This window comes from Kribbella deserti, assembly GCF_042434725.1.
Lineage (GTDB): Bacteria > Actinomycetota > Actinomycetes > Propionibacteriales > Kribbellaceae > Kribbella > Kribbella deserti.
In genome coordinates this window covers 1-55811 of the sequence record NZ_JBHLTC010000010.1, presented here as the reverse complement: position 1 = coordinate 55811, position 55811 = coordinate 1, and the positions used below count along the sequence as shown (strand labels likewise).

Here is a 55811-nt window from a genome sequence, read left to right as displayed (position 1 = left end):
GTCAAGGTGACGATTAAGGTGGTCGCATGGGCTTCGAGCCGATGGGTGTGGCGACCGACCTGGTGATCCTGACGGTGCGGGCCGGCTCCTTCGAGGTGCTGCTGATCCGCCGCGGCATCGCGCCGCACCGGGGCCGCTGGGCGCTGCCGGGGGGATTCGTGCGGCCCGCGGAGGGGTTGAAGGCCGCCGCCTTACGGGAGTTGGCCGAGGAGACGGGCCTCGACTCGGACCAGATCCACCTCGAGCAGATCGCGACGTACGGCGAACCCGGGCGAGATCCGCGCGGCCGGGTGGTGAGCGTGGCGTATCTGGCGCTGGTACCGGATCTGCCCGCGCCGGTCGCCGGAACAGACGCCGCCTCGGCCGAGTGGGTCCCGGTCGCGGAGGTGCTCGCGGACGCGAAGCGGCTCGCGTTCGATCACCACCAGGTGCTGGCCGACGGGGTTGAACGGGCTCGCGCCAAGCTGGAGTACTCGCCGCTCGCGACGGCGTTCTGCCCGGCGGAGTTCACGATCTCGGAACTACGCGGCGTCTACGAGGCGGTGTGGGGCGTGGCGCTGGATCCGCGAAACTTCCACCGCAAAGCCACGAAAACCGAAGGCTTCGTCGTACCGACGGGCGAAACCACCACCCGCGACGGCGGCCGCCCAGCCCAACTCTTCCGCCGCGGCCCCGCCACCGCCCTCCACCCACCTGTGACGCGCTAACTCTTTGCATTCATCGGTCCGAATCTGCCGACTCCCAGTCGGCCGGCTACCGGGTTGTAGGGCGGCTACCGGGTTGTGGTGTGCCCACTACCGAGTTCGTGTGCGGCTACCCGGTTGCAGCCAGGTAGCCGCACAAAAACTCGGCAGCCGACCTCGGAGCCACCCCGATCGCCACGTCCACCTTGACCATCGTCGACCTCGCCCGCCCCGGGTTCCACCTTGTCCAGTGGCCGCGACAAACCCGCGTCACGCCGCGCGAACCCGGCACCGTGTCGCGCGGACCCGGCGTGCTGACGCGTGAGCCCGGCGCGGAGCGTACGGAACCACCCGGTCCCGCCTTCCTGACCCTGAAAGCCGACGGGGGAGGGCGGCCCATCCTGTCGCCAGTGGTCGCGTCTGAACATCCAAGTTGACGCGGTTCAGACGCGACCACTCGCGGTAGAAGGTAGGGCGGTCGGCAGCACGAAGGACGTGACTATCGGCAGTAGCGGGTCCTGCCGGATGGCAGCGGTGCGCGTTGCCGGGACTGGCCGAGGGTGGACGCATGCTGACTCGACGGGTTCTCTTCGGTATCACCGGTGCCGCCCTGCTGGCGCCGAGCGCCACTCTGACCGCCGCCCGCGCCACCCCCACCATCGCAGGCGCCTCGGCCGCTTCAAGCACGCGGACGCCTCGACGGCCGGTGCCGTTGCGCTTCCCGCGGCCGAGCGGCCCGTTCCCAGTGGGTACGACGGAGCTGCACCTGGTTCAGACGGGACGGCCGGACCCGTACCGGCCGGAACGCACGCGCGAGTTGATGATCAGCCTCTGGTACCCCGCGAGTCGGCCCGCCCTGGCAGCGCCGTACCTGCCGCCGCTGACCGCGGCCTTCTACGCCGAAGGTGCCGCGATCGCGCTGCAGCAGCCCGTCGGCACGGTCGACTGGGTGGGCGCACGCAATCACGCGGGCCTCTCGGCGCCGGTGAGCCGGTCGTGGGGCAAGCGCCCGGTGGTGGTCTTCTCGCCCGGCTTCGGCGTACCGCGCGGCCTGGCCTCGGTCATGGTCGCCGAACTCGCCAGCCGAGGGTACGTCGTTGCCACCGTCGACCACACCTACGAGGCCGCGGGCGTGGAGTTCCCGGGCGGGCGGCTCGAAGTGCAGACCCTGCCGACGGGGAATTACGCCAAGCTGGCAAGGGATTCCCGCGTGGCCGACGTCCGGTTCGTGCTCGACTCGCTCGAAAAACTTGCTAAGGGCAACAACCCGGACGCGGCGAAGCGACGTCTCCCGGACGGCCTGGGGGAGATCCTCGACCTGACCCGGATCGGGGCCTACGGGCACTCCGCGGGCGGGATCACCGCGGCCGACGTGATGGACGTCGATCGCCGGGTCAAGGCCGGGATCGATCTCGACGGCACGCTGGGTTACGGCTACACCGTGGACGACCCGGCGCCGGTCGTACGCAACGGACTCGATCGGCCGTTCCTGCTGGTGGGTGCGGGCAACACCGGCAGCACTGGCGGGCCGCAGACCCACCTGACCGAGCAGTCGTGGGGCCGGTTCTGGCAGCACTCGACCGGCTGGAAGCGCGATCTGAACGTCGGCCTCGGCGGGCACTACACGTTCATCGACCACCAGGTGCTGATCCCGTGGTTCGGCCGGTTCTTCACCGTGCCGCCCGAGCTGGTCGCGAACACAGTCGGCTCGGTCGATCCCGATCGCATCCAGCGCTCGCTGAACGCCTATCTACCTGGGTTCTTCGATCTGCACCTGCGCGGACGCGAGGTGCCGCGACGACTTTGGCAGGGCGAGTCGCCGCGGCATCCCGACGTACGGTTCATTGCTTGATGGTGGCTCCGGTCTTGCTCTGCAGCTCGTCGAAGGTGACCCCTTCGGCGAGCTCGACCAGGCGCAGGCCGTCTGGCGTCACGTCGAGAACGGCCAGATCGGTGATGATCCGGTTGACCACGCCGCGGCCGGTGTAGGGCAGGTCGCACTCGGTGAGAATCTTGTGCGAGCCGTCCTTGGCGACATGTTCCATCAGCACGATCACGCGCTTGGCGCCGTGCACCAGGTCCATCGCGCCGCCCATGCCCTTGACCATCTTGCCGGGAATCATCCAGTTCGACAGGTCGCCGGTCTCCGAGACCTGCATCGCGCCGAGCACGGCCGCGTCGATCGCGCCGCCGCGGATCATGCCGAACGACAGCGACGAGTCGAAGAACGATGCCCCGGGCAACGTCGTGACGGTCTCCTTGCCGGCGTTGATCAGGTCCGGGTCCTCGTCGCCGTCGGCCGGGTAGGGCCCGACGCCGAGAATGCCGTTCTCGCTCTGCAGTACGACGGTGACACCGGCGGGAATGTAGTTCGGGATCAGCGTCGGCAGGCCGATACCGAGATTGACGTACTGCCCGTCCTCGAGCTCCGCCGCCGCCCGGGCCGCCATCTGTTCACGGGTCAGACCCATCATGCACTCGCCTTCTGCTGAACGGTCCGCTTCTCGATCCGCTTTTCGATGTCCTTGCCAACGGCAACTACCCGCTGAACGAAAACGCCGGGCAGGTGGATGTCGTCGGGATCGAGTTCGCCCGGCTGGACGAGTTCCTCCACCTGGGCGATGGTGATCCGCCCGGCCATCGCGGCCAGCGGGTTGAAGTTGCGCGCGCTGCGATCGAAGATCAGGTTGCCGTGGGTGTCGCCCTTGAGCGCGTGCACCAGGCCGAAGTCGGTGGTGATCGACTCTTCCAGCACGTACGTCGTGCCGTTCAGCTCGCGGGTCTCCTTCGGCTCCGAGGCCTTCGCGACCGAACCGTCGGTGTTGTACTTCTGCGGCAGCCCGCCCTCGGCCACCTGGGTGCCGACGCCGGCCAGCGTGAAGAAGGCCGCGATACCGCAACCACCTGCGCGCAGCTTCTCCGCCAGCGTTCCCTGCGGGGTCAGTTCGACCTCCAGCTCACCGGACAGGAACTGCCGGGCGAACTCCTTGTTCTCCCCGACGTACGACGAGGTCATCTTGGCGATCCGCCGGTCCGCCAGCAGGATGCCGAGCCCCCAGTCGTCCACGCCGCAGTTGTTCGAGACGACGCTGAGACCGGTCGAGCCGAGGTCGTGCAGGGCCCGGATCAGCTCCATCGGATTGCCGCATAGACCGAAGCCACCCACGGCGAGGCTCGCGCCGTCACCGATGTCGGCCACCGCGGCGCGCGGTGAGTCGTACGTCTTGTCCATGCGGCTGCTCCATTGCAGGTCGACGAGGTTGTCCCGCCGACACTAACCCCCGGAGCCGCCGTCATCGAGATGACGTCGGCCACAACCTGGATCCGGGTTATGTGCCGCCGGAACCTAGCGCCCGAACTCGACCACGCCCCACGTCCCAGGCGCGTGCATGGTCGGCTGGTACTGCGGGGACCAGACCCAGAAGTCCTCACCCTCGCCCTTGCGGTACTGCCCGTCCACCACCTCGTGCGGCCACTCGATCCGCATCAGGTTCATCCGCCACTCGTCCCCGGCCCGCGGCGGCGTCGTACCGCCCGAGTGGTACGACGTGAGGGCTTTCCACGGCAGGGCCAGTTCGACCGACCAGCCGCGATCCTCGTCGCCCGGATCGTTCGCCGTACCGTCGACGAACACGGCCGCGCGCAGACCCGGCAGGTTCGTCGGGTCGATCGCCTCGCCGCCGAGGGCGTACGGCTTGGTCAGGGTGAGTTCCCAGGTGGTGCCGAGGCAGTTGATCTCGAACTCGTAGTAGTTCTCGCCGTCGCCGTCGGGGTCGATGAACAGCTCGAAGTTGTTCTCCACGAACAGCATCGAGTTGTGCTCGGTCAGGGTGGCCCAGACGTGCGGCTCCTCCAGCTCCGCGCCGACGTACAGGAACTCGTCGTCCCAGAGCAGCTTCGCCCGGGTGCGGAACCGCGGCGTGGCCGCGCTCGGCCCGAGGATGTCGACGAAGTCGCTGGTCCAGGGCGCATCGGCCCAGGCAGGATGGCTCAGGGTGCCGTCGATGGGCAGTGGGCCGTCGATCCGCTGGCAGACGTACCGCGGCGGCTCGGGGGTCTGCTGGGGCACGGTGGCGGTCCTCGGGTTAGGCATCGGCACGGTTCAGGGCGCGAGCGAGTAGGTGGGCGAGCACGAACGTAACGGCGGCCAGGCCGGGCACCACCAGCAGGGTCCAGGTCGAGTAGAGCCGGTCCGCGAGCAGGCCGACCACGACGACGCACAGGAACAGCACGCCGAGGAACGCGATCAGCGCGGGATTCTCGATCGCCAGCCGCTTGAGCGCGATGGCGCCGAGCACGATCGCGACGGCGACGGTGAGCACCAGCAACGGCAGGCCAATCGCGCCGCAGTTGGTGGTGTCGCGAACGCGTTCGCAGCCCTTGCCGCTCAGCCAGACCAGCGCCACCATCACAAAGCCGCACAGCACGCCCACAACGGCCAGCAGGACCACCGGCGGCATCGGCGGTACGCCGTACCGCGCCCGCTTCTCGGCCTCGGCTGGTTCGTCGTCAGCGCTCATGGCCGCAGGCTACCGACAAGTTCAGTCGGCGCCCAGAGCCCTCGCGATCGCGTCGCGCACCGCCGCCTCGGCCGGTACGGCGAGACCGCGCTCCCGCGCCAGCTCGGCCAGCGAGGTGGTGGTCACGTCGTGCAGGCCGCACGCCGTGAACTGGTGGAACACCGCCAGGTCCGGATCGACGTTCACCGCGAACCCATGACTGGTCACGCCGTGCCGGATCCGCATCCCGATGGCAGCCACCTTGCGATGATCGGCGGTCCAGACTCCGACCAGGCTGCTCGCACCCTTCGGAGTGTCCCGGCGGATCAGGTCGAACCCCAGGTCGCGAAGGCCCTCGATCAGGCCGTTCTCCAGCCAGCGCACGATGTCGACGGGACCACGCTCGCGGACGTTGATGACGAGATAGCCGACCAGCTGCCCGGGGCCGTGGTACGTCGCGAAGCCGCCGCGGTCGACCTGGACCGTGGGGATGGCGGCGGTATCGGCTGGCAGATCGCTGAGGTCCGTCCGTGGGCCGTAGGTGATCACCGGGGGATGGCTCAGCAGGAAGAGCCGGTCCGGCTCTTGGCCGGCGATTCGCTCGTCGACCCAGCCACGCATCGCCTCGGCCGCCTTGCCGTACTCGATCTCGCCCAGATCCACGCGCCGCATGCCATCCAGCGTAGGCCGGACTCTTCGGCGCTGGTTTTGGCGGTGGGAATGACTCAGGGCCGGTCACTCTGGTGAGTGACCGGCCCTGAGGTTGGTCGGGCTGACAGGATTTGAACCTGCGACCTCGTCGTCCCGAACGACGCGCGCTACCAAGCTGCGCCACAGCCCGAAGTCGGCGTTAGCTTACATGCGCGCCCGCCTGGTGCGAAATCGAGTTCTGCCACCGCTCCGGCCAGACCACCGGCAGGCGGTCAGGACGACGCCGGGACCAGCGTCAGCAGGGTGGCCTCGGGGCGGCAGCAGAAGCGGATCGGCGCGTACGGAGACGTGCCGAGGCCGGCCGAGACGTGCAGAGCCGCCTGGGCCTTCTCGTTGCCGTAGGTGGTCAAACCCTTCACCCGGGACGCGTCGAGGTCGCAGTTCGTCACCAGGGCCCCGTAGAACGGCACCGCCACCTGCCCGCCATGCGTATGCCCGGCCAGGATCAACGGATAGCCGTCCGCGACAAAGCGATCCAGCACCCGCAGGTACGGCGCGTGGGTGACGCCGATCGACAGGTCCGCCGTCGGATCGACCGGGCCAGCGATCGCGTCGTACCGGTCGCGGCGGATGTGCGGGTCGTCGGTACCACCGAAGTCGAGGCGCAGGCCGTTCACCTTGAGGCCGGCCTTGGCGTTGTTGAGGTCCAGCCAGCCGCGTTCGGTGAAGCCCGCGCGCATCTCGTCGTACGGCAGATCGGGGCCGTGCGGCTTGTGCCGCTGCTTGGTGGCGGGCAGCAGGTACTTGAACGGGTTCTTGAAGTGGGGCTCCCAGTAGTCGTTCGACCCGAAGACGAACACGCCTGGCACGTCCAGCAACGGCTCATACGCCCGGAGCAGCGGTGGCACCGACAACTTGCTGGCGATGTTGTCGCCGGTCGTCACCACCAGATCCGGCTTGAGCTCGGCCAGACCGCGGACCCAGTCGATCTTGCGGTGCTGCTTGGGCATCAGGTGCAGGTCGGACAGATGCAGCACCTTGAGCGGGTCCGCGCCGGCCGGCAGCACCGGCACGGTGAAGCGCCGCAGGGTGAACCAACGTGCCTCGGCCACCGCATAAGCCAGACAGGCCGCGCCCACGGCCGTGGTCACGGCTGCCGTGCTGGCCACCGTTCGGGCGATCCGCCGGGAGTTCATCTTCCCAGCCTGCCACAATCGTGGGCATGTCCAACTCCGTGAACTCCGAGATGAAGCAACGCCTGCACGACGACATGACCGCGGCACTGAAGGCCCGTGACGAGCTGCGCAAGTCGACCCTGCGGATGGCCCTGACCGCCATCACCAAGGCAGAGGTGGCCGGCAAGGAGGCGCGCGCGCTGTCCGACGCGGAGATTCTCGACGTGCTCGGAGCGGAAGCGAAGAAGCGGCGCGAGTCGGTCATCGCCTACCGCGACGCCGGTCGCGACGAACTGGCGGAGAAGGAACAGGCCGAAGCCGACATTCTCGCCGAGTACCTGCCCGAGCAGCTCACCGCCGACGAGATCGCCGCCCTCGTCACCGAGACCATCGCCGAAACCGGCGCCGCCGAACTAGGCCCGCGCGGTATCGGCAAGGTGATGGGCGCCCTCCAGCCCAAGGTCAAAGGTAAAGCCGACGGCGGCGCCGTCTCCACCGAAGTAAAACGCCAGCTAGGCGTCTAACTCACCCCGCGCCCGTCGCCAAGCCGCCCTGGTTGCAGGAACCTGCAACCAGGGCGGCTTTGCTTGTCGCCGAGCAGGTGGGATGGATAGCCTCCCAGCGTCACTCAAACACTACGCAGAGTTTCGAAGTTGAGGCGCGGGGGGAACTGAGGGCGTCGGGCGGCCGCCATGCTGCCGGTGCGAACTACCCCCCCCCGCACGCGAATCAGATCTGGGGGATCTATGCGTGCGCACAAGGTTCGATTCAGGAAACTGACCGCGATGCTGGTTTCCGGGGCTTTGGCAGTGACGGCTGTCGGTTCGAGCACCGCGGCGGCAGAAGGCCCAGCTGATGTTGTGAGGCCTTCGGCGCCGAAATCGCCCGGTGAACCAAAGCCGGTGGATCGGGTGCCTGGTCAGTTGGCTGACAAGGTACTGGGCGCAGGATGGAAGTCATCGAAAGACAGGGCGTGGTCCCTTGTGGGATCGCAGTCAGGTCTCCATGTCTTGCAGGCGCAAGAGTCGCGCGGATACGCCTGGAAGGTCTTGGCGACGCTTGCGGAAAGCGGATTCGAAACAGACAGCTGGATCGGAAACGGGTGTATCACCAGCTCCGGCCGATACTTGGCGGTTGCCTACGCCCCTAGGACGTTCACCAACGACGCGACCGCATTCGATAAGGCTGCGTTCGCTGCGGTAGTGAACCTGCGCACCGGGCTGGTGCGCAAACTGGCGGTCACTACGACGTTGGCCTACTTCAATCCTGGTTGTGGTTCGGATGATCAGGTGGTGTTCGCTCAGTACAACCATCAAGGACCGAAGAGGACGCGGATCCATACGGTATCCGCGCCGACCGGCCGGGTTCTACGGTCGGGCGTATTCGTCGGTGAGCTCACTTCTGCGGTACCGATCAATGACCAGGTGATGGCCGCCGATGGCAGTCGGCTGGTGAGGCTTCTGCCCAACAGTGCAATGCGAACCGAGCTGGCCCTGACTGGAACTGTCTCCCGGGTCAGGTTCGCCGGGAGGCGGAACGTCGTCTTGTCGCAGACACACGGGGAGCGGACGACGGTTCAGATCTACGACTTGAGCAAACGCCGCATGACGGCGATCGCAACGGGGCCGCGGACCGAAACCAGGTCACACCAAGGGCCATCCGGTCGGGTCTTCATCACAGGCGCCAAAGCACTCGTGCAGACCATGCCCCAAACGGTACGAATCCTCCGCGGAAAGGCCGGCCTGCAGGTAGCCGACGCAGGAGGGCTGACTATCGAGAGCGTCCAGCGCCAAGGGCGTGACGACAAGGTAGCGATCGCGGCCGTCGCTGACACCGGGCAGCCGGTGAGATTCTTGCTGCCCTCGCTGCGTCAGGCCCCTGCGCCCTTTCGCTCATCCTCGCCAGCGCTGAAGCTCAGACCTGCTGCGGTAGCGGGTGAGGCCGACACGCCTATCGATCCAGGCGCCACATGCGCGGTTCCTCGCAACGACGTTCGTACCCAGGTCTATCAGCCGAATCCTCGTCAGGTCGAGTGGGCTGTGGATCAAGCTGTCAACAACAATTTGATGACGGCGCGACCGGCGAACTGGAAGCAATCCGGGCTGCCATCCTATACGCCACAGCTAATGGCGAAGTTCCAGTTGCCCGCACTGCGTGGAGGCGGCTTCATTCCGCCGCAGGTACTCCTCGGCATCCTGGCGCAGGAGTCGAACCTCTGGCAGGCGTCTGGGCGAGTCATTGAGACCTGGAGTGGGAATCCACTGATCGGCAACTACTACGGGCGCGTCGGCAATGGCTGGTCGATCGATTTCTCGAAGGCCGATTGCGGATACGGCGTGGGTCAGATCACGGACGGTATGCGCAAGGGAAATACGATCTGGGGCGGTCTGAACGAGCAGCGAGCGATCGCCGTGGACTACACAGTCAACATCGCTGCCGCAGCGAAGATCCTGAGCGAGAAGTGGAATCAACTGTACGATGCGGGTCTCCTCGTCAACGGCGGGAAGTCGAGTCGCCTGGAGTCTTGGTTCGGCGCAGTATGGGCGTACAACTCAGGTTTCCACCCGAAGAGCGGCACTTCTGAACCTTGGGGACTAGGATGGACCAACAATCCTCTGAGCGGTTTGTGGGATCCGGCGCGTCGGCCTTTCCTCGAGTACAGCCGCGCGGATGCGGCTCACCCGCAGGATTGGCCCTATCCAGAGAAAATCATGGGTTGGGCTGCCTACCCGTTGGAGAACCCGCGGCTCGGGGCGACGTACCGCGCTGCTTGGTGGACTGACGCTGTCACCAGCGGGACTGAGAAGCGGCGACAGGTGAAGCCGCCGCTCCCGACCTTCTGCGTGACAGCCGTCAACGATTGCGTGCCAACCGCTCCCCGGACCCAAAACTGTCCAAGGGCGGACAGCAAGTGTTGGTGGTACCCGCCTGTGAAGTGGAAGGACTGTCACGACACCACCGCCGACACGTGTGGTCGCGGGCTGGTGCGATTCAATACGACCTATCCCGAGCCGCAGCCCGACCAGGCGCATACGCCGCCGGACCCGGAGCAGAATCCGCCTGTCTGCAATAGAGACGGAATCCCATCGAATTCTCGCGTAATCGACGACGTTCCACCTGGTGTTCTCAGCGTTCGCCCACAATGCGGCACCCCGTCGGCGACGGCAGGTTCGTTCTCTCTGAAGTTCGGCGCTGCTGAAGTCAACGGCACGCCGGTCCAGTACACGTCGAAAATCGACTTTCATCAGGCAGGACTGGGCTTTCACGGCCACACATGGCTGACCCACACGACCTGGGACGGGACCCTCGACCAGAGCCGCACCGTGACAGGAAAGTGGACTCTGGATCAGCCGATGGCTGGGTGGGGACGAGTGCTGGTTCATCTCCCCGAAATCGCGACCATCACGCGGCAAGCCAAGTACGTGGTGGATAGAGGTGATGGCCGGCCGCCAGTTGCGCGCTATGTCAACACCAGCGTGAAGGCGAACAAGTGGGTTTCCCTGGGCGTCTTTCAGTTCGGCGCCGGGCGGCCATCAGTCACATTGTCGAACCGCACATTTGATGCGAAGTACTTCGACTCCAACATCAATCCGTATGCTATCGACCGCCAGGAAAATATCGCGTGGGACGCCGTAGCCTTTCAACCTCTGCCGGCAAAGCCGACGATTGTTGCCGCCGCTGTCGGTGACTCGTATGGTTCGGGCGAGGGTGCCGGTGACTATCTGGCCGGGACTGACCATAGCGGCGAATTTCCACTTGCTCGCAGTGCATGCCACCGATCGAAGAATGCGTGGTCGCGTCTTGTCAGCCCGGCCGGATTGGGTGGCCAAGCCTTAGGTGCCGTCTCCGATACATTCAGTCCGGCGGCTGAGCTTAGTTTCGTGTCGTGCTCCGGTGCGGTGTCGGAGAATTTGTCAGAAGCGCATGATTCGACGGACCCCCTGTATCTCGGTGGGGGGCAACACCATGAGGTGGCTCAGATCGAAGCAGGCTATCTCGATGAATCAACCAACCTTGTTTTCGTTAGCTTGGGTGGGAACGATGCATTCTTTAGCAAGGTCCTGACCTTCTGTGTAAAGAGTGCTCTAAACTGTCCGGATAACGTCATGCCTGGTGATTCAACAGTTCTCGACATTGCCCAGAGGGAACGGATTACGGGTCCCGTTCAGGAGCGTGTGGTAGCGGCTATTCAGAGGATCAGTGTCGCTGCTCCAAATGCTCAGATCGTTTATGCGGGGTATCCCCGCCTGCTCGATGGTACCGCCGTCGCCTGTCCAGACGGGTTGGGCCTCGGGGAGGTTTCGTGGATAAATAAGATGAGCGACCTCCTCGCCGATACAACCGCAGCGACGCTTGCCCAGCTATCGCGTGATACAGGCATTCGGGTTACCTATGTCGACACCAGGCCAAAATTTATCAATCGCGGAGCCTGTGCGGGGACCGATAGTGCGATCAACTTCTTCAAGACGGCGCATACGCCGGGGGACAATCCGGAGGAGCCTGTCTCCGCCGAGTCTTTCCACCCGAACGGATCTGGCACCCGGCTCTATGTCGACGCCATAAAACAGAAAATGGGGTGGTGATATCCGATTCGCGGCATTCTGTGGAATGTTGGCTGTACTTTTGACGGCTAACTGTCGTCATGAGGTGCACGATCGGCCGACGTTGATCGACCCGGAAAGCAAGTTCTTCCGGGATCGCCTGGCTGCAGCGCGAGTCGAGTCGATCGCCTTTGAACGCAAGGTGGCGGCACTGCCGGCATCGCCGCGGCAATCGGGCGTTCGAGAGGCGGTGACTTGCTACGAGCGGGATGGTGGACCGAAAGCCGATGGTGATCCGTCCTGGGACTCGGCGTGCGGCTTGGTTCGAACCACCGGGTTCGCAGTCGACCGCCCGGGGCGTGCGCTCCTGGACATCGACGACCGACTGCGAAAGGAAGGCTGGCGTGGGGAGTGGAGGTTGCGTCAAGGTGGTGGTCGGGTAGAGCCCAAGAAAATTCGTGAAGGAAAAATTCCTGAAAATGCAGTCCGTGCGGCTACATATAGCAGGGCAGGATCCGTCCTCAGGATCCAAGCTGGGTATTCCGGTGATCGCCAAGAGTTCGTAAGGCATCCGTTGAAGGTTGGGTACTTCGAGAAGGTCGATGGCTCGGATTGGGAAGCATGGGTGACGCGAGGGGCCGTGCTGCACATGTCAATCCTAGCCGTTGAGTTCAACAATGAGGCCTTCTATAGAGTGAACTAAACCGGCCGGTTTGCGGTTAGTTGAGTGTGAATACCATCTGGAGTCGCCCGTCACAAGCGATTTCCAGTGCTCCTCAAGAGTCGAAGCGTGGCTGCGCCAAATTCAAGACCGACTTGTTGGCGCTGGCAGCCGTCGATTTGATGCGGCATGCGGATGATGGGTCGAGTGCGGAGAATTTTCGTGCTTGAAGGAAGTGGTCGGCGGAGCATCTAGAAACTGGAGAGAAAATGAGTGTTTGGTCGAAATTTCGCAAGGCTTCTGTTGCGGCTTTGGTATTCGGGGTCGTCAGCGTTGCTGGAACAAATCAGCAAGCTTTGGCGGCCGGATGTTATGGGTCGACCTGTGATAACAAAGGGCCGGTCTCGATGGGCTGCACGAGCGATACCGTGAAGGTGCTGGGCACCCCTGCGGGAGGGGTGGCGCTGGCCTACTCGAAGGCTTGCAATGCCTACTGGGCATACAGTACGTCTGCGCCAAACTGGTATGATGCGACGGTCTACATTGAACGCAGCTACTATGACGCAGGCACGAAGTTGTATAAGAACGTGAAGCGTTTGCAGATTACTTTCAGTCCAGGCGAAGAATCCGAATGGACTAACATGCTTGGCTCCTATGGTCCAGCGAACGAGGCATTTCGTGGGCTCGTTGATTGGAACGACCCGAGTTACCCGGGGATCGAAGCCACGCGTTGGCACTGCCACAAGAAGGGCTGTCCGCCCTGGCTGTGACCTCGTGCCAGTAGCTCTGTAGCGATTGTTAGCACTTGGCCAGTCGCCGAGGTTCAGCGTAGGCAGAAAGGAGCCGGCGAGCGGACTTGGTCCACTCGCCGGCTCTGATTGTTAGCGTTCGTTGCAGTTGGGGCGCAAGGGCGGGCAGGTGTTGCCGTTGCCGGGCTTGGTCGGTTTGGTGGTGGGCTTGCCCGTGGGCGGCGGCGACGTCGTGGTGGGCGGCGGGCTCGGCGGGCGGTTCGGGTCCTTGCCGTTCGACAGGTAGATGATCACCGTGCCGCCGGCGATGGCACCCTCGCTGCGCCGCGGCGAGGTGTAGGCGACTGTGCCTTCGGGCTGGTCGGAGTCACGCCGGTCACCGGCCACCTGCGGGTTGAATCCGGCCGCCTTCAGGGTGCTGATGGCCTCGTCCGGCGACATCCCGGTCACCCGGGGGATCGGAATCACGTCGCCCTTGACGACGTCCGGGTCGACCTTGTGGAAGCCCTGCTCGGGCAGGCCCTCGTGGATCGCGCGCATGGCCGCCTCCCAGATCGGACCAGCCGTGCCACCACCGGACACGCTGCCACCGAGGCGGCGGCCGTTGAAGGTCAGCTTGGTGAGGCTCTCCTGGGTCCCGTCCGGGTCGGTGACGCCAACCGCCGCCGCGTAGGTCGGGGTATAGCCCACGAACCAGACGGCCTTACTTTCCTGGGTGGTTCCGGTCTTGCCTGCGGCGGGCCGGCCAAAATTCAGCTTGCTGCCGGTGCCGCCGCTGGTCATAACACTGCCCAGCACTCGGTTCACGCCATCGGCGAACTCCGGCTGCATAACCTGCTCGCACTTGGCGCCGGGCGTGGGGATGTTCTTGCCGCTGCTGTCGGTGATCGAGGTGATCAGCAGTGGAGTGCAGTGCTTACCTCGCGCAGCGAAGGTCGCATAGGCGTTGGCCATCATCAGCGGCGTCACGTTGCCCACGCCAAGGGTGTAGGACGGGTAAACATCGAGAGGCTTGCCAATGAGGTCGTCGTCCTCGGTTTTCGCGTTCACCACACCGAGTTTGGTGGCGAGCGTCGAAGGTCCGCAGAGGCCGATCTGCTGAGAGAGCAGCAAGAAGTAGGTATTGACCGACTGGGCGGTGGCGCGAACCAGGTTCATCGGCCCGCTGATCGTTGAGTTCTTGGGTGAGTATCCGGGAGTAACCGGTATGTTGCCGTCGCAAGTGCGGAACCGCTGACCGCCGAGGTGGATCTGCTTCTTGGCGTCGATCATGTGGTTCAGCGGCACGCCCTGCTGGATGGCCGCGGCCAGTACGAAGGCCTTCATCGTCGAACCGGGCTGGAAACCGCCGAAGCCGCTGCCGTAGGACGCCTCGACGTTGTAGTTCCAGGTGGTTTCGCCCTTGGCCTTGTTGTTGCCGTACGGGCGGCTCTGGACCATCGCCTTCACCAGGCCGGTACCCGGCTCCACGACGGTCATCGCGGCCATGGCCTGGTCGCCCGGCTTGGTCTTCGCGTTGATCGCGGCCTGGGCGTCGCGCTGAATTTCAGGGTCGATCGAGGTGCGGATCGTCAGACCTGCGGACTTGATGTACTCGGCGCGCTCTTCGGGGTTCTTGCCGAGCGCCGGGTTGTTCAACAGGTGCGCGTAGACGTATTCGCAGTAGAACGGGTAGGCCGAGGAGGCGCAGCCCTTCGGTACCTGCTGAACCTTGTTCATATCGATGACCGGGGTCTTGATCGCGTCGGCGGCCTGCTTCGGCGTGATGACCTTCAGTTCCTGCATGCGCCGCAGGACCACGTCACGCCGGTCCTTGGCACGCTTCTTGCCGGATTTCGTCGTCGGGTTGTACGCGCTCGGGCTCTTCACGATGCCGGCCAGCAGCGCGGCCTGCGGCAGCGTGAGGGTCTTCGCGGTGGCCTTGAAGTAGTGCCGGGCGGCGGCCTCGACGCCGTACGCGCCGTCGCCGAAGTTCGCCAGGTTCAGGTACTTCAGCAGGATCTCGTCTTTGGAGTACTGCTTCTCGACGGCGACCGCATACCGCAGCTCGCGGATCTTGCGCTCGTAGGTTTCGGCCGTCGCGGCCTTCTGCTCTTCCTCCGTGTCGGCCTGCTGCAGCAAGACGAGCTTCACGTACTGCTGGGTGATGCTTGAACCACCCTGCTGGACGGATCCCTCGGTCTGGTTGCGCAGCAGCGCGCGCAGGGTGCCCTTGGCGTCCAGCGCGCCGTGCTCGTAGAAGCGGTAGTCCTCGATCGAGATGATCGCCTGCTTCATGATCGGCGCGATCTGGTTCAGGCTCTCCAGGCGCACCCGGTTCTGCTCGAAGAGGTTCGCGATCGGCGTGCCGTTCGTGGCGCGCACGGACGAACGGACCGGCGGCGGATCGACCTTCAGCTCCTGTGGCAGCTGTTCGAAGGTCTCCGAGGCCCGCTGAGTGCCGAACCCGGCCAGACCGGCGAAGGGGATGGCGAGACCGGCCGCCAGAGCGCCCGACAACACGCTCACCCCAAGGAACAGAACCACCGACTGGACGACTCCCCGGTCGTCTTTATCCCTAGCGCGCATGACTCCGAGCCTACGTGATATCGCGCTCAAGCCGAATCGACAGCTGTGATCTTCCTCACGCCAACCTATTGGCCTGTCACAGCGTCTGTAGGCCGGGAACTCCCCGGCCTATAGACACCATTTTCCGCGCTGATCAGGCCGCGACGGTGGCCGCGATCGAGGCCGGCTCCAGCGCCAGTTCGAGCACCTCGCGGACGTCGCTGACCGGGTGAACGGTCAGTTCCGCCAGCACCGACGCCGGTACATCCTCGAGATCCGGCTCGTTCCGCTTCGGGATCAGGATCGTGGTCAGCCCCGCCCGGTGCGCCGCCAGCAACTTCTGTTTGACGCCGCCGATGGGCAGCACCCGTCCGGTCAGTGAGACCTCACCGGTCATCGCCACCTCGGAACGAACCGGCCGTCCCGACAGCAGCGCCGTCGTCATCGTCACGCCCGCACTCGGCCCGTCCTTCGGTACGGCGCCCGCGGGCACGTGCACGTGGGTGTTGCGCTCGGCCAGATCGCCGACCGGCAGACCCAGCTCCGCACCGTGCGACCGCAGGTACGACAGAGCGATCTGGGCCGACTCCTTCATCACGTCACCCAACTGCCCGGTGAGCGTGATTCCGGTCGGACCGGTCTCCTTGTCGGCCAGGGACGCCTCAATGAACAAGACGTCGCCACCAGCACCTGTGACAGCTAGACCAGTCGCCACGCCCGGTAGCGCCGTACGCTCGGCTGACTCCGGCGTGAACTTCGGCGAGCCCAGGTAGCCCTTGAGGTCGCTAGCGCCGACTCGGACGACCGGAGAGGCTGACGGGTCCAGTGCCAGCTTGGCGGTCAACTTGCGCAGCACGCGGGCGATAGACCGCTCAAGCTGCCGTACGCCGGCCTCGCGGGTGTACTCGCCTGCAAGTAGTCGCAGGGCCTCTTCGTCGATCGAGGTCTCTTCGGCCGCTAGACCCGCTCGTTCCAGCTGCCGCGGCAGTAGGTGGTCGCGGGCGATGATGACCTTCTCGTCCTCGGTGTAGCCGTCGAGCTGGACCAGTTCCATCCGGTCGAGCAGCGGCGCCGGGATCGAGTCGAGCACGTTCGCCGTGGCCAGGAAGACCACGTCCGACAGGTCGAGTTCGACCTCCAGGTAGTGGTCGCGGAAGGTGTGGTTCTGCGCCGGGTCGAGGACCTCCAGCAGCGCGGCGGTCGGGTCGCCCCGGTAGTCCGCGCCCACCTTGTCGATCTCGTCCAGCAGGACCACCGGGTTCATCGAACCGGCCTCCTTGATGGCCCGGACGATCCGCCCGGGCAGGGCGCCGACGTACGTGCGCCGGTGGCCGCGGATCTCGGCCTCGTCCCGGACGCCACCCAGCGCCACCCGGACGAACTTGCGGCCCATCGCCCGCGCGACCGACTCGCCGAGCGAGGTCTTACCCACGCCGGGCGGACCGACCAGAGCCAGCACGGCGCCACTGCGGCGGCCGCCGACGACACCCAGGCCACGATCGGCCCGGCGGCGCCGTACGGCCAGGTATTCGGTGATGCGCTCCTTCACGTCGTCCAGGCCCGCGTGATCGGCGTCCAGGATGGCGCGGGCCTCGGCGATGTCGTAGGCGTCCTCGGTCCGCTCGTTCCAGGGCAGATCCAGCACGGTGTCCAGCCAGGTCCGGATCCAGCCGACCTCGGGAGACTGCTCGGACGTGCGTTCGAGCTTGTCGACCTCGGCCAGCGCGGCCTTGCGGACGTGCTCGGGCAGATCGGCTGACTCCACCCGGGCGCGGTAGTCCTCCTCCTCGGAGGCGGAGGTTCCGTCGAGCTCGGCCAGTTCCTTGCGAACGGCCGCGAGCTGCTGGCGCAGCAGGAACTCCCGCTGCTGCTTCTCCATGCCCTCCTGGACGTCCTTGTTGATCGTGTCGGCCACCTCGAGCTCGGCCAGGTGGTCCTTCGCCCAGCCGATCAGCTTGGTCAGGCGCTCGGCGACATCGGGTGTCTCCAGCAGCCAGAGCTTCTGCTCATCACTCAGGTAGGACGCGTAGCCGGCCAGGTCCGACAAGGCCGAGGCGCCTTCCACCTGCTTGACCGAGTCGATCACCTGCCAGGCGCCGCGACGCTGCAGCACGGTCGTGACCAGCTGCTTGTACTCGCGGGCCAGTTCGCCGACCCGGCCGTCGCTGATCTCGTCGAGCACGGTCGCCTCGACCCACAGCGCAGCGCCCGGGCCGGTCGTACCGACACCGATGCTGACGCGCTGCGTACCGCGGATCACCGCCGCCTGGGCACCGCCCGGCAGCCGGCCGATCTGCTCGATCTCGCCGAGCGTCCCGGCCTTCGCGTATTTCCCGTCCAGGCGCGGTACCAGCAGCACCTGGTCCTGGCCGGCCGCCTGAGCGGCCTCGATCGCGGCCCGGGCCTCCACCTCGGCGAGGCGGACGGGCACGACCATGCCGGGCAGCACCACAACATCGTCGAGCGGCAGAACAGGAAGGTTCAAAGTCTCACTCAAGGCAGTCACACCCTCTTACGGAAGATTGAGTCTGCTTGGCTCAACCATGCTCAGCCCTGCCGGATTCCCCGTTCGCTCACGGCGGACACCGCCCTGCTTCCCCTCGCTGAAGGAGGGGAGGGTCAGCTCGCGAGCAGGGTGCCGATCAGGCGGAGGCCGTCGAGGTCGTGCACGTCGTCGGCCAGCGCCGGCACCGAAACCGTCGGGATGGACCGGTGCCCGCGCTTGAACCGGTCGGCCCGCTTCTGGTCGCCGACCACCTGCTGCATCCGGTCGGCGTGCAGGCGCAGTACGCCGCCCGCGAGGCCGTCCTCGCCGAGCTGTTCCGCGGCGGCCAGGCTGCGTTCGGCCGAGAGCGCCGGGGCCTGGGTGGTGGTGACCCGGTTGAGTACGACGCCCGCCAGCGGCATCCGCTCCTGGCGCAACCGCTCGGTGAAGTACGACGCCTCGCGCAGCGCGTCGTTCTGGGGCGCGGCGACGACAACAAAACTCGTCAGGGGTTCCCGCAACAGCGCCACGGTCTTCTCGGCTCGATCGCGGAAGCCGCCGAACAGGGTGTCGAAGGCGTTCGCGAAGGTCTGCACGTCCCGCAGCACCTGCGCGCCGAGGACCTTGTTCATCACCGACATCGCGACGTTGACCCCGGCCGACATCAACCGCAACGGGCCGCGCGCCGGAGCCAGCAGCAGCCGCAGGAACCGGCCTTCCAGTAGCGAGGCCAGCCGCTCGGGCGCGTCCAGGAAGTCCAGTGCCGACCGCGACGGTGGTGTGTCCACCACGATCAGGTCCCAGCTTCCGTCATCGAGGGCCCGTTTGTGCAACTGCCCGAGCTTCTCCATCGCCATGTACTCCTGGGTGCCGGCGAACGACGACGACAGCGCGACGTAGAACGGGTTCTCCAGGATCTGCTTCGCCTTCTCCGCGGAAGCGTGCGCGAGCACCACGTCGTCGAACGTGCGCTTCATGTCCAGCATCATCGCGTCCAGCCGGCCGCCGTTCGCCGCGTCGATATCGGCGACGGCGCGCGGTGTGTTGTCCAGTTCGGTCAGCCCGAGCGACTGAGCGAGCCGGCGGGCCGGGTCGATCGTGAGTACGACGACCTTGCGGCCCTGTTCGGCGGCGCGGAGGCCGATCGCGGCCGCGGTGGTGGTCTTGCCGACGCCGCCCGCGCCGCAGGTGACGATGATCCTGGTGCCTGGATCGGCGATCAGCGCGTCCAGATCCAGTCCGGCCGTGGTGTCCGTGGCGGGCTGGGGAGCCACGGTCTTCTTGGCGGGGCTCATGCGGTCAGCTCCTCGGCCAGATCGAACAGCGCGCCGGTATCGATGCCGTCGGCAATCAAGCCGAGCTCGACCACGTCCTTGCCCAAGGCATCGATCCGGCCGCGGTTCTCGCGTTCCAGGCCGACCCGAACGGCGTGATCGTGCGTCTCGGCGGCGAGCGCGGCGACGGTGGCCTTGTCCGCGGGCAGCCCGGCCGCCTTCAGGCCCTTGGCCAACTCCGCCAACGGCAGTTTCTCCTTGGCTGCAAGGGTCAGCGCTTCGTCGTCGAGCGGGCTGTGCCGGACCATGTTGACGATGATCGAGCCGATCCGCAGGTCCAGCGCCTCAAGGTGTTCGACGGCGTCCAGCGTCTCCTGGACCGGCATCTCTTCGAGCAGAGTGACCAGATGGACCCGGGTGATGTCGGAGCGCAGCATGCCCATGATCGAGTCGGCCTGGTTCCGGATCGGGCCGACCTTGGCCAGGCCCGCCACCTCGTGGTTCACGTTCAGGAACCGGGTGATCCGCCCGGTCGGCGGCGCGTCCAGCACCACCGCGTCGTACGCGAGCCGGCCGTGCGCCTTGCGCCGGGTCGCCTCGTACACCTTGCCGGTCAGCAGTACGTCGCGCAGGCCCGGCGCGATCGTGGTGACGAAGTCGACCGCGCCCACCTTGTCGAGCACCTTTCCGGCCCGGCCCAGGTGGTAGAACATGTCGAGGTACTCCAGCAGCGCCGCCTCCGCGTCCACGGCCAGCGCGAACACCTCGCCGCCGCCCGGACCCACCGCGATCTTGCGCTCGACGTACGGCAGCGGCGGTACGTCGAAGAGCTGGGCCAGGCCCTGGCGCCCCTCGACCTCGACCAGCAGCACCCGGCGGCCCTCGTCGGCCAGCGCCAGCGCCATCGCGGCGGCCACCGTCGTCTTACCGGTGCCCCCCTTGCCCGTCACCACATGCAGCCTCGCCATGCCAGCCAGCCTAGTGGTCGGTTGGTGGGGTGCCTTGAGCGCCAAGGCACCCCATCAACCGACCACTAGGGCCCCGGGTGTTCAGGGGAGACGGTTAGAGTCCAGGCATGACCAAGTGGGAGTACTTCACTGTGCCTTTGTTGGTGCACGCCACCAAGGAGATCCTCGACAATGTCGGCCAGGAGGGCTGGGAGCTCGTCTGCGTCGTACCGGGACCGACCCCGGAGTCCCTCGTCGCGTACCTGAAGCGGGAAGTCACCGGCTCATGAGCAACCCGGAGAAGGCCCTCGCGGATCTCGGCCTGCAGCTTCCCGAGGTGGCCAAGCCGGTCGCGGCGTACGTGCCCGCGATCCGGACCGGCAATCTCGTTTACACCTCCGGCCAGCTGCCGTTCCGCGATGGCGCCCTGATCGCCACCGGCAAGAACGGCGACACCGTCGACGCGGAGGTGGCGGTCGACTGTGCCCGCCAGTGCGCGCTCAACGGCCTGGCCGCGATCAAGGCCCTGATCGGTGATCTCGGCCAGATCAAGCAGGTCGTCAAGGTGGTCGCGTACGTCGCCTCGACGCCCGACTTCACCGGCCAGCCGCAGATCGCGAACGGCGCGTCCGAACTGCTCGGCCAGGTCTTCGGCGAGGCGGGCCAGCACGCCCGCGCCGCCGTCGGCGTACCGGTCCTGCCGCTCGACGCCCCGGTCGAGGTGGAGCTCATCGTCGAGGTCGCCTGACATGACCTCGTACCGGTCCGGCCGCCCCCGGCCCGGACAGCTCGCCGTACGGCCGGCCACGCGGCTCGCCGTACGGCCGGGTGTGCGGCCGGTCGCGGCTAGGCTGGCAGTTCGTTGCGAGGTGTGCCGTGCCCGGGGGTGATCTCCGGGCACGGCCACTGACGGGCCAGCTGGCCGAGACCGCCCTGGCGTTCGTTCGCGAGGGCCGTGCGCCGGTCGAACCACGCCCGGCGGCAACCGTCATCCTGCTGCGCGAATCACCCGTGGGGCCTGAGGTCTACCTGCTCCGGCGAACCACCACGATGGCCTTCGCGGCCGGCATGTCGGTCTTTCCCGGCGGTCGGGTGGACCCGACCGACGCCACGATCGCCGACTCCTGGTCGGGCCCGTCGCCCGCCTGGTTCGGGGAACGGCTGGGCTGCTCGGCTGAGATGGCCGCCGCGTACGTCGCCGCCGCCGTCCGGGAGACCTTCGAGGAATCCGGCGTACTGCTCGCAGGCCCGTCGGCCGACTCGGTGGTCGCCGATACGACCGGGGACGACTGGGAGGCGGATCGGGTGGCGCTGGAAGGGCGCTCGCTCGGCTTCGCCGACTTCCTGCACGGGCGCGGTCTGGTTCTGCGGGCGGATCTGCTCGGGCCGTGGGCGCACTGGACCACGCCGGAGTTCGAGCCCCGCCGGTACGACACTGCCTTCTTCGTCGCGGCGCTACCCGTCGGCCAGCTGACCCGGGACGTCTCGGGCGAGTCCGACCAGGTGGCCTGGATGCACCCGGCCGAGGCCGTCGCCGCGGTTGAGGCCGGGCAGATGGCGATGCTGCCCCCGACGTACCTGTGCTGCCGCGACATCGCCACGCACGCCACGGTTGCCGGCGTACTGGCTGAATCGGCTGACCGCCCGATCCCGTCGATCCTGCCCAAACTGCGCCTCGACGGCGACGACGCGTACCTGGAGACCGAATGATCGCCGCCGCTGGTGAGCCTGTCGCGAAGGTGGTGCCCGCGTGACCGCCGAGGTGGTGACGGCTCGCGCCACCCGGCTGCTGGCGGCGAACCCGGGCCCGATGACCCTCGAAGGAACCAACACCTGGATCCTGCGCGAACCAGGCGCGAGCTCCGTCGTCGTGGTCGATCCGGGCCCGCTGCTCGAACCACACCTGGCCGCGATCCTGGACCACGTCGAGTCCCTGGGCTGCCGGATCGAAACGGTCCTCCTGACGCACGGCCACTACGACCACTCCGAAGGCGCCGCGTGGTTCGCCGCTCATGCGGGCTGTTCGATCCGCTCGGTGGATCCGATGTTCCACGTACCGCCAGGGGCTCCCGACGACGGTCTAGCCGACGGGGAGGTCCTGGAAGCGGATGGCCTGCGCCTGGAGGTTCTAACCACTCCAGGTCATACGGCGGACTCGGTCTGCTTCTACCTGCCGGACGAGGGTTCCCTGCTCACCGGCGACACCGTGCTCGGCCGAGGCACCTCCGTAGTGGCTCACCCCGACGGCACCCTCGCGCCGTACCTGGACTCCCTGAACCGCCTACAGGCCCTTCCAGACGTACACCTGCTCCTACCCGGCCACGGCCCAGTAGTCGACAACCCAGCCGACGTACTCGCCTACTACCTCCAGCACCGGGCCGAACGCCTAGACCAAGTCCGAGCCGCCGTAGCTGCCGGAGCCACCACCCCCGCCGAAGTAGTCCAAGCCGTCTACGCCGAGGTCCCACCCATCCTCTGGCCCGCCGCCGAACGCTCCGTCCGAGCCCAACTCGACTACCTATCCACCCACCCCAACCCCAACCCCGCCTGAGCCCCACCCCTTCGGTCACCGGCCCTCCCTATTCCGACCGTCGGCGGTCGGAACAGGGGGTGGACCTGTCAGATTTCGCACGTCCACCCCCTATTCCGACGGTCGACCCTCGGAATAGGCCCGCCGGGTTATCCACAGGATGGTGGCTGGCGGGGTTTTGGGCGGCTGCGGTTGCGCATGCTGGGAGGGTGAATCCCCAGTTGAGGGCCCTCGCCGCACGGCAGGGCAACGTGTTCAGCCGGGCTCAGGCCCTGGCGTGCGGATATTCCGATGATCAGATCAAGTACCTGGTCGCCAACCGCAGTTGGCGGCGTATCCGGCATGGTCAGTTCGCCGAGGCGGTGGACCGCACCCACCTGCCGCCCTGGGGCCGGCGGGCAGCGGAACACCTGGAGGCGGTACATGCGCTGCTCAACTCGCTGACTCCGGAGTCAGTCGCTATCAGCCACCAGTCGGCTTTGCTGCTCCACCAGCTGCCCGTCTTCGGCCTCGACGTGTCGACCGTGCACGTGACCAAACTGAATCGCCGGATCCAGGCCATGCCAGGAGTGAGCTGCCACCGCGGCGACCTGACCGCGCCGGACCTCATGACAGTCGATGGGGTGCTCATGACCACTCCGGCCCGGGCGCTGGTCGAGACCGGCTGCCGAGCACCGTTCGAAACCACCGTGGTTGCCGCCGACGCGGCGCTCGGCCGAGGCAAGGCCCAGCCGCAGGAGCTCGAACGGCTCCTGAAAGACACCGTGTTCTGGCCGGGCAGTCCGACGATGAGGGCGGCCATGCGGTTCGCCGATGGTCGGTCGGAATCCGTCGGCGAATCGCGGTTGCGGGTATTGATGGCCGCGCAGGGACTACCGGAGCCGGAACTACAGGTGGAATTCGCGGACGCGATGGGACCGTTCGCCCGGGTGGACTTCTACTTCCCGGAGTTCCGGACCGTGGTCGAGTTCGATGGCCTCGTCAAGTACGGCGATGCCGCCGCGGAGGTGGTGATGCGCGAGAAGGCGCGGGAGGACCGGCTCCGCGCTCTGGGGCTTGAAGTCGTCCGGGTCACCTGGGCGGATCTGTCGTCGCCCGAGGCCCTTGCCGAGCGGATCCGGGCCGCGTTCGCCCGCTATCGCGATTCCTCGTTGGCGGGTCGACATGCGAGTTAGGGGGTCGACGCGTCAAGTTTGGCTGGTCGACCCCCCATTCCGCAGGCCGACCCTTCAAACCAGCGCCACTGCGGCGGGCCGGGTGTGCGAGCCAGCTCGGCGCGGGGTGTGGGTGGGGTGTGGGTCAGCGGGCGCGGCGTTGGAGGCGTTCTATGTCCAGGAGGACTACGGAGCGGGGTTCCAGGCGGACCCAGCCGCGGCTGGCGAAGTCGGCTAGGGCCTTGTTGACGGTTTCGCGGGAGGCGCCGACCAGTTGGGCCAGTTCCTCCTGGGTGAGGTCGTGGTGGACGTGGACGCCGTCGTCGGCGGTGCGGCCGAAGCGGCTGGCCAGGTCCAGGAGGGCCTTCGCGACGCGGCCTGGTACGTCGGAGAAGACCAGGTCGGCCACGACGTCGGAGACCTTGCGGAGGCGGGAGGCGAGCTGGAGCAGCAGGCCTCGGGCCACCTCGGGACGGCCGTGCAGCCAGCGCAGGAGCTCGTCGTGGGTCAGCGACATCATCGAGGCGTCGGTGACGGCCGTGACGGTCGCCGAGCGGGGACCCGGGTCGAACAGGGAGAGCTCGCCGAACATCTGGCCGGGGCCGAGTACGGCGATGAGGTTCTCGCGGCCGTCGGCCGACGTACGGCCGAGTTTGACCTTGCCCTCGATGACCACGAACAGCCGGTCGCCGGAGTCGCCCTCGTGGAAGAGGACCTGGCCGCGGCGCAGGCGGCTCTCGGTCATGGCGGCGGCGAGCGCGTCCGCCGCCTCGTCGTCCAGGGCACTGAACAACGGCGCCTGCCGGAGCACTGCTGCGTCCACGAAACGGCCTCCTCGACCTGTCGCATCCGGTCCACCGATCGTTCGGTGCACCCCACCTTGTCCGGGAAATCCGATCCTGCTGGTATCCCGGCGCCAGAAAACCGTAGCTCCTAGACTGTCGGCACCGCCACGTAGGCTTGCCTGCATGCCCACCCAGCGTGTCGCGGCGTCCGGCTCCGGACCGTCTCCAGCATCCCCCGCGAAGCCCGCCGCAGCGCCGACCGGCGCGCCCGCTTCGGCCCGGAAAACGTCGGCCAAGCGTCCCACAGTCCCAGCCGGTCCCGCGCCAGAGCACCCACAAACCCCCGCGACGCCCGCCGCCGAGCGCCCGGAATCCTCCGCGCGGACTGCCGCCGAGACCCCGGAGAACGCCGCCGCCGAGCGGCCGGCAGCGGCCCGGAAGACGGCCGCCAAGCGCCAGACCACGGCCACGGCGAGCACCACGGCGAGCACCACGGCGAGCACCACGGCGAACGGCACCGCGAAGACGGCAAAGAAGGCCGCCGCGAAGAAGTCCACCCCGGCGAAGCCGACCACGCCGGCGAAGACGACCACGCCGGCGAGGAAGTCCACCCCGGCGAAGAAGACCGCCGCCGCGGCGAAGCCGGCCGCGAAGAAGGCAGTTCCGGCGGGGAAGGCCGTGGCCAAGAAGGCGGTCGCCAAGAAGGCTGCCCAGGCCAAGAAGGCGGTCGCGAAGAAGGCGGCGCCTGCGGCGAAGACCGCCGTGAAGAAGGTGGGGAAGTGGGCTGAGGAGACGCCTGAGCAGTTGGTGCGGCGGGCTCGGCGGATCGACCGGGAGTTGACCGAGACCTATCCCGACGCGCACTGCGAGCTCGACTTCACCACCCCGCTCGAGTTGCTCGTCGCAACGATCTTGTCGGCCCAGACCACCGACAAGATGGTGAACACGGTCACCCCGCGCCTGTTCGCGAAATACCCGGACGCCGCCGCCTACGCGAGTGCCGATCGCGAGGAGATGGAGGCGATTCTCAAGCCGACCGGGTTCTTCCGCGCCAAGACGAACAGCCTGCTCAAGCTCGGCCAGATGCTCTGCGACGAGTACGACGGCGTCGTACCGAACAAGCTCGAGGAACTCGTCAAACTTCCCGGCACCGGCCGAAAGACGGCGAACGTGGTGCTAGGCAACGCCTTCGGCATCCCCGGGATCACCGTCGACACGCACTTCGGCCGGCTGGTCCGCCGGTTCGGGTGGACCGAGGAGACCGATCCGGTCAAGGTCGAGCACATCATCGGCGACCTGTTCCCGAAGAAGGACTGGACGATGCTGTCGCACCGGCTGATCTTCCACGGGCGCCGCCGCTGCCACGCGAAGAAACCGGCCTGCGGCGCGTGCCCGATCGCGCACTGGTGCCCGTCGTACGGCGAGGGGCCCACGGATCCCGAGGTCGCCGCGAAGTTGGTCAAGGCGTGAAACTGGTCGCCGTGGCGCTGGCGCTCGCCCTGGTCGCGGGCTGCGGCACGGCCCGCCCCGGCGACCAGACCGGCCAGCCGCCCCAAACCGCCAACCAGACCGAAACGGCTCAAGGCCAGCCGAGGCCGTCCAACGCGAACCTGCTGAAGGCCTGTCCCAGCACGGAGTCGCGCCCGCCCACGGCCAACGACCTGCCGGATGTGAGTCTGCCGTGCCTGGGCGAAGGCCCGGACATCCGGCTGGCGGACCTCCGTGGGCCGTTGCTGATCAACGTCTGGGCGCAGTGGTGCGGCCCTTGCCGGGACGAAGCCCCGTACCTGGCGGAGCTGGCCAAGAGCGGCAAGATCCAGCTGCTCGGCGTGGATTACGCCGATCCGAGGCCGGACCAGGCGGTGAAGTTCGCCGTCGAACATGGCCTGGCCTATCCGCATCTGTCCGACCCGGACAAGCAACTCGCCAAGCCGCTGCGTATCCCGGGGCCACCGATGACGGTGTTTGTGACGGCCAAGGGCGAGATCGCCTACAGTCACATCGGCCCGTTCCGTTCGCAGGAGCAGCTCGACCAGCTCGTGCGGGAAAAGCTCGGAGTGACCCGGTGAGAAATCCGCTCAAGTCGAGTACGACGTTCGAGGTCGCGCTGCCCGAGCGCCTCGAACCGCTGGCGAAGGCCAGCCTGGATGTCGATCCGAACGAGCTGTCCCGGTTCCTGCCGCCGGATGACCCCAACGTTCGCAAGAGCGCCGTGCTGATCCTGCTGGCCGACGACGGTGGCGCCGACGGGCCCGACGTACTGCTCACCGAGCGGTCCTGGGAATTGCGGTCGCACGCCGGGCAGATGTCGTTCCCGGGCGGCCGGGCCGACGAGGCCGACGGCGAGGGCACGGACGGCTTGATCCGGACCGCGCTGCGTGAGGCCGAGGAGGAGACCGGCCTGGACCCCCGCGGCGTCGAGGTCTTCGCGATCTGGCCGGCCTTGTGGGTGCCGGTCAGCAACTTCGCGGTATCGCCGGTGCTGGCCTGGTGGCGCGAGCCGTCGCCGGTGGCCGTGGTCGATCCGGCCGAGGTGGCCTCGGTGCACCGGGTCTCGATCGCCGCGCTGGCGGATCCGGCCAACCGGATCAGCTGCCTGCATCCGTCGGGCTTCACCGGCCCGGCGTTCCTGGTCGACGACCTCTACATCTGGGGTTTCACCGCCGGTCTGCTCGACAAAATGCTCGCCCTGGCCGGGTGGGCGCACCCGTGGGACACCTCCAACGTCGTACCGTTGCCCGATCGCCTGGTCGAAGCGGCCTGGCGGAACGAGGGCCGCCGGTCGCCAGAGCTGCGCCGGATGACCCGGATCGAGCACGACCTGGGACCAGGAGAGGACGTGGAGTGACCGGTCTCGATATCGCGTTACTGGTGATCACCGCCCTGGTGGCCATCTCGGGATACGTCGAGGGCTTCGTGCTCGGCGCCTGCGCGACGATCGGCCTGCTCGCGGGTGCGGCCGTCGGGGTGTACGGCGTACCGCGGGTGCTGGACAACTTCGCGCCGAGCGTGCAGGTGTCGTTCGCGGCGTTGGTGCTGGTGGTGATCCTGGCCTCGATCGGGCGGACCATCGGCGCGGTGCTCGGCGCTAAACTGCGCAACAAGATCTCCTGGAGTCCGGCCAAGTTCGTCGACGCCCTCGGTGGTGCCGCGCTGGCCGCGGTCTCCGTGCTCGTGGTCGCGTGGGTGCTCGGTGTCGCGGTCAGCGGCGCGCGGATCCCCAGCGTCACCTCGGCCGTGCGGAGTTCGGAGGTGCTCGCACGCGTCGACAAGACCCTGCCAACGGGCGCGGACCGGGCGCTGCAGGCCTTCAACAACGTGGTCAACACGGACCTCTTCCCGCGCTTCCTCGACCCGTTCGTACCGGAGCGCATCCGCGAGGTCCAGCCGCCCGACGGCGGGATCTCCCGTCTGCCCGCGGTGCGCGAGTCGTACAGCCGCATCGCGAAGGTGACCGGCATGGCCAGCTGCGGGCAGGGCATCGAGGGCTCCGGTTTCGTGTACGCCCGCCAGCGCGTGATGACCAACGCGCACGTTGTCGCCGGTGTGCGCAATCCGACCGTCGAGGTCGACGGCAAGCGGTACGACGCGACCGTGGTGGTCTTCGACCCGAGTATCGACGTCGCCGTGCTGTATGTGCCGAAGCTGCCGACCGAGCGGTTCCTCGTGCTCGACGAGAGCGGTAAGGCCGATGACGCGGCCGTCGTACTCGGCTACCCGGAGAACGGGCCTTTCGACGCCGAGCCGGCCCGGATCCGCTCGGAGGAGCGGTTGCGCGGTCCGGATATCTACGGCGACCGGACCGTGACCAGGATGGCCTTCCCGATCTGGGCCTCGGTCCGCCCGGGCAACTCCGGCGGACCGCTGATCTCCCCGCGCGGCACGGTGTACGGCGTGGTGTTCGCGGCCTCGGTCGAGGACGACCGCACCGGTTACGCGCTCACCGCCGAGCAGGTGGCGCCGGCCGCCGCGGCGGGCATCAAGTCCACGCAGGCGGTCTCAACTCGTAGCTGTACCTAAAAAGCCGGCCGCCGATGCAGCAGGGTGAAGGGCCCACTGCGTTGGTTGGGTGTGACTGTGACACGTGAACCGGAGTCGAGGCAGCAGCCACGGTCGTTCGACGAGGTAGTGGCATCGAACGAGCGGCGGCTGCTGCGGGTGGCGTACATGCTGTCCGGCAACGTGCACAGCGCCGAGGACCTGGTGCAGACCGCCCTGATCCGGGCCTATCCGAAGTGGCACCGGATCGGTGGCCTCGAATACCCCGAGGCCTATCTGCGCCGGATGGTGGTGAACGAGTTCCTCAGCTGGCGCCGTCGGCTGACGAACCGCGAGGTGCCGATCGCCGAGATGACCGAGACGGCGTCGGAGGACATCGCCGGCCGGCAGGCCCAGCGCGATGCCACCTGGCGGTTGCTCGCCACCTTGCCCCGGCAGCAGCGCGCCGTACTGGTGCTGCGCTATTACGAAGACCTTCCGGACGAGGAGATCGCCGACGTACTCGGGTGCAAGGCGAGCACCGTCCGTTCCAATGCCGCCCGGGCGCTGGCAGGACTGCGTGCCGCCGTACCCGAGCTGAACGAGGGAGACTCGACATGAGCAAGCCGACCGACGACGAGGCCGCCAAGCTGTTGCGGGAGACCTTCGCGGAGCGAGAGGCCTTACTGGACAGGGATTTGCCGTCGGCAACCATTCATCCATTGCCTAAGGCAAAGAAGCGTCCGGTCGGTACGGCGCTGGTCGCCGCCGCCTCGGTGGCCGCGGTTGTTGCGGGCGCCGTGTACGTCACGGGTGGCCCGGAGGAAGCCGGCACCGCCGGGCCAACGCCCAGTGCTACTGCCCCGGGTAAGGCCTCCGAGCTGCCGGTGGCTCCGCAGACCAACCAGCCGCAGACCAACCAGCCGCAGACCAACCAGCCGCAGACCAATCACCCGCAGACGAACCGCCCGCTGGGGCAGGCCAGCCAGTGGGGTCAGGCGTATGCCGAAGTGATTCATGCCTTGCTCAAGAACCGCACGGCCGGTGAGAGCAAGATCGTCATTCTCGATCGGCCGGTCGGCGGCAGCTTCCCCGGTGACAAGGGGTATCAGCTCGGCGGTCCGTTCGACCAGAGCACCAAGGACGACGTCACCGCGCGGATCGGCATGCTCGGCACGATCAGCTGGGTCCGGGAAAAGCCGGTGCTGAAAGACCCCTGCGCCCCGCAGCCGGCGGGCTTAGTGGTGATCACCCTCGGCGGGTTGAAGCTCAAGGACGGCCATCTGGAGATCCCGGCCAGCTCGTGGGAGGGCTGCCTGTCGGCGCAGTGGCTGACCTTCCGCCTGGATCAGGGCGCGACCGGCTGGAAGGTCACCGGCACGGTTGGGCCTCAGGCCATTTCCTGAGCCTGCGGCGGCAGCCCGTTCAGCCAGTCGAGCAGTACGTCGGTGAACAGCTCGGGCGATTCCTCGTGCGGGAAGTGCCCAACGCCGGTCATCACCTCGGCGCGCAGCACATTGCCGACCAGCCGCGCCGGGGTCGCCGTACCGCTGAGGGGGATCGCGCCGTCGGCGGCGCCGTGCACCTGGAGGACCGGTACGTCGATCGCCCGGTCCATCTCCGCCGAATAGCGACGGCCGTCGGCCCGGAGGCGCGAGCGGACCAGCCACCGGTGGTACTCCAGGGCGCAGTGCGGCGCGGGCCAAACCTGGAGGGCCGCGCGGTACCGGCGGCTGGCCTCCTGATCCGGGAAGGCGCCGGGGCCCGACCAGTCGCGCAGCAGTTGCTCGATGTACGCGCCGTCCCGGGCGAGCAGGCGCCGTTCGGGCAGGATCGGTAGCTGGAACAGGCCGACCTTCGCCATCGAGCGCAATCGGGCCGGGTCCCGGGTGGACCGGAGCAAGGTCAGCGGGTGCGGTGCCGAGACGGTCGCGAGGGCCCGGACCTGGCGTGGCGCCAGTACGGCGGTGGACCAGCCGATGAAGCCGCCCCAGCCATGACCCACCAGGATCGCCTCGCTGGCGCCGAGCGAGCGGATCAGCCCTGAAACGTCGGCCGCGGCGGTGAAGGGGTCGTAGCCCTTCGGGGTCTTGTCGCTCGCGCCGTAGCCGCGAAGATCCATCGCGACGGCGTGATACCCGGCGGCCGCGACGATCGGCAGTTGGTGCCGCCAGGCCCACCAGAACTCGGGGAAGCCGTGCAGGAACAGGACCAGGGGAGCGTCGTCCGCGCCGCACTCGGCGACATGGAAGCGGGCCCCGTTGGCCGCCACGAGGGAGTGCGACCAGGGCCCGTCGACGAGCAGGTCGGAGACGCCGGCCGGGCTCAGTCGCCCTTCCCGACGGCCTTGAGCACCTCGACCGACTGCTTCGAGGTCTCGATCGCGCGCTTCGGGCCCTGGGCCTTGCCGAGCTGGTTCTTGCCGATGAACACCAGCGCCGCCGCGATCAGTAGGTAGACGACGGCAACGATCAGGAACGCCAGCGCCGGATGCAGCCCGATCGCGACCAGGCCGTAGCCCGCCGCGATCGACAGCAGGACGATCGCGAGCAGGCCGAGAAAGGCCGCACCACCGAACATGCCGACGCCCGTACCGGCGGCGACCGCGGTGGCCTTCAGCTCGGTCTGCGCCAGCTGCAACTCGCTGCGCACCAAGGCGGACAGGTCTCTACTGGCGTCCGCGACCAGTTGCCCGATCGTGGGCTCACCGTCGTTCGACCCAGCCGGCTGTTGCGACATGGGGCACTCCTTCCGAGGTCCGTCCACCGAGACTACCGGGCCGGTACCCACCGGTATCTCCGCGCACGCCGACCCACCCCGTGTTTCGCGGGCTTACTGCGCCCACCGGGTGACGGCAAGGTAGATGGTCGGCTGCCGCGGTCCCTCCGATGGACCGTCGCCCCAAGGCGCACCGAGCTTCTTGATCACCGCGGCGGCCACCTTCTTCTCGTCCGTGACGGCGCAGAGAACGTCGTTGACCTTCATCGTGTGCACCGACCGGGAGTCGCCGATCGGCTTACGCAAGGCGGCTGCCTCGCAGCTCGCGCGCGTCAACGGCGTGCCGGCGGCGAGCAGGCCCAGCGAACCACGTGAGCCCGGATAGATGCCGCCGTCGCAGTCGTCGTACTCCAGGTCCGCTTCCGGACTTTCCAGCTCGCCGGGAATGACCCGCATCGGATCATCCAGATGAACGTCGACCCCGCTACTCCCGCCGCATCCAGGCGGCGCCACCTCAAGGACCTCGGCTACCAGCTCGGGCTTCGACGCGGTCGGCGCAGGGGTGACCACCGGTGGCGGGGTGCTGGTGGGCGGCGCTGAAGTCGGCGTGGCAACGCTGGAAGGCGCCGGAGTGGACGGCGTCGGCGTGGCTGGGGCCGGAGTCGATGGCGCCGGTGTGGAAGGCGTCGGTGTGGAAAGGCGTCGGTGTGGAAGTGGCCACGGTCGGAGCCGGTGACTGCCGAGTGTCCGGTTCCGGCTCGATCACCGACGCGATCAGGGTTGAGGCGCCGAAAAAGATCGCGGCCACCCAGCCGGCTCGTTCCACTCGGGTCCAGAACTCGTCCCGGCCTTCGCGTTTCGCACGCCACCAGATCAGCGCGAGGACCAGGCCTGCCGTCACGGCGGCCAGCACGGTGACGAGTCCTGATCCGGGTTTCATCGAGCGATAGTAGCCACCTGGAGGTCACCTGTTGAAGCCGTTCGAACCCTTTGAGTGACGAATTGTGCCCTGACGTCAGGTGTTGGCGTAGGCGCGGTTGCGGCGGCGGAGAACGAAGGTGGCGAGGATGGCGGCGATCAGGGAGGCGGTGAGCACGGCGGCCTTGGCGCGCTCGAGTTGGGCCGGGTCGTCGGTGAAGGCCAGCTGGGCGATCAGCAGTGCGACGGTGAAACCGATGCCGGCCAGGACGGAGACGGCGGCGACGTCGCGCCAGGCCAGGTCGGCGTTCAGCTCGGCGCGGGTGAATCGGGCCGTGAGCCAGGAGCCACCCAGGACGCCGAGGATCTTGCCGAGGACGAGGGCGGCCACGATGCCGATGGCGACCGGGTCGGTCAGCATCGTGCGCAGGGCCTCGCCGTCCACGGTGACACCGGCGGCGAACAGCGCGAACACCGGCACGGCCAGTCCCGCGGACCAGGGCCCGAGCCGGTGCTGCAGGCGCTCGCCGGGTGAACGGGCCTCACCCTCGTCGCGCAGTACCCGGGTGGCGAGGCCGAGCGCGACGCCCGCGATCGTGGCGTGAATGCCCGATTCGTGCATGAACCACCAGGTCCCGAGAGCCAGCGGCAGGTAGATGAACGACGAGCGGACGCGAAGGCGTTGCAGCACGATGAAGCCCGCCACCAGCGCGAGCGACGCCAGCAGCGCCCAGAGGTGGAACCCGTGCGAGAAGAAGATCGCGATGATGAGGATCGCGCCGAAGTCGTCCGCCACCGCGAGCGTCAGCAGGAATGCCCGGAGCGCGCTCGGCAGGGACCGGCCAACGATGGCCAGTACGGCGAGGGCGAAGGCGATATCCGTGGCGGTGGGCACGGCCCAGCCCTTGGGTTCGCCGTCGGGGCCGAGGTTGATCGCGAGGTAGATCAAGGCCGGCACGATCATGCCCGCCAGGGCCGCGGCCACCGGCACGATCGCCTCGTTGAAGCGCGACAACGTGCCGACCACGAGCTCGCGCTTGAGCTCGACGCCGGCGAGGTAGAAGAACACCGCCAGTGCGCCGTCCGAGGCCCACGCCTCCACGGTCAACGGGCCAAGCTCGTAGTCGCGCAGATGGTGGTACGCGTCCTGCCAGGGGGAGTTCGCCCAGACCAGCGCGACGATGGCCGCCGCGACCAGTAGGAGGCCTCCGGTGGTTTCCGCCCGCAGCAGGTCCGCGAGATAGGCCCGCTCCGGCGTACGGATCCGGGGAAAAGCGCGGCGGCGCTCCGAGCCACGGGCAGTACGGCGCTGAGGGGTACGCGGTGCGGGCGTCATGGCGGCCTCCGGGCGGGGTCGTCTTCAGGTCGTCTGCAGGGGTCGTCAAATACATCGCCGACCAGACTTCCCGGCACACCTTGGCCGATTCTACCCAGAAGCCGGGCGCCGCGATCCGTCGTACGGCGTGGCAACTATCGGCGGGACGCCAGCTACTAAAGGCAATTGAGCGGACACGTAGTCGCATGGTTGCTAAGGGCAATTATCGGTGGCAGCAGACTTTGAGCGCTGATATCAGAAGTAATGCGACCAGCAGGGGCACGATCACGACGGCTGGTATAACGCCGAGCAGCAGGCCGCCGAGCACGGTGCCCGCGATCGATGCCGCAGTCATGCCAGGCCCCGGCGCCGATCAGGCTGCCGCATGTCAAGACTCGGGGACGGTCGGCTGCGTCACCGGGGTTCCGGGTCGGCGACGGGTTCGACCTCGTCGACGGGTTCGGTCGGGAAGAGGGTGGCCGCGAGTAGGTGGCGGCGGCGGTCGGGAGACGGGTCGTTGCCGGCATGGGCGTGCAGCAACGCGACCAACGCGTCGATCAGCGCCGCCTTCTCGGAGTCGCTGAGGTACAGCGGAATCTGGCGGTAGGACACCAGGTCGGCCGCGGGATTGGCGTCGTCCTGATCGAGATACGCGCTGAACTCGGCCAGCAGTGAAGCCGTGGACGCGACGAATCCCCGGCGATGATCGTCCACCGTCATGGCCTCGGCGGTATCGCGATCGATCAGCGAACGCGCCGAGTGCAACCGGTAGCGCCGTTCGACGGCTCCGTGCACTCGCTCCTCGCTGTCGATCTCGAGCAGCCCGCCGTCGAGCAGGATCTCCACCTGGCGGTACATCGTGGCACGCGACACGTCCGGCAGCCGCTCGCGCAGTTCCTGGGTGGTGAACGGCGTTCCATCGAACACCGCCTGCACGATCCGCAGCCGGACCGGGTGCATCAGCAGTTCGGTGACCCTCATTGCGACATGATCTCACAGTTGATACCATTCTCAATTATGAGATCAACTGCGCCGATTACCGGGCGCCTTGTCGAGCTGAACGACCGTCGGCTGTGGCTGCACCAGTCTGGCGAGGGCGGTCCGGTCGTGGTGTTCCTGCCGGGCGCCGGCGGCATGGCGCTGGACTACCTGCTGGCTCATGACCTGGTGGCGGAGTTCACCACCTCCGTGCTGTACGACCGGGCCGGCACCGGCTGGAGCGATGACGCCGAGCTGCCGCGAACCCTGGACGAGGTCACCGACGAGCTCCGGAATCTCCTGGCCACCGTCGGCCTGAGTGGTCCGTACGTGCTGGTTGGACACTCCCTCGGCGGCGCGTATGCCCAGCGCTACGCGCAGCGTTTCCCGGCGGAGACCGCCGCGATCTTGCTGCTTGATCCGCTGCACGCCGATTACGACAACTACATGCCGGATCATTTGAAGCTTGCGGCCAACACCACCGAGGACGTCGAACTGCCTGAGCTCACTGATGAGTTCGTCTCGCAAGTTCGCGCGGTGTTCGCGACGAGCTTCGGCCCGCTGCCGGAGCACGTGCGCGAGCAGGTGATCGACAAGCACGTGAGTCCCGAGCGACTGCCGACCGGCTTGCACGAGGGCCTGAATGTCCTTGCCTTGCTGGAAGAACTCCGCGCCGGCGGCCCGCTCCCCGACGTACCGCTGATCGTGTTGTCCGGCGCGAGTGTCGACGCCAGTCAAACGATGTTCCAGCCCGAGGAACTCGTCCGCGAACAGGTCACCGCCAGCCACGTCCTCTACGACGCGATCGCCGCCAAGTCCCCACGCGGCGAACACCACTCCCTACCCACCGCCGCCCACGTCACTCTCCCCCTGACCCACCCCCACGCAATAGCCACCGCCGTCCACACCCTCATCCACCAGAGCTAGCCCACCACCGCACGCCACTGGGCCCGTATCGCGACGACTTCTCTCGGCGTCGCGTCCGCCACCAGTCGGTACGACGGCGAGGTGTCACGGCGCTGCGTCGATTGGTCTGCGTTCGCTCGCCCTTTCGTACGGCGGCCCGCTGTGGTCGCCGACGTAGGCGGGCGAAGCGATCCCGGAGGTCCAGTGCCGAGTTTTTGCGCGGCTACCTGGCTGCAACCGGGTAGCCGTACAAAAACTCGGTAGCGGGCGCACTGAAACCCGGCAGTCACGCCGAAACCGGGTAGTTGCCACGAACCCCCGACCTTGGTCGGCGAATCGCGCGCTGTGGGGGAGGCGACGGCGCCGGGTGGTGGTTCAGGTGAGCCAGGTCGAAGGATCGGGGCCCTTGGGGACGATGCCGGTCGGGTTGATGGTGTCGTGCGTGACGTAGTAGTGGCGCTTGATGTGGTCGAAGTCGACCGTGTCGCCGAATCCCGGCTGTTGATAGAGCCTTCGCGCGTAGGCCCACAGGTTCGGGAATTCGGTCAGCTTCTGCCGATTCGTCTTGAAGTGCCCGTGATAAACCGCGTCGAACCGCACCAACGTGGTGAACAGCCGAACGTCCACCTCGCTCAGCTCATCCCCCAGCAGATACGAACGATCCGCCAGCCGGTTCTCCAACGCGTCGAGCCGCGCGAACAGGGCGTCGTACGCCGTCTCGTACGCCTCCTGGGTGGTCGCGAATCCACAGCGGTAGACGCCGTTGTTCACGTCCTGGTAGATCTCTTCGATCAGCTGGTCCATCTCGCCACGATCGGCCGGGATCAGCTTCGGCGCGTCTGGTTTGTGGTGATCGGTCCACTCGGTCGACAGGTCGAGGGTGATCTGCGGATAGTCGTTCGTCACCACCAAGCCGGTGCGGGTGTCGACGATCGCCGGTACGGTCACGCGTCCCTCAAAACCGGGGTCGGTACCGTGATAGGCCTCCGCGAGATAGCGAATGCCGAGTACGGGATCGCGGTCATCAGGGTCGAGCGTGAAGCGCCAGCCGCTTTCGTCGCGAATCGGGTCCACCACCGCGAGGCTGATCGCGTCCTCGAGGCCGAGTAGGCGGCGTACGATCACCGCGCGGTGGGCCCACGGGCAGGCGAGGCAGACCACCAGCCGGTAGCGGCCGGGCTCCACCGGCCATCGGCGTTGCTCGTCCGGGCCCTCGCCCGGGCCAGACGTCGAGTCCCGGCTGATCCGGTCGGTGAAGGCGTTGCCCTGTCGTTTCCACTCGCCGGTCCGGGCGGTCTCCGCGCTGAACTGAGCCATGTTCCCCAGCGTAGTTGCGGGTCAAGAACGCTGTGCGGTCCCGCGGTCATCGGCGACCCGCGTTACCGGTGAAAGCCGGTGGTCATCCGGCGATCCGCGCCGCCGACGAGCGCTGCAGCAGGGCCTCGACGGCCGACTCGGTCTCCTGGTCCGCCGGGGTGTAGGTCAGCACCGCCTGCCCGTCGTCGGCCGGCACGACCAGCACCTCCAGCGAGAAGGTCAACCGTCCAGCTCCGGGGTGGTTCAGCATCTTCGGGCAGTGCGACCGTGTGCTCACGTCGTGGCCGGACCACCAGCCCGCGAATTCTGGGCTCAACGCGGACAGCTCTTCCACCAGCTCGGCGAGTTCCGGATCGTCGGCGTACTCCGCTGACATCTTCCGCAGGTGCGCGACCATGTCCTTGGCGGCCGACTCCCAGTCCGAGTAGAGCGTCCGCGACGCCGGATCGAGGAAGTAGCGCCGGGCCAGGTTCCGCTCGCCGTTCGCGAAGTCGCCGAGTACGACCGCCGCGGCCGGATTCCAGACCAGTACGTTGCTCAACCGGTCCAACACCACCGCCGGGAGTTCCCGCAGCGCGTTCACCATCGCGGCCAGTTGCGGCCGAACCTTGGCCGGCTCGGGCCGACGTCGCGCGGCCGGATTGGCCAGCGCCAGCAGGTGCTCCCGCTCGGTCTCGCTCAGCCGCAGGGCCGACGCCACAGCGGTCAGTACGGCGTGCGAGGGGTTCGCGGCGCGCCCTTGTTCCAGGCGGATGTAGTAGTCGACACTCACGTTCGACAGCAGCGCCACCTCCTCGCGCCGCAGGCCCGCCACCCGTCGGTCCGGGCTGGACGGCAGGCCTACTTCCTCGGGCCGGATGCGGGACCGCCGGGTCTGCAGGAATTCGCCGAGGTCCGGTCTGATCGTCACACCTGCCATTATCCCAGCCCGCCACAACGCTGGGTCAGCACGCTGGGTGGTACTGCCAGACCCACGGTCGGCAAGGATCTGGTCCGTTTCGCGGTCACCGCCGAGGCTGATGGACATGACGAATCGAGTAGCCCTCATCACCGGCGCCGCCAGCGGAATCGGCGCCGCCATCGCAACCCGCCTGGCCGCTGACGGAGCCGCCGTCGCCCTGGTCGCCAGGCGCGCGGACCGGCTGGAGAAGGTCGCCGCGCGAATTCAGGAAACGGGCGGCACCGCGATCGCCGTGCCGGCCGATGTGACCGACGAGGCGTCGCTGTCCACGGCCGCGCAAGTCGTCCAGGACCGGCTGGGTGACGTCGATCTGCTGGTGAACAACGCGGGCAGTATGACCATCGCGCCGTTCGAGCAGGTGCCCGCTGCCGAGTGGCGGCGGCTGGTCGACGTGAACCTCACCGGCACGATCAACACCACCCGGATCTTCCTGCCCGCGCTGCTCCGGTCCGCCGCCGACCGGACCACCGACCTGGTCAACGTCTCGTCGCTGGCCGCGAACCACTTCATGGCCGGCATGGCCGTGTACGGCGCTTCGAAGGCGGCCGTGTCCTACCTGACGAAATCCCTGCGGCTCGAACTGGCTCCGCAGGGGATCCGGGTCACGAACCTGGAACCGGGCATGACGGGCGGCACCGAACTGGCCGACGCCTTCCCTCCGGAGCTGCGGGAAATGGTCAACGAAATGCGGACCACCCTGCCCGCCGTGCAGCCCGACGAACTCGCGGATCTGGTCGCGTACCTCGTCAGCCGCCCCCGGCACGTCAACCTGTCCCAGCTGATCATCCAGCCGGCGAAGGAGCTGTGATCGATCGGTCGTACCCCGGCACCGTGGCATCGGCCGGTGACGGCGGATACTGGCCTCATGTCGCGTCCCAGGAACGATCCCGGTGAACTGGCCGACCTGCCGACCGCGCTCAGCGCCGACCGGCCCAAGGGCGATCAGATCCGGGAGATCCTGCGCCGCCTGACCGGCACGCTCGCGGCCGGCAGCGTGCTGCCCTCGGAGCGGGTGCTCGCCGAACGTCTTGGCGTGGCCCGGATGACGGTCCGCCAGGAGGTCGATCGGATCGTTGCCGAGGGCCGGGCCGCGCGCCGCCCGGGTGGTGGCACCTTTGTCGCGGACGTGCCCCCGCCGCGGATGCTGGTCGCGTCGTCGTTCAGCCGGGACATGCTGGCGCGCGGGCTGAGGCCGGGCGCGAAGGTGCTCGAACACGAGGTCATCACCGCCACCGGCGCACTCGCCGCACGGCTGGAAGAGCCCGAGGGAACGCGCGCGCTGCGGCTGGTCCGGTTGCGCACGGCCGACGACGAGCCGATGGCCATCGAGCGCACCACCCTTTCGCTGCGGCGCTACCCGGGCCTGGAGGAACTCGACTTCGGCAAGCTCTCGCTGTACGGCGAACTGGCCGGGCGCTGGGGCGTCGTACTCGGCCTGGTCTCGGCCTCGGTGGTCGCCTCGCCGCCGGATCCGGCCGACGCGGAACTGCTCGGCATCGAACCGAACACCCCGTGCCTGATCATCTCGTCGGAACCGCGAACCGCCTCCGGCGAGGTGATCGAGTCCGGCCGGTCGATCTATCGCTCCGACCGGTACGACCTGACCATCGCGTACCGCGCCACCTAGGGGTTCCGCGCGCGCCCGCCGCGAACTCGACCGGTACGGCGTTGCGCCCGGACTTCTCGGCGCTCAGGCCGGCCAGCCTACTGGTCTATGCCAGCGGTCTGGTCAGGAGTGCGTGGCGGCGACCCCCAGGGCGAAGGCCGTGCCGGTGAGGCCGAGCATGACGAGGGCCAGGGTGCGAAGGCGGCTCTGGTAGTTCGGAAGTTCCGCGCGGGTGGCGAAGACGCGGCGCGGCCAGTGCCGCCAGGACACGTACCAGAAGATGGCGGTTGCGCCGAGCAACAAAGTCGCCTTGACCAGATGGATCCACAGTGGCGATGACGTGCGCCAGAGCAGGACCAGACCGGAGGCCGCGATCACCGCGATCAGCCCGAGCACCTTCCAGCGGTTGCCAGCGGCAATCATCATGGTGAGCGCCTCGCGGCCGTGCTCGTCGGAGCCGAAGTACCGGCGGAGCTTGGGCTGGACCACGAACAACGAGTAGGCCATGCCACCCACCCAGGCGGCGGCCAGTCCAGCATGGATGATGGCGGCGAGTGCGGTCATGGACCAGTCTTCACATGCCGGACCACTCCAGCGCAATCCCGCCGCGCGGGCGCCGTCTCGTCAGCGATAGGGCAGAACCGAAACAAGCTGCGCGAGTTTGCCGAGAGTTTCGAGAATGTCCTTCGGTTTCGTACGGCCGAAGGTGGGTTGTTCGGTGAAGACCAGTTCGTTGCCGGTCAGCGCCCAGGTGTGCAGTTTCTCCTTGCGCATCAGGGCCATCACCGGCGGGGTGAGGATCTGCGTCGCGACGTTCGGATCGGTGCCGAGCAGTTTGTACCACCGGTTGAACTTGGGATCGGCGGTAGGCGGTTCGGGATGTTCGTCGACCTCGAACGCGGAGTCGACACTCGACACGATCTGGAAGTACAGCATCGGCGCGGGCAGCTTCACCACCCAGACGGAGTCGATCGTGATGGTGTCGAGCTCGTTCACCTTCTTGTTCGTCCAGCGCGTGTGCACATTCGTCACCACCGGGCGCCGGTGGAAGTCGAACGTCAGGAACGGCATGCCCTGGAAGGCCCCGGTCAGCACACCGAACGCGATCCGCTTGTCGCCCACCTGGCTGAACGGCAGCACCCGCCACAGCTCCAGCAGATCCGGCGCGTCCGGGCGGAACTGCCAGCCGTACTGCTGGGCCAGCTCGAACCGCTCGGCGTTGGTCGCCTCGATCCGCTTCGTCTCCATCGTCTCCATGGCCCGAGCCTAAAAGGTGCCCGGGCCACCTAGTCGAGCGGCTTGCGATAACGAGGCTGGCGTATGACGACGCGATAGCCGAGCTTTTCGTACAGCGCAGAACGGCAGCTGGTCCGGTTCCGTTTGCGGCTCATCCGGACCCGGCATCCAGTGGTCGCCGTCGACCGCCCGGACGCGCTCGCGCACCCGGCCGATCGCCGCCGCGTCGCCGGCCGAACCCGAGTACTGCCGCATCCGAAGGTCCACCTTCGCGACTATGCCCGCGTCCCGCCTGGCCCGCACCATCTTTCCGGCGCACGGCGAGCTGCGCTGGCTTATGGCGAGCTTCTTCCCGGCGTACGACGAGCTTCGCGGCGTACGCCGAGCGCGGTCCGTTGGTAGCGTGAAGACCATGGCGAATCCGGCGAAGGTGCTTTCGTTCCTGACGTTGGTGATCGGGGGCGGCGCGGGGTTCGGCCTGCTCACGCTGACCCGCCGGGCCTGGGATACCTGCAACGTCCAGATCAACGACGTCGGCAACGGGGTAACGCTGCTTTTTGTGGGCCTGCCCGTCGCGATGGTGGTGAACATGGTGCTGTTCAACGTCGTCTTCCGGATCTCCCAACGCGGCAAAGCCGGCGGCAAGTTCTTCAAGCCGCTACTGGCCGCACTGATCGCCATCGCGATCGCCGACCTCGCCCTCTTCTCCTGGGCCGGCACTCCCGCCTGGCTCCCCTCCCCGCTCTGCCCCGCCAACGTCCCACCCTGGTGGCCCACCAGCCTCCCCACCTGACCACTTCTCAACGGACCATGCCGTTGAGACCGCAGCACCCTGAGCCGGAACTTCCCGAAGCGCTGGCCCGGTACGCCGATCGGGTCGCCGAGCTTTCCAAGGCCGGCCGAGTGGTCGGGTATATCCGCGTCGAGCCGGAGGCCTCCTCGACCCAAGTCGGCGGCCGGCTGTGGTGGCGTCGCTGGGGTCCTTATCGGTGGGCCGTCCGCGTTTGGTTGTCCGGAGCCGGCCTTGATCCGGACGCGATGGTGCAGCCCGAGGACGTCCCCGCCGAACTGGCCGACTGGGACGCGGGGCGGTTTCGGCTGCGCGGGGACGTGCTAGACCTTCGATGGCTTGCGGCCGACGAAGCCGCGGAAGTTGTGGGGAGTGCCTGGGCGGAGGACAACTGACGGCCCCTCGCTCTGGGGTCGAGGGCCCATCAGGTCGTGGGGGTGCTCCTATGGAGGCCGACCGGCGATCGGCGGCATTGTGGCCGGGCGACTCGGGTAGTTCCGTATGCTCCGCGCCTGGCTCACGCGTCAGGCGCCGGGTTCGCGTCATCGCGCCGGGCTCGTGCGGCATGGCGCGGCATGCTGGGGTTTGCGTGGCGAGGCATCTGGGGTTCGCGTGGCGCAGCACGGTGCTGGGTTCGCGCGGCGTGGCGCGGGTGGTCGCGTTCGCTGCACGATGTGGCCCCGGGCCGGGTTGAGGTTGACGGCGGGTCAGGGTGGTCGGGTGGTCTCGAGGTCGACTGCCGAGTTTTGGTGCGGCTACCTGGCTGCAACCGGGTAGCCGCACACGAACTCGGTAGTGGGCACACCAGAACCCGGTAGCCGCCCTGCAACCCGGTAGGCGCCCCGCAACCCGGTAGCCGGCCCGGGCTCACGCCATACCAGCGACCTACGGCGGACAGACCGGGCGAAAGACGGGGCAGCCGACGGGATCGGGCCGCAAGTATGGAGGTCCTCGCTGACCTCAGCTCATCACTGTTAGCCGAGGCGGTTGTAGATGGCGTGGCCCGGGTAGGCCGTTACGCCGAGACGAGTCGCGTAGCCGCCGTACTGGGCGCTGCCGTGGTAGAAGGTCCAGCCGCCGATTCCGCGGCCGTGGAGGTTGGTGTACTGGCCGTTCATGGCGGCGTCGTACGTGCGCAAACCCCAGTGGACGTGGGCGCCAGTGGCGGAACCACCCGCGCAGACATCGACGCCGATGACGCCGAGGTAGGCGCTGCGGCCGACCGCCGTTCCGTTGTAATAGGTCGTACTGCGCATGTGGTAGTAGTCGGTGGAGAACCCGTTCGGGTGGATCACCCGGGTCCATCCACCGCCGGCGCCGCACATCGAGGTCGCCGTACCGGAGCCCGACGAGCGCACGATGCCGCTGGCGTTGCCGCCCGCGAAGTCCAGGCTGCTCCAGGGACCGGAGCCGCCGTCCCAGGCGTGCGGACCGCCCGACATCGTCATGTAGTAGTCCGGCATCCACGGCAGCAACAGGCCGGTGGCGGCGAGAGTGCCGTACGCCGAGGCGGAGGCCTTCTTCTCCGCGAAGGCCTTCATAGTGGCGCGTTCGGCCGCTGGGACCAGGGGTGAGCTCGCCACGAAACCGGCGAACTCCTGGTCGCCTTCCAGACCAGTCACCCATCGACCGTCGACCTGACGCGCGACGAACAACCAGCCCTGCGGAGCGGCGTGCTCCTTGGCGGGAGCCTCGATGTACGCCACGCCCCGAGCCCAACCGGCCGAGGCAGAACGTACGTCGACAACCAACTCCCGCGCGGCCTTGGTCAACCGGCCGGCGGCTTCGGCAGGGGCCAACCCCTTCGTCTCGGCACTCTGTCCGAGCGCGTCAGCCGCAACGGCCTGCGCGAGCGCCCGGGTCGATTCGCCGGACAAAGCCTGCGGGGAAGCCTTCAGGGTAACGGGAAGCTCCGAGCCTGCGGCGGAGCTGGATTCGGCAGCGGGCGCAGCTGCCGCAAGCGTGGACCCGGTCGCGAGAGCAAGCCCGAGGGCAGCCACCACCGAGGTTCGGATCGTGGGACGTGGAACCTTGCGCATGGGCGGAACCATCCTTCGAAGAGGCGGGCGCGCTCCGCAACGCAACGAAGCGCACCGCAACCTTCCCCGACACTTACCACCATCAAACCCAAGTCCCCGGTAACTAATTCACCAAGTGGTCTACCAGTCGGTCCCAGCCGAATGGTCTTCTTTAGGAGTCCACTAGACGTAAAAACGTCCAGCAGACTCCTAAAGAACCGTTGGGTGGTTAGTCTTCGTCGGATTTGCCGGTTTCGAGGTTGGACTTGATGAGGTCCATGACGGTGGAGTCGGCGAGGGTGGTTACGTCGCCTACCTCGCGGTTTTCGGCTACGTCGCGCAGGAGGCGGCGCATGATCTTGCCGGAGCGGGTCTTGGGGAGTTCGGCCACGATCATGATCTGGCGGGGCTTGGCGATCGGGCCGATTTCCTTGGCGACGTGGTTGCGCAGTTCCTGGACCACGTCGGGGCCGCCGTCACCGGCTTCGGAGCGCAGGATGACAAACGCCGCGATGGCCTGGCCCGTGGTCGGGTCGGACGCGCCGACGACGGCCGCCTCGGCCACCTTCGGGTGCGAGACCAGAGCGGACTCGATCTCGGTGGTGGACAGGCGGTGGCCGGAGATGTTCATGACGTCGTCGACCCGGCCGAGCAGCCACAGATCGCCGTCCTCGTCCTTCTTGGCGCCGTCGCCCGCGAAGTACATACCGGGGAAACGAGACCAGTAGGTCTCCTTGAAGCGCTCGTCGTCGCCCCACAGGGTGCGCAGCATGGCGGGCCACGGCTTGGTCAGCACCAGGTAGCCGCCACTGCCGTTCGGGACCGGGTTGCCGGCGTCGTCGACCACCTCGGCCGCGACACCCGGCAGGGCCTTCATCGCCGCGCCGGGCTTGCCGGCGGTCACGCCGGGCAGCGGGGAGATCATGTGCATACCGGTTTCGGTCTGCCACCAGGTGTCGACCACCGGGGCCTTGTTGCCGCCGATGTTCTCGCGGTACCAGATGTAGGCCTCGGGGTTGATCGGCTCACCGACCGACCCGATGATGCGCAGCGTCGACAGGTCGAACTTCTCCGGGATCTCCTTGCCCCACTTCATGAACGTCCGGATGGCCGTCGGAGCGCAGTACAGGATGGAGACCTTGTACTTCTGGACGATCTCCCACCAACGGCCCTGGTGCGGAGTGTCGGGTGTGCCCTCGTAGAGCACCGAGGTGGTCGCGTTCGCGAGCGCGCCGTACACGATGTAGCTGTGGCCGGTGACCCAGCCGATGTCGGCGGCGGTCCAGTAGACGTCGGTGTCGGCCTTCAGGTCGAAGACGGCCCACTGCGTGTACGACGTCCCCACCAGGTAGCCGCCGGTGGTGTGCAGGATGCCCTTGGGCTTGCCGGTGGTTCCCGACGTGTACATCACGTACAACGGGTGCTCGGCGTCGAAGGCCTCAGGCGTGTGCTCGGTCGACTGCTTGCCGACGAACTCGTGCCACCACAGGTCGCGGCCCTCGGTCATCGCGGTGTCCTGGCCGGTACGGCGGACCACCAGCACGTTCCGTACGTCCGGGCAGTCCTCGAGCGCGGCGTCGACGGCCGGCTTCAGCGCGGACGCGGCGCCGCGGCGGTAACCGCCGTCGGAGGTGATCACCACGCGCGCGTCGCAGTCGAGTACGCGGCCCTTGAGCGCGTCCGCGGAGAAGCCACCGAACACGACGGTGTGCGGGGCGCCGATCCGGGCGCAGGCCAGCATCGCGACCACGGTCTCGGGAATCATCGGCATGTAGATGGCGACCCGGTCGCCGGCCTCGACGCCAAGCTCGAGCAGCGCGTTCGCGGCCTGGCTGACGTCGTCCTTCAGCTGCGCGTAGGTGATCTCGCGGGTGTCACCGGGCTCGCCCTCGAAGTAGTACGCGACCCGGTCGCCGAGGCCGTTCTCGACATGCCGGTCGACACAGTTGTACGTCGCGTTGAGCTTGCCGTCGGCGTACCACTTGGCGAAGGGCGGGTTGCTCCAGTCGAGCGTCTGGGTCGGTTCGACGGCCCAGGTCAGCCGCTTGGCCTGCTCGGCCCAGAACGTCTCCAGGTCCTCCCCGGCGGTGTAGGCGTCGGCCTTGACGTTGGCGTTCGCGGCGAGCTCGGCCGGCGGCTCGAACCGTCGCTCCTCGTGCATGAGGTTCGACAGGGCGTCGGAACCGGCTTGGCCGGCAGAATCGGAACTGGTCACGCGTGGACTCCTAGGTCATCCGACACAGGCACAGGTCTGGGCACGCGGGCGTACCCGACCCCTTTCTACCAACGCAGGACCAGGGACGGAACTGGTGCCGTCCGGCTTAGTTGGAACCAACGGCCCTGTTCGCGCATCTGACTTGCTGTCCGTCTAGTGAGTTCGGGAGTGCAAGATGCCGTTCGACCAGCAGCCGCAGCCGTACTTCGCCGTCTTCGGCGTCGTCCCGCCGGAGCGCAAGCTGTCGTGGAAGGCTCGCCGCCGGGTACACGCCCGTGAGCGTCGCGTAGCCCGCCGCCGCGCCCGCGCCTGGTAAACCCGCCTGACACTTGGCGAAGCCCGTCCGGCGCCTGGCGAACGTCGAAGCCCGGCTACGACGTCCCACCGACTAGTCGGCCTGAGCGTGGTGTTCGACCACTCGGGCCAGTAGTCGCGTCAACTGCCCGCGTTCGGCCGCTGACAGCGGTGCGAACAGTTCTTCCTGTGCCGCCTCGACGAACCGGTCGAGGCGCTCCAGCTGCCGCCGGCCCGCCGCGGTGAGCGTGATGATGTTGCGCCGGCGGTCGTCGGGATCGATCTCGCGGTCGACGTACCCCGCGGTGGATAGCTCGTTCAGCGCGGCGACGACGTCACTGCGGTCGATCCCGGTCCGCCGGCCGAGCGTGGCCTGGCTCGCCGGACCGAATTCCGCGAGCGAGAGCAGCAGCCGGTAGTGGTACCCGCTGGCCTCCGCGGCCGCGAACGCCGCGCCGATGATCCGGCGGGACTGCACCGCGGTCTGCCCGACCAGCCAGCTCGGCGTCGCCAGCAATCGCCCGGGGGCCCGTTCGTCCATGAGCTCACTCTAGCCAATTCGTTGGCAACGCCCACGATTAACGTTATCGTTGGCCGGACCAACATTGGCTATCCCAACGAATTGGACCGCGATGACCGCCTTGACCGAACCCGTGACGGACGTACGACGGTGGTGGGCGCTGATCGCCATCGCCGTCGCACAGTTGATGCTCGCGATCGACACCACGATCATGAATCTGGCGTTACCGTCCGCCCAGCAGGCGTTGGGCCTGAGCGCGGTCGAGCGGCAGTGGGTGATCAACGCCTTCGCCCTGGCCTTCGGAGGGCTGCTGCTCCTGGGTGGACGGGTTTCGGACCTGCTCGGCCGTCGGCGCACGCTGCTGATCGGCCTGGCCGGTTTCACCCTCGCCTCCGTGCTGGGCGGCTTCGCCACCAACCCGGAATCGTTGCTGGGGGCCCGCTTCCTGCAAGGGGTCTTCGGCGCGCTGATCACGCCGTCGGTACTGGCGGTGCTGTCGATATCGTTCCCGCAGCCGCTCGACCGGGCCCGTGCCTTCGGGATCTACGGCACGATCATGGGCAGTGGCTCCGGTATCGGCGTCATTCTCGGCGGCGTGCTGACCGACTACCTGAGCTGGCGCTGGGCCATGTTCGTGAACGTGCCGATCGCCCTGATCGCCGCCGCTGGAGTGGCCTGGTCGGTACGAGCCGACCGTGCGCAAGCCGTCGTACGGCCCGGCTTGTTCGGCGCCTTGCTTGGTACGGCGGGCCTGCTCGCGGTGGTGTACGGCCTGACCATGGCCGGCGAATCCGGCTGGGGTGTAGGGCTCCCGCCGCTGGTGATCGGTTTGGCCTTGCTCGGGTTGTTCGTCTGGATCCAGCACCGGGCCGTCGCGCCGTTGCTGCCGCTCAGGTTGCTCGGCAACCGCCGTCGCGTCGCGGCGTACGTCGGAATGGCCTCATGGGCCTCGGGTGTCTTCGTGACGTTCCTGCTGGTGAGCTTCCACCTGCAGAGCACGCTGGGGTTGTCCCCGGTGCGGACGGGATTGACCTTCCTGCCGTTCACGGCCGCCATCATGATCGGCTTACGGGTGGTTCGTCCGTTGTCGGATCGGTTCGGCGTGCGAAGCCTTTTCGTGGCAGGGCTGCTGAGTGTTTCGGCCAGTCTCGTGTTGCTCAGTCAGCTGGATGCTCAGGGCAACTACCTGGTGCAGGTGCTGCCGATCTTTCTGCTGCAAGGGCTTGGCGCGGCCGCCGTACTGCCCGCGGCGAACAGTACGGCGACCCTGGGCGCGGGTCCCGACACCGGTGTGGCGGGCGCGATGGCCGCGACCTCGCAGCAGGTCGGCGCGGCCTTGGGAATCGCGATCCTCGGATCACTCGCGAGCGGCGCCGGTTACGAGCGGGCCGGCCTCGTGGGCGCGGTATGGCTGGTTGTCGCGGCAGCAGGGGTGTACGCGATCAGTGGCCGGCCGTCGCAGGCGAAGTGAGTTCGAACTCGTGCATCTGCTCGACGACACGAAAACCGAAGCGGGCGTTGACCTTCTGCATCGGCCCGTTCGACTCCGCCGTCCAGGTGTGGATCCAACCCGGGCTGTCGTGGTGAACGGCCAGCTGATCGAGATTGGCCAGCTTGAGGTGGGTGCCGAGATTGTGGCCGCGGTGATCTCGCATCACCAGGGTGTCGTCCTGCAGCACGTTCGCCCGATCGCCGAGTTGCACGTACATCAACGTGTAACCGGCGGGTTCGCCCTCGAGCGTCTGCGCCATCGTCACCAACGGCAGGTAGTTCTCGACCAGCCGGGCGTCGTTCGTGCGGACTCGCTCGGCGTCCCACGCGCTGGCCTCGCGGGAAAGTCCACCGGTCGGCACGTCCTGGTTCATCGCCGTATGCAGATCCGCGTACTTCTGTAGATGCTCCTCGGGGCACTGCCCCGCCCAGGAGATCAGCCGGTACGACGCGAGTGCGGAAGTGTTTGCCTTTAGCAACGAAATGGTCGCCGGGTCGAACGGCAAGGGCGTGACGAAGTGGTCCTCGGTGTTCTCGCTGGCGAATCCGAGCTTGGTCGCGAAAGCAGCGCCGGGCCAGCTGTGCAGGTCGAACCCCGAGGGAATGTTGATCTCGGTCTGGAAGATCGAGCGCTGCTCGGCGGCGGCCCGTTCCGCGGCCCAGGCCCAGAGCGCCGTCGCGACGCCCTTGCGGCGGTGCGCGGGCGGTACGTCGATCTCGACCATCACGTTGCTCAGGTCATCGACCAGTGGCAGCTCGAACAGCATCGCGCCGACGGTCTCGCCGTTCTGCGTGGCCGCGACCGCCAGCCGGCGAAGGCGCTCACCCGGATTCCGCAGCGAGAACGTGAGCGCCTCAAGCGTGGAGATCACCGGCGCCTCTCGGTCGGCAGCGGCGCCCGCGCGCAACGCGTCGTACCAGTCGCCAAAAGCGCGCTCGTCGAACGGGTCCACCTCGGCGACAGTAAGCATCCCCGGAGCCAACACGTCGTACCTCTTCAGCGCAATCGATTTATCCAGGTTCCCCTTGCGATCCCAGCTTCTGCGCTGAACGGGTCCGATCGGCGCAAAAGCTGGGGACGCTAAGAGAAGGTCAGCCGTGGGGGTTGAAGGGGATGCCGGCGGGTTTGGCCTTTTCGAGCTGGCCGTTGAAGTTGCCGTCCTTGAGGGCGAAGCTGGCGCTGCCGAAGTTGTGGTTCACCAACTTGTCGCGAAGACCGGCGGGGTAGCCGTTCCAGCCGACCAGGCGGGGGAATTGCCAGCTGTGGTAGTGGTTCTCCGGCGGTTCGTCGTTGCTGTTGGCCGCCCGGAAGCAGTGCGTACCGATGCCGTCCTTGTGGTAGACGACCTTCGGATGGGTGCCGTCCCAGCGGATGTTGCCGCGCGGGTGGATCGCGTAGTTGCCGTGCTGCGAGGTCGAGACGTACTGCGCGACGTTGTTCTGCACCCAGACCACCACGTGCTCCCAGTCATGCCGGTGTCCGGCCGAACCCGGGCCGAGCGAGACTTGGTCCTTCTCGAAGTACAAGCCGTACATGATGGCGCACCAGCCGTTGTTGCACTTGTACCGCGCATAGCCGTTGGTGTTGTCGAGGTCCCACTGGTCCCGGCATTGCCCGTTCACGGCGCCACCCAGGGCGAGGCCGCCGTTGAGCGTGCCGTCGATGCCGATGGCCGGGGTCGGGTAACAACCGTCGGTGTCGTAGTCGTACGCGGGTGAGTAGGTCTGCTCCATGCCGTCCGCGTTCTGGGGCAAGGCCTGGGGTGGCTCCGCGTGGGCCACCACCGGTACGGCGGCGATCAACGCCATGGCGCCGGCCAGGCTGACCGTGGTTCTGAGCAGGGCTGCCGAAAGTCTGCGTTTCACTGCGTCCTCCTGATCAACCGCTACATCGGGCGGTCTGTGGGGTAGATAGGTAGGAACTGACCTGCAGGGCAAACGCTCAGCAGTGTGACATTGATTCACGTCATGAACTATGTCGAAGACGTGACGAACCATCGAATAGCGAGAAGACGTTCAGTGCCGAGGGTCGGCAGGGCCAACGGGCTCGCTGGTGACGTTCGGATGCCAGCAGGCGGCATAGCGCCCGGGCCCGAGTTCGAGCAGTTCAGGCTGTACGGCGCACTGGTCGTCGGCCTGCCAGCACCGGGTCCGGAACCGGCATCCGCTGGGCGGGTCGGCGGCCGACGGGAGATCGCCGCTCAGCACGATCTGCTCCCGGCCCGTGGGTCCACCCGGCACGGCCGAAACCAGCGCCTCGGTGTACGGATGGGCGGGCGCGTCCATCACCTCGTGAACCGGGCCATGCTCGACGATCTGCCCGAGGTACATCACTGCCACCCGGTCGCTGATATGCCGCACTACCGACAGATCGTGGCTGATGAACAGCATGGCCATATCGAGCGAGGCCCGCAGATCCACGAACAGATTGACCAGCTGGGCCTGGATCGAGACGTCCAACGCGGACACCGGTTCGTCCAGGACCAGCAGTTCCGGTTCGAGCGCGAGGGCCCGGGCCGTACCGATTCGTTGCCGTTGACCACCAGAGAACTGATGCGGATACGAGTCGGCATGCCGGGGTTGCAGGCCCACCAGTTCGAGCAGCTCGGACACCCGGGCGGGACCGCCGGAACGCCAACGGCCCTGCGCGATCAGTGGTTCGGCGATGATCTGCCGCACGGTCATGCGCGGATTGAGCGAGGCGTACGGATCCTGAAAGACGATCTGCATTCGTTGCCGTAGGCCCGAAAGTTCGCGACCGGTGACGTGGGTGATATCGGCGCCGTCCAGCTCGATCCGGCCATTGGTCGGTTCGAGCAGTCGCATCACCGCGCGGCCGGTGGTGGTCTTGCCGCAGCCGGATTCGCCGACCAGGCCAAGCGTTTCGCCGCGATCGAGGTCGAACGACACCCCGTCAACGGCGCGTACGACGGACTTGCGCCGCAGGCCCTCGCGTACCGGGAAGTGCACGGCGAGATCCCGCACCGACAGCAGCGTCATGCCCGCACCCCCAGCTGGTCGTGGTGATGGCAGGCGGTTCGATGGCGTTCGGTCAACGAGATCAGCGGGGGATTGACCGTCACGCACGCAGGATCGTCGCCCGCCCAGTCACACCGCGGCTGGAAGGGACAACCCGGCAACGGCGCGGCCAGATCCGGCGGCCGCCCCGGAATCGGTACCAGCCGGGTGGTGCCGGCGGCCGACGCCCAGCCCGGGCGGCTCCGCATCAGCGCGAGCGGATAGGGATGGCGGCTCGCGTCGAACAACGTCGGTGCCGGACAGGCCTCCGCCACCTGGCCGGCGTACATCACGACCACGTCGTCCGCGACATCCGAGATGACGCCGAGATCGTGGGTGATCAGTACGACGGCACAACCCCGGGCCTCCCGTGCGTCGGTCAGCACCCGTAAGACCTGAGCCTGAACGGTGGCGTCGAGCGCCGTGGTCGGTTCGTCGGCGATGACCAGCTCCGGATCGTTGGCCAGCGCGATCGCGATCACCGCCCGCTGACGCATACCGCCGGACCACTGGTGCGGATACTGCTCGGCGCGGCGGGCCGGATCCGGTACGCCGACCAGCTCCAGCGTGTCGAGCGTACGACGCCGGATCTCGCGCCGGGTGAGCTTCCGGTTATGCAGCAGGACCGCCTCGTCGATCTGGCGGCCGATCCGGACCACCGGGTTGAGCGCGGTCGTCGGGTCCTGGAACACCATGCCGATCCGGCCGCCGCGAACCTCCCGCAGTTGCCGTTCGGAGGCCTGCACCAGGTCGGTGCCGTCGAAGGTGATCGAACCGTCGAGGATCTTGCCGTTCGGCGGCAACAGGCGGAGCACGGACAGCGCGCTGACGGTTTTACCCGAGCCACTTTCGCCTACTATGCCGAGGATCTTGCCGCGCTCGACGTCGTACGAGATGCCGCGGACCGCCTCCACCCGGCCGGACATGGTGTCGAAACCAACGCGGAGATCCCGCACGCTCAGCAGGCTCATCGCGAACCTCGCGGGTCGAGCGCGTCCCGAAGGCCGTCGCCGATGAAGATGACCGACAACGTGGTGAGCGACATGGCCGCGCCAGCGGGTAGCCACAGCCACGGCAGGCTCGTCAGCTTGGTGAACGATCCGACCTCCTGCAGCATGTTGCCCCAGCTGGCCGCAGGTGGTGTCACGCCGAGGCCAAGGAACGACAGACCAGCCTCCGCCAGAATCGCGCCCGCGACGAGCAGGGCCCCGGAGATCGCGACCTGGGGAATCACGTTCGGCAACAAGTGACGAACCAGGATCCGCCAGCCCTTCGTACCGGCGGCGTGCGCGGCCTGGACGTACTCCAGTTCGCGCACGCTGAGTACGATGCTGCGCGCGATCCGGCACGAGGTAGGCCAGGAGAACAAGGCGATCAGGCCGATCAGCAGTGGCACGCTCGGCCCGAGTACACCGGCCAGCACGATCACGACCAGCACACTCGGTACAGCCATGAACAACTCGGTCAGCCGGGTCACGAACAGGTCCAGCACTCCGCCGATATAGCCCGACACGACACCCAGGAAGGTGCCGATCGCCAGGGCGGACGCGGCCGTCGCGAACCCGACCAGCAGGGAGACCCGCCCGCCCGACAACAGCCTCGCCAGTACGTCGCGCCCGGTGTCATCCGTACCGAGTAGATGCGCGGACGACGGCGCTTCGCGAATGTGCCGAAGGTCGATGTCGGTAGGGGCATACGGCAACAAGTACGGTCCGATGGTGACGGCGAACACCATCAGCGTGAGCACGATCAGGCCGGCCATCGCGCCGGGATTCGCGCGGAACCGCCGCCAGGCCAACCGTGCGGGAGCCGCGCCGGGATCGATCGGGCCGCCGGTCAGATCGGGAGTCAGCGTCATCGCAGCCGCACCCTCGGATCGGCCAGCCGGTAGAGCAGATCGGCCAGCAGGTTGCTGAATAGAACCAGGATCGTCACGATCAGGCCGAACCCGACGATCAGCGGGATGTCCTGGTTGCCGATCGCCGCCAGGGTGAGCTGTCCCATGCCCGGCCAGGAGAACAACGTCTCCAGGATGACGGCACCACCGAGCAGCTCCGGCACGTTCATCATCAGTAGCGTGATCAACGGCAGCAGGCTGTTGCGCAAGGCATGCATTCGCGCGCGCATCGGACTCGCGCCCTTGGCCACGGCCGTTCTTACGTAGTCGGCGTTCAATTCCTCGAGCAGACCGGTCCGGACATACCGAATGAGGCTCGCGCAGCCGTGGATGGCCAGGATGCCGGCCGGGAGAACGAGGTGCTTGAGCAGATCGATCAGGCCGCCGTCCGAAGGAGAGGCCATACCGGACGACGGCAACCAGCGCAGCCGGAACGCGAACACGTAGATGGCCAGCATGCCGAGGAAGAACGCGGGCACGCTCATCACCAGCATGGTCGACGTACTGATCAGGTAGTCGGCCGGCTTGTTCTTCCGGGCTGCAGCGGTTACACCCAGCACCAACGCCAGGATGACGCTCAAGGTCATCGCCGTCAGCATCAACTCCAGCGTGGGCCCGAGGCGTTCCAGCAGGAGCTGCGCGACGGGCCGGTTCTGGTTGACGAACGAGGTGCCGAGATCACCTTGCACAACGCGACCGGCCCAGGCGACGTACTGCAGGGGGACCGGGCGGTCCAGGCCGAGCTCGTGGCGGCGTTGCTCGATGTACTCCTGGGAATTGCCGAGCTCTTCCGGGGACAGCATCGTGGTGGCTGGATCACCCGGAGCCGCGAGCACCAGGGCGAACAGCCCGATGCTGACGGCGAACAGCACCACCAGCATCGAGCTGAGCCGGACCGCCAGATACCTCAGCATCGGCGTATCAGTCGACCTTCCACTGGGCCACGTCGATCAGACTCAGCGCGGCGTCACCCCAGGGCACGTACCCCTGCACGCGATCGCGAACTCCCGTCAGCGCCATCGGTCGGGCGGTCCACAGGTACGGCACGTCCTCGTTCTCGATCTGCGCCGCCCGGCGGTAGGCCTTCGCGCGGGCCTCCTGGCTCGCCGTACGCGCGCCCTCCGACATCGCCTTGTCGAGTTCGGCGCTGCAGTAGCCCGGGATGTTGCCACCCTTGGGATAAGCCTGCTCGCAGGTCAGGATCGGCACCAGCGTCGCCGGGTCGATGCCGTAAACCCCGCCACCGAACAGGAACAGGTCCCAGTCGCCCTTGTCCAACGGTGAACCGGCGCTCGGGTCGAACGGCCTCGGCTGCAGCTTGACCCCGATCTTCTTCAGGTTCTCCGTCAGCACGGTGAGTACGGCGGCCCGGTCGGTCTGCAGTGGGTCGTACGGCGCGATGAGCACCTGGTTCGGGTCCCACTTGGCGTCGGCCAGCAACTGCTTCGCCTTGTCCGGGTTGTACGCGTACTCCTGGAGGCCGGCCGGTTTCGCCCATTCGGTCATGAAGGCGCTGTTCAGCACCTTGCCGTTACCACCGAGCGCGGCGTCGATCGCGCCTTGGCGGTCCATGCCGTAGACCAGCGCCTGGCGGACCCGCTTGTCCTTGAGATAGTCGTGCCGCATGTTCAGCGCGATCCGGTTGAACCCGGGCGACTCGATGCTCTCCACCCGGACGCCGTCCAGGCCCTCGACGTTCTTGCGTTCGAGCGGGCCGACCGGCGCGATGTCGATCTCGCCGGTACCGAGCTGGCCGGTAGCCACCTCGGTCTTGAGAATGTTCAGGATGATCCGGTCGAAGGCGACCGGCGTACGGAACTTGGGGTTCTTGTTCAGTACGACGCGCTGGTCCGGCTGCAACTCGCCGAAGGTGAACGGACCGATCGAGACCGTCGGCTTGAGGAACCACGGGTCCTTCATCAGCTTCGCCGGCTCGATCTTGCCGAGCACGTGCTCGGGCAGGATGAAGAAGTACATGCCGGCGGCAAGCAGCGACAGGAATCCCGCGTCCGGGTTGGCGAGCTTGATCTGCACGGTATCGGCGCCCTGCGCGGTGACTCCGGCCAAGGTGTTCGCCTTGCCCGCCTGCAGGTCGGCGTAACCCGCGACGTTCGACAACCGGGTCGACTGCGGGCTGGCCACCTTCGGATGCGCGAACGAGGTCAGCGTGAACACGACGTCCTTGGCCGTGAACGGCTGCCCGTCCGACCACACCTGGCCGGGCCGCAGCCGGAACGTGAACGTTTTCGCGTCCGGCGAGATGGTCCACGATTCCGCCAGCCGCGGCAGGTACTTGCCCTGCTGGTTCGCGACCAGCAGCGTGTCCTGCAACAGCGTGAGTACGGCGGTATCGGCCGCCGCGAACGGGCCCATCGGGTTCAGGTGCACCGGCTCGGCGGCAAGCGAGGTGGTCACGGTTTTGCCCCCCTTGCCCTCCTCGCCCGAGTTCTGCGGCGGCGAACAGGCCGCCACCGCGAGCAGGGCGATCGAGCCGGCAAGAGCAACGGCCGACCTGAGCTGGTGACGCATGTATCACTCCTCGTAGCAACGACGTTACTTCGACCGTAACGGCCATCCGGGTCCACCGAAGCCCATTCCGGCGAGCCGCAAACCCCACAAAATCCCCCGCAACTTTCTCCCCCATCCCCGCATCAAGTAACGCCCCCTCCTCCCCGCCCACATGGCCACCCAGCGCGCCGGTATCCCCTCATCGGACCCTTGTGACCGGGCGTGTCGCCGTTCATCGGACCCTTGTGACTGGGCGTGTCGCCGTTCATCGGACCCTTGTGATCAGCAGCCGGATCCCCCTGCACACACAGGCGACCCAGGCCCGGGGTGGCTGCCGGCTTGCTTGGCGAATACCGGCTTTTGGCGTGCCCACTACCAGGTTTTCTCGCGGCTACCCGGTTGCAGAGCCTGTTGCGTTTTGGGTGTGGCGCGGGTTGCTGGGTGGG

General features: G+C 67.4%; 54 protein-coding genes and 1 tRNA gene. 23 read left to right on the top strand and 32 right to left on the bottom strand.

Translation table 11 applies throughout. From position 1 onward, the window contains the following. Nucleotides 1-26: 26 nt before the first annotated feature. Both ACFFGN_RS09145 and ACFFGN_RS09140 read left to right on the top strand, forming a co-directional pair. The gene (locus ACFFGN_RS09145) at nucleotides 27-707 is read left to right on the top strand and encodes an NUDIX hydrolase (RefSeq protein WP_380045238.1); all 681 of its coding nucleotides are present in this window, start codon (nucleotides 27-29) and stop codon (nucleotides 705-707) included. Nucleotides 708-1251: 544 nt separating this feature from the next. Next, nucleotides 1252-2535, top strand: a complete 1284-nt coding sequence (locus tag ACFFGN_RS09140) for an alpha/beta hydrolase family protein (RefSeq protein ID WP_380045235.1) — start codon at nucleotides 1252-1254, stop codon at nucleotides 2533-2535. Here ACFFGN_RS09140 and ACFFGN_RS09135 read toward each other — a convergent pair. The 7 genes from ACFFGN_RS09135 to ACFFGN_RS09105 all read right to left on the bottom strand — a co-directional run bounded on the left by ACFFGN_RS09135 (nucleotide 2525) and on the right by ACFFGN_RS09105 (nucleotide 7029). Then, the gene (locus ACFFGN_RS09135; protein ID WP_380045430.1) at nucleotides 2525-3154 is read right to left on the bottom strand and encodes a CoA transferase subunit B; all 630 of its coding nucleotides are present in this window, start codon (nucleotides 3152-3154) and stop codon (nucleotides 2525-2527) included. The two genes, ACFFGN_RS09140 and ACFFGN_RS09135, sit on opposite strands and share 11 nt — an antisense overlap. Then, nucleotides 3154-3915 carry a CoA transferase subunit A gene (locus ACFFGN_RS09130; protein ID WP_380045232.1) on the bottom strand — a complete coding sequence of 254 codons (762 nt, stop codon included), beginning with the start codon at nucleotides 3913-3915 and terminating at the stop codon, nucleotides 3154-3156. The genes ACFFGN_RS09135 and ACFFGN_RS09130 overlap by 1 nt, the downstream gene beginning before the upstream one ends. A 114-nt stretch (nucleotides 3916-4029) precedes the next feature. Next, nucleotides 4030-4752: a carbohydrate-binding family 9-like protein gene (locus tag ACFFGN_RS09125; RefSeq protein ID WP_380045229.1), complete on the bottom strand. Its 723-nt coding sequence runs from the start codon at nucleotides 4750-4752 to the stop codon at nucleotides 4030-4032. A 16-nt stretch (nucleotides 4753-4768) separates the two neighbouring features. Next, the gene (locus ACFFGN_RS09120) at nucleotides 4769-5203 is read right to left on the bottom strand and encodes a hypothetical protein (protein WP_380045226.1); all 435 of its coding nucleotides are present in this window, start codon (nucleotides 5201-5203) and stop codon (nucleotides 4769-4771) included. Nucleotides 5204-5224: 21 nt separating this feature from the next. Beyond that, nucleotides 5225-5854, bottom strand: coding sequence for a lipoyl(octanoyl) transferase LipB (gene lipB / locus ACFFGN_RS09115; RefSeq protein WP_380045224.1), 630 nt, complete (start codon nucleotides 5852-5854; stop codon nucleotides 5225-5227). A 92-nt stretch (nucleotides 5855-5946) separates the two neighbouring features. Next, nucleotides 5947-6023, bottom strand: a tRNA-Pro gene (locus tag ACFFGN_RS09110). Between the two features lie 82 nt (nucleotides 6024-6105). Continuing rightward, entirely contained in the window at nucleotides 6106-7029 is a 924-nt protein-coding gene (locus tag ACFFGN_RS09105; protein WP_380045221.1) for a metallophosphoesterase, read from the bottom strand. 26 nt (nucleotides 7030-7055) lie between these two features. On the opposite strand from ACFFGN_RS09105, the gene ACFFGN_RS09100 reads away from it, so the two are divergent. The 3 genes from ACFFGN_RS09100 (at nucleotide 7056) to ACFFGN_RS09090 (ending at nucleotide 12980) form a co-directional block, all read left to right on the top strand. After that, nucleotides 7056-7532: a GatB/YqeY domain-containing protein gene (locus ACFFGN_RS09100; RefSeq protein ID WP_380045218.1), complete on the top strand. Its 477-nt coding sequence runs from the start codon at nucleotides 7056-7058 to the stop codon at nucleotides 7530-7532. A gap of 222 nt (nucleotides 7533-7754) precedes the next feature. Next, nucleotides 7755-11591: a golvesin C-terminal-like domain-containing protein gene (locus ACFFGN_RS09095; RefSeq protein WP_380045215.1), complete on the top strand. Its 3837-nt coding sequence runs from the start codon at nucleotides 7755-7757 to the stop codon at nucleotides 11589-11591. An 888-nt stretch (nucleotides 11592-12479) separates the two neighbouring features. Then, nucleotides 12480-12980, top strand: coding sequence for a hypothetical protein (locus ACFFGN_RS09090; RefSeq protein WP_380045212.1), 501 nt, complete (start codon nucleotides 12480-12482; stop codon nucleotides 12978-12980). Nucleotides 12981-13091: 111 nt separating this feature from the next. Here the strand turns inward: ACFFGN_RS09090 and ACFFGN_RS09085 are convergent, their stop codons facing one another. The 4 genes from ACFFGN_RS09085 to bagA all read right to left on the bottom strand — a co-directional run bounded on the left by ACFFGN_RS09085 (nucleotide 13092) and on the right by bagA (nucleotide 20233). Then, nucleotides 13092-15527: a penicillin-binding protein gene (locus ACFFGN_RS09085; RefSeq protein WP_380045210.1), complete on the bottom strand. Its 2436-nt coding sequence runs from the start codon at nucleotides 15525-15527 to the stop codon at nucleotides 13092-13094. 133 nt (nucleotides 15528-15660) lie between these two features. Then, nucleotides 15661-17991: an endopeptidase La gene (lon, locus tag ACFFGN_RS09080; RefSeq protein WP_380045207.1), complete on the bottom strand. Its 2331-nt coding sequence runs from the start codon at nucleotides 17989-17991 to the stop codon at nucleotides 15661-15663. Between the two features lie 134 nt (nucleotides 17992-18125). Then, entirely contained in the window at nucleotides 18126-19286 is a 1161-nt protein-coding gene (bagB, locus tag ACFFGN_RS09075; protein ID WP_380045204.1) for an ArsA family ATPase, read from the bottom strand. Next, nucleotides 19283-20233, bottom strand: a complete 951-nt coding sequence (bagA, locus tag ACFFGN_RS09070) for an ATPase BagA (RefSeq protein WP_380045202.1) — start codon at nucleotides 20231-20233, stop codon at nucleotides 19283-19285. Before bagA ends, bagB begins: the two co-directional genes overlap by 4 nt. 107 nt (nucleotides 20234-20340) lie before the next feature. Between bagA and sp36 the strand changes: the two genes are divergently transcribed. From sp36 to ACFFGN_RS09045, 5 genes are all read left to right on the top strand, one after another. Next, entirely contained in the window at nucleotides 20341-20502 is a 162-nt protein-coding gene (gene sp36, locus ACFFGN_RS09065) for a Sp36 family protein (RefSeq protein ID WP_380045199.1), read from the top strand. Beyond that, on the top strand, nucleotides 20499-20960 hold the full coding sequence (locus ACFFGN_RS09060) for a RidA family protein (protein ID WP_380045196.1): 462 nt from the start codon (nucleotides 20499-20501) through the stop codon (nucleotides 20958-20960). The genes sp36 and ACFFGN_RS09060 overlap by 4 nt, the downstream gene beginning before the upstream one ends. A gap of 128 nt (nucleotides 20961-21088) precedes the next feature. Beyond that, nucleotides 21089-21922, top strand: a complete 834-nt coding sequence (locus tag ACFFGN_RS09055) for an NUDIX hydrolase (protein ID WP_380045193.1) — start codon at nucleotides 21089-21091, stop codon at nucleotides 21920-21922. A gap of 40 nt (nucleotides 21923-21962) precedes the next feature. Continuing rightward, nucleotides 21963-22763, top strand: a complete 801-nt coding sequence (locus ACFFGN_RS09050) for an MBL fold metallo-hydrolase (RefSeq protein ID WP_380045191.1) — start codon at nucleotides 21963-21965, stop codon at nucleotides 22761-22763. A gap of 188 nt (nucleotides 22764-22951) precedes the next feature. Beyond that, a complete protein-coding gene (locus ACFFGN_RS09045; protein ID WP_380045188.1) occupies nucleotides 22952-23917 on the top strand; it encodes a type IV toxin-antitoxin system AbiEi family antitoxin domain-containing protein in 966 nt (321 codons plus the stop codon). 124 nt (nucleotides 23918-24041) lie between these two features. Here the strand turns inward: ACFFGN_RS09045 and ACFFGN_RS09040 are convergent, their stop codons facing one another. Then, on the bottom strand, nucleotides 24042-24719 hold the full coding sequence (locus ACFFGN_RS09040) for a Crp/Fnr family transcriptional regulator (RefSeq protein WP_380045185.1): 678 nt from the start codon (nucleotides 24717-24719) through the stop codon (nucleotides 24042-24044). A 724-nt stretch (nucleotides 24720-25443) separates the two neighbouring features. Between ACFFGN_RS09040 and nth the strand changes: the two genes are divergently transcribed. Genes nth through ACFFGN_RS09010 form a run of 6 tightly spaced genes read left to right on the top strand, consistent with a single transcriptional unit; the run spans nucleotide 25444 to nucleotide 30065 of the window. Next, nucleotides 25444-26151 (top strand): endonuclease III, encoded by a 708-nt coding sequence (gene nth / locus ACFFGN_RS09035; protein WP_380045427.1) that lies wholly within the window; start codon nucleotides 25444-25446, stop codon nucleotides 26149-26151. Continuing rightward, nucleotides 26148-26750, top strand: coding sequence for a TlpA family protein disulfide reductase (locus ACFFGN_RS09030; RefSeq protein WP_380045182.1), 603 nt, complete (start codon nucleotides 26148-26150; stop codon nucleotides 26748-26750). Before nth ends, ACFFGN_RS09030 begins: the two co-directional genes overlap by 4 nt. Next, nucleotides 26747-27529 carry an NUDIX hydrolase gene (locus ACFFGN_RS09025; protein ID WP_380045179.1) on the top strand — a complete coding sequence of 261 codons (783 nt, stop codon included), beginning with the start codon at nucleotides 26747-26749 and terminating at the stop codon, nucleotides 27527-27529. The genes ACFFGN_RS09030 and ACFFGN_RS09025 overlap by 4 nt, the downstream gene beginning before the upstream one ends. Next, complete coding sequence (locus tag ACFFGN_RS09020; RefSeq protein WP_380045175.1) at nucleotides 27526-28701, top strand: MarP family serine protease; 1176 nt, start codon at nucleotides 27526-27528, stop codon at nucleotides 28699-28701. Before ACFFGN_RS09025 ends, ACFFGN_RS09020 begins: the two co-directional genes overlap by 4 nt. A gap of 57 nt (nucleotides 28702-28758) precedes the next feature. Then, nucleotides 28759-29280: a SigE family RNA polymerase sigma factor gene (locus ACFFGN_RS09015; protein ID WP_380045172.1), complete on the top strand. Its 522-nt coding sequence runs from the start codon at nucleotides 28759-28761 to the stop codon at nucleotides 29278-29280. Continuing rightward, the gene (locus tag ACFFGN_RS09010; RefSeq protein ID WP_380045170.1) at nucleotides 29277-30065 is read left to right on the top strand and encodes a hypothetical protein; all 789 of its coding nucleotides are present in this window, start codon (nucleotides 29277-29279) and stop codon (nucleotides 30063-30065) included. The genes ACFFGN_RS09015 and ACFFGN_RS09010 overlap by 4 nt, the downstream gene beginning before the upstream one ends. Here ACFFGN_RS09010 and ACFFGN_RS09005 read toward each other — a convergent pair. The 6 genes from ACFFGN_RS09005 to ACFFGN_RS08980 all read right to left on the bottom strand — a co-directional run bounded on the left by ACFFGN_RS09005 (nucleotide 30050) and on the right by ACFFGN_RS08980 (nucleotide 34591). Next, a complete protein-coding gene (locus ACFFGN_RS09005) occupies nucleotides 30050-30931 on the bottom strand; it encodes an alpha/beta fold hydrolase (RefSeq protein WP_380045167.1) in 882 nt (293 codons plus the stop codon). The two genes, ACFFGN_RS09010 and ACFFGN_RS09005, sit on opposite strands and share 16 nt — an antisense overlap. 53 nt (nucleotides 30932-30984) lie before the next feature. After that, entirely contained in the window at nucleotides 30985-31398 is a 414-nt protein-coding gene (locus tag ACFFGN_RS09000; RefSeq protein WP_380045164.1) for a phage holin family protein, read from the bottom strand. Nucleotides 31399-31491: 93 nt separating this feature from the next. Beyond that, entirely contained in the window at nucleotides 31492-31833 is a 342-nt protein-coding gene (locus tag ACFFGN_RS08995) for a hypothetical protein (protein WP_380045161.1), read from the bottom strand. Between the two features lie 58 nt (nucleotides 31834-31891). After that, nucleotides 31892-32317 carry a hypothetical protein gene (locus ACFFGN_RS08990; RefSeq protein ID WP_380045158.1) on the bottom strand — a complete coding sequence of 142 codons (426 nt, stop codon included), beginning with the start codon at nucleotides 32315-32317 and terminating at the stop codon, nucleotides 31892-31894. Between the two features lie 75 nt (nucleotides 32318-32392). Further along, the gene (gene nhaA, locus ACFFGN_RS08985) at nucleotides 32393-33631 is read right to left on the bottom strand and encodes a Na+/H+ antiporter NhaA (RefSeq protein ID WP_380045155.1); all 1239 of its coding nucleotides are present in this window, start codon (nucleotides 33629-33631) and stop codon (nucleotides 32393-32395) included. A 393-nt stretch (nucleotides 33632-34024) separates the two neighbouring features. Beyond that, nucleotides 34025-34591, bottom strand: a complete 567-nt coding sequence (locus ACFFGN_RS08980; protein ID WP_380045152.1) for a helix-turn-helix domain-containing protein — start codon at nucleotides 34589-34591, stop codon at nucleotides 34025-34027. 36 nt (nucleotides 34592-34627) lie between these two features. Here ACFFGN_RS08980 and ACFFGN_RS08975 point away from each other — a divergent pair, with 36 nt between their 5' ends. Next, a complete protein-coding gene (locus ACFFGN_RS08975) occupies nucleotides 34628-35515 on the top strand; it encodes an alpha/beta fold hydrolase (protein WP_380045149.1) in 888 nt (295 codons plus the stop codon). A 354-nt stretch (nucleotides 35516-35869) separates the two neighbouring features. Here the strand turns inward: ACFFGN_RS08975 and ACFFGN_RS08970 are convergent, their stop codons facing one another. Next, nucleotides 35870-36811 (bottom strand): glutathione S-transferase family protein, encoded by a 942-nt coding sequence (locus ACFFGN_RS08970; protein WP_380045146.1) that lies wholly within the window; start codon nucleotides 36809-36811, stop codon nucleotides 35870-35872. Nucleotides 36812-36893: 82 nt separating this feature from the next. Further along, nucleotides 36894-37721 (bottom strand): helix-turn-helix transcriptional regulator, encoded by an 828-nt coding sequence (locus ACFFGN_RS08965; RefSeq protein WP_380045143.1) that lies wholly within the window; start codon nucleotides 37719-37721, stop codon nucleotides 36894-36896. 115 nt (nucleotides 37722-37836) lie between these two features. On the opposite strand from ACFFGN_RS08965, the gene ACFFGN_RS08960 reads away from it, so the two are divergent. Beyond that, complete coding sequence (locus ACFFGN_RS08960; protein ID WP_380045140.1) at nucleotides 37837-38580, top strand: SDR family oxidoreductase; 744 nt, start codon at nucleotides 37837-37839, stop codon at nucleotides 38578-38580. 57 nt (nucleotides 38581-38637) lie between these two features. Next, on the top strand, nucleotides 38638-39399 hold the full coding sequence (locus ACFFGN_RS08955) for a GntR family transcriptional regulator (RefSeq protein WP_380045137.1): 762 nt from the start codon (nucleotides 38638-38640) through the stop codon (nucleotides 39397-39399). A gap of 102 nt (nucleotides 39400-39501) precedes the next feature. Here the strand turns inward: ACFFGN_RS08955 and ACFFGN_RS08950 are convergent, their stop codons facing one another. Continuing rightward, entirely contained in the window at nucleotides 39502-39942 is a 441-nt protein-coding gene (locus ACFFGN_RS08950; RefSeq protein WP_380045134.1) for a hypothetical protein, read from the bottom strand. A 60-nt stretch (nucleotides 39943-40002) separates the two neighbouring features. After that, the gene (locus ACFFGN_RS08945; protein ID WP_380045131.1) at nucleotides 40003-40635 is read right to left on the bottom strand and encodes a hypothetical protein; all 633 of its coding nucleotides are present in this window, start codon (nucleotides 40633-40635) and stop codon (nucleotides 40003-40005) included. A 256-nt stretch (nucleotides 40636-40891) separates the two neighbouring features. Between ACFFGN_RS08945 and ACFFGN_RS08940 the strand changes: the two genes are divergently transcribed. Further along, entirely contained in the window at nucleotides 40892-41407 is a 516-nt protein-coding gene (locus tag ACFFGN_RS08940; protein WP_380045128.1) for a hypothetical protein, read from the top strand. A gap of 17 nt (nucleotides 41408-41424) precedes the next feature. Next, nucleotides 41425-41799, top strand: a complete 375-nt coding sequence (locus tag ACFFGN_RS08935; RefSeq protein WP_380045125.1) for a hypothetical protein — start codon at nucleotides 41425-41427, stop codon at nucleotides 41797-41799. A 579-nt stretch (nucleotides 41800-42378) separates the two neighbouring features. Here the strand turns inward: ACFFGN_RS08935 and ACFFGN_RS08930 are convergent. Both ACFFGN_RS08930 and acs read right to left on the bottom strand, forming a co-directional pair. Continuing rightward, complete coding sequence (locus tag ACFFGN_RS08930; RefSeq protein ID WP_380045122.1) at nucleotides 42379-43443, bottom strand: M23 family metallopeptidase; 1065 nt, start codon at nucleotides 43441-43443, stop codon at nucleotides 42379-42381. Between the two features lie 208 nt (nucleotides 43444-43651). Further along, nucleotides 43652-45583, bottom strand: a complete 1932-nt coding sequence (gene acs, locus ACFFGN_RS08925; protein WP_380045424.1) for an acetate--CoA ligase — start codon at nucleotides 45581-45583, stop codon at nucleotides 43652-43654. A gap of 229 nt (nucleotides 45584-45812) precedes the next feature. Between acs and ACFFGN_RS08920 the strand changes: the two genes are divergently transcribed. Beyond that, nucleotides 45813-45953, top strand: a complete 141-nt coding sequence (locus ACFFGN_RS08920; RefSeq protein WP_380045120.1) for a hypothetical protein — start codon at nucleotides 45813-45815, stop codon at nucleotides 45951-45953. Nucleotides 45954-46025: 72 nt separating this feature from the next. On the opposite strand, the gene ACFFGN_RS08915 is transcribed toward ACFFGN_RS08920, so the two are convergent. Continuing rightward, nucleotides 46026-46472, bottom strand: a complete 447-nt coding sequence (locus ACFFGN_RS08915; RefSeq protein WP_380045117.1) for a MarR family winged helix-turn-helix transcriptional regulator — start codon at nucleotides 46470-46472, stop codon at nucleotides 46026-46028. Between the two features lie 91 nt (nucleotides 46473-46563). Here ACFFGN_RS08915 and ACFFGN_RS08910 point away from each other — a divergent pair, with 91 nt between their 5' ends. Next, the gene (locus tag ACFFGN_RS08910) at nucleotides 46564-47922 is read left to right on the top strand and encodes an MFS transporter (RefSeq protein WP_380045114.1); all 1359 of its coding nucleotides are present in this window, start codon (nucleotides 46564-46566) and stop codon (nucleotides 47920-47922) included. On the opposite strand, the gene ACFFGN_RS08905 is transcribed toward ACFFGN_RS08910, so the two are convergent. The 7 genes from ACFFGN_RS08905 to ACFFGN_RS08875 form a co-directional block, all read right to left on the bottom strand. After that, nucleotides 47894-48913, bottom strand: a complete 1020-nt coding sequence (locus ACFFGN_RS08905; RefSeq protein ID WP_380045111.1) for a GNAT family N-acetyltransferase — start codon at nucleotides 48911-48913, stop codon at nucleotides 47894-47896. The two genes, ACFFGN_RS08910 and ACFFGN_RS08905, sit on opposite strands and share 29 nt — an antisense overlap. 121 nt (nucleotides 48914-49034) lie before the next feature. Beyond that, nucleotides 49035-49808, bottom strand: a complete 774-nt coding sequence (locus tag ACFFGN_RS08900) for an NPP1 family protein (RefSeq protein ID WP_380045109.1) — start codon at nucleotides 49806-49808, stop codon at nucleotides 49035-49037. 150 nt (nucleotides 49809-49958) lie between these two features. Continuing rightward, complete coding sequence (locus ACFFGN_RS08895; protein WP_380045106.1) at nucleotides 49959-50942, bottom strand: ABC transporter ATP-binding protein; 984 nt, start codon at nucleotides 50940-50942, stop codon at nucleotides 49959-49961. Beyond that, nucleotides 50939-51931, bottom strand: coding sequence for an ABC transporter ATP-binding protein (locus ACFFGN_RS08890; RefSeq protein WP_380045103.1), 993 nt, complete (start codon nucleotides 51929-51931; stop codon nucleotides 50939-50941). The genes ACFFGN_RS08895 and ACFFGN_RS08890 overlap by 4 nt, the downstream gene beginning before the upstream one ends. Beyond that, nucleotides 51928-52818 carry an ABC transporter permease gene (locus tag ACFFGN_RS08885; RefSeq protein WP_380045100.1) on the bottom strand — a complete coding sequence of 297 codons (891 nt, stop codon included), beginning with the start codon at nucleotides 52816-52818 and terminating at the stop codon, nucleotides 51928-51930. The genes ACFFGN_RS08890 and ACFFGN_RS08885 overlap by 4 nt, the downstream gene beginning before the upstream one ends. Further along, nucleotides 52815-53771, bottom strand: a complete 957-nt coding sequence (locus ACFFGN_RS08880; RefSeq protein ID WP_380045096.1) for an ABC transporter permease — start codon at nucleotides 53769-53771, stop codon at nucleotides 52815-52817. The genes ACFFGN_RS08885 and ACFFGN_RS08880 overlap by 4 nt, the downstream gene beginning before the upstream one ends. 7 nt (nucleotides 53772-53778) lie before the next feature. After that, nucleotides 53779-55386, bottom strand: coding sequence for an ABC transporter substrate-binding protein (locus tag ACFFGN_RS08875; RefSeq protein ID WP_380045093.1), 1608 nt, complete (start codon nucleotides 55384-55386; stop codon nucleotides 53779-53781). Nucleotides 55387-55811 lie beyond the last annotated feature (425 nt).

Bases quoted from the DNA above. Each gene is read 5' to 3' on its own strand.
- ACFFGN_RS08970 (WP_380045146.1), bottom strand. From the start codon at position 36,811: ATGGCTCAGTTCAGCGCGGAGACCGCCCGGACCGGCGAGTGGAAACGA.
- ACFFGN_RS09140 (WP_380045235.1), top strand. From the start codon at position 1,252: ATGCTGACTCGACGGGTTCTCTTCGGTATCACCGGTGCCGCCCTGCTG.
- ACFFGN_RS08910 (WP_380045114.1), top strand. From the start codon at position 46,564: ATGACCGCCTTGACCGAACCCGTGACGGACGTACGACGGTGGTGGGCG.
- ACFFGN_RS08890 (WP_380045103.1), bottom strand. From the start codon at position 51,931: ATGAGCCTGCTGAGCGTGCGGGATCTCCGCGTTGGTTTCGACACCATG.
- ACFFGN_RS09060 (WP_380045196.1), top strand. From the start codon at position 20,499: ATGAGCAACCCGGAGAAGGCCCTCGCGGATCTCGGCCTGCAGCTTCCC.
- ACFFGN_RS08920 (WP_380045120.1), top strand. From the start codon at position 45,813: ATGCCGTTCGACCAGCAGCCGCAGCCGTACTTCGCCGTCTTCGGCGTC.
- ACFFGN_RS08980 (WP_380045152.1), bottom strand. From the start codon at position 34,591: ATGAGGGTCACCGAACTGCTGATGCACCCGGTCCGGCTGCGGATCGTG.
- ACFFGN_RS09090 (WP_380045212.1), top strand. From the start codon at position 12,480: ATGAGTGTTTGGTCGAAATTTCGCAAGGCTTCTGTTGCGGCTTTGGTA.
- ACFFGN_RS08885 (WP_380045100.1), bottom strand. From the start codon at position 52,818: ATGACGCTGACTCCCGATCTGACCGGCGGCCCGATCGATCCCGGCGCG.
- ACFFGN_RS09130 (WP_380045232.1), bottom strand. From the start codon at position 3,915: ATGGACAAGACGTACGACTCACCGCGCGCCGCGGTGGCCGACATCGGT.
- ACFFGN_RS08945 (WP_380045131.1), bottom strand. From the start codon at position 40,635: ATGGAGACGATGGAGACGAAGCGGATCGAGGCGACCAACGCCGAGCGG.
- ACFFGN_RS08975 (WP_380045149.1), top strand. From the start codon at position 34,628: ATGAGATCAACTGCGCCGATTACCGGGCGCCTTGTCGAGCTGAACGAC.
- sp36 (WP_380045199.1), top strand. From the start codon at position 20,341: ATGACCAAGTGGGAGTACTTCACTGTGCCTTTGTTGGTGCACGCCACC.
- ACFFGN_RS08950 (WP_380045134.1), bottom strand. From the start codon at position 39,942: ATGACCGCACTCGCCGCCATCATCCATGCTGGACTGGCCGCCGCCTGG.
- lipB (WP_380045224.1), bottom strand. From the start codon at position 5,854: ATGCGGCGCGTGGATCTGGGCGAGATCGAGTACGGCAAGGCGGCCGAG.
- acs (WP_380045424.1), bottom strand. From the start codon at position 45,583: ATGCACGAGGAGCGACGGTTCGAGCCGCCGGCCGAGCTCGCCGCGAAC.
- ACFFGN_RS09105 (WP_380045221.1), bottom strand. From the start codon at position 7,029: ATGAACTCCCGGCGGATCGCCCGAACGGTGGCCAGCACGGCAGCCGTG.
- ACFFGN_RS08940 (WP_380045128.1), top strand. From the start codon at position 40,892: ATGCCCGCGTCCCGCCTGGCCCGCACCATCTTTCCGGCGCACGGCGAG.
- ACFFGN_RS08875 (WP_380045093.1), bottom strand. From the start codon at position 55,386: ATGCGTCACCAGCTCAGGTCGGCCGTTGCTCTTGCCGGCTCGATCGCC.
- bagA (WP_380045202.1), bottom strand. From the start codon at position 20,233: ATGGCGAGGCTGCATGTGGTGACGGGCAAGGGGGGCACCGGTAAGACG.
- ACFFGN_RS09100 (WP_380045218.1), top strand. From the start codon at position 7,056: ATGTCCAACTCCGTGAACTCCGAGATGAAGCAACGCCTGCACGACGAC.
- ACFFGN_RS08915 (WP_380045117.1), bottom strand. From the start codon at position 46,472: ATGGACGAACGGGCCCCCGGGCGATTGCTGGCGACGCCGAGCTGGCTG.
- ACFFGN_RS09120 (WP_380045226.1), bottom strand. From the start codon at position 5,203: ATGAGCGCTGACGACGAACCAGCCGAGGCCGAGAAGCGGGCGCGGTAC.
- ACFFGN_RS09145 (WP_380045238.1), top strand. From the start codon at position 27: ATGGGCTTCGAGCCGATGGGTGTGGCGACCGACCTGGTGATCCTGACG.
- ACFFGN_RS09095 (WP_380045215.1), top strand. From the start codon at position 7,755: ATGCGTGCGCACAAGGTTCGATTCAGGAAACTGACCGCGATGCTGGTT.
- ACFFGN_RS08960 (WP_380045140.1), top strand. From the start codon at position 37,837: ATGACGAATCGAGTAGCCCTCATCACCGGCGCCGCCAGCGGAATCGGC.
- ACFFGN_RS08935 (WP_380045125.1), top strand. From the start codon at position 41,425: ATGCCGTTGAGACCGCAGCACCCTGAGCCGGAACTTCCCGAAGCGCTG.
- ACFFGN_RS08955 (WP_380045137.1), top strand. From the start codon at position 38,638: ATGTCGCGTCCCAGGAACGATCCCGGTGAACTGGCCGACCTGCCGACC.
- ACFFGN_RS09085 (WP_380045210.1), bottom strand. From the start codon at position 15,527: ATGCGCGCTAGGGATAAAGACGACCGGGGAGTCGTCCAGTCGGTGGTT.
- ACFFGN_RS09000 (WP_380045164.1), bottom strand. From the start codon at position 31,398: ATGTCGCAACAGCCGGCTGGGTCGAACGACGGTGAGCCCACGATCGGG.
- bagB (WP_380045204.1), bottom strand. From the start codon at position 19,286: ATGAGCCCCGCCAAGAAGACCGTGGCTCCCCAGCCCGCCACGGACACC.
- ACFFGN_RS08895 (WP_380045106.1), bottom strand. From the start codon at position 50,942: ATGACGCTGCTGTCGGTGCGGGATCTCGCCGTGCACTTCCCGGTACGC.
- ACFFGN_RS08905 (WP_380045111.1), bottom strand. From the start codon at position 48,913: ATGCTTACTGTCGCCGAGGTGGACCCGTTCGACGAGCGCGCTTTTGGC.
- nhaA (WP_380045155.1), bottom strand. From the start codon at position 33,631: ATGACGCCCGCACCGCGTACCCCTCAGCGCCGTACTGCCCGTGGCTCG.
- ACFFGN_RS08995 (WP_380045161.1), bottom strand. From the start codon at position 31,833: ATGCGGGTCATTCCCGGCGAGCTGGAAAGTCCGGAAGCGGACCTGGAG.
- ACFFGN_RS08990 (WP_380045158.1), bottom strand. From the start codon at position 32,317: ATGAAACCCGGATCAGGACTCGTCACCGTGCTGGCCGCCGTGACGGCA.
- ACFFGN_RS09010 (WP_380045170.1), top strand. From the start codon at position 29,277: ATGAGCAAGCCGACCGACGACGAGGCCGCCAAGCTGTTGCGGGAGACC.
- ACFFGN_RS08880 (WP_380045096.1), bottom strand. From the start codon at position 53,771: ATGCTGAGGTATCTGGCGGTCCGGCTCAGCTCGATGCTGGTGGTGCTG.
- ACFFGN_RS09135 (WP_380045430.1), bottom strand. From the start codon at position 3,154: ATGGGTCTGACCCGTGAACAGATGGCGGCCCGGGCGGCGGCGGAGCTC.
- ACFFGN_RS08930 (WP_380045122.1), bottom strand. From the start codon at position 43,443: ATGCGCAAGGTTCCACGTCCCACGATCCGAACCTCGGTGGTGGCTGCC.